Source organism: Nocardiopsis sp. TRM 82005 (assembly GCF_056312425.1).
The window spans coordinates 115,343-173,013 of sequence record NZ_JBWDTQ010000004.1 but is presented as its reverse complement, the minus strand read 5'-3'; the positions used below and the strand labels follow the sequence as shown (position 1 = coordinate 173,013).

Sequence of the window (57,671 nt, the reverse complement as noted above, 5' to 3'; positions counted from 1 at the left end):
GTGCCTCTGGAGCCCCAGCACCCACACGCGCCACAAACGACACCGGGCTCCCACACGGGAACAGCCCCCCGAAAGGAAGCGGCAACAGCAAAACCGGGAACCGAAACCGGCCGCGACAACCCGGGGGAAGGTTGCACGGGGTTGCGATTCCCGGCCCAAACAAGAAAAGCGCAGGCCCCGGGACTGTCGCCCGGGGCACGGAGTCAGCTTATTCGTGTGGCCAGCAGATATGCGGAGGGGGTGTCAGCATCGACGATATCGGTCACCCTCCATGCCTGCCCGCCGACACTGAACACGTCTCCCACACGGACGTCGATCATGGGCGTGGGGCGCCACTCCTTCGGGCCCCCGATCTTGGCGACCGGCTGCCCGTCGTCACCGAGCCAGAAGCTGCCCCCGCCGACCGGGCCTCCCGCGAAGCGGTCGTTCCGCCCGTAACTGATCTTCTCCTGCGCGCCGACCTCGTGGACCACAGTGGATTCAGTCCCAACCGTCTCGGATTCCATTGAAAACGCAGCCATGCTAACCCGGACAGGGCAATTGAGGGTGCCGTTCTAGGGGCTGGCCGGTGTTTCGACCAGAATAACCGACAAAAGTAATGCGCGGGTCGGGACTAAAGTCCTGACCCGCGCATCAATGAACAGATTAATTATCAGCCCCCGCCGGAAGAACCCCGACCGCCCTTGAGCTTGCCCACCAGGGTCTCGAACGCCGAACTGAACGGGTGGTCGTGCACCATATAGGTCCACGTCATCGACGGGCTCTTGACACCCACCGAGCTGACGTCGAGCTCCCCGTCCTCCGCTTCCAGCTCCTCGAAGCTCTCCGCGGCGCGGGCCCGCGCGTCGTCCAGGAAACCCTTGAAGACCGGTACCGCCTCGCGGTTGAACTCGTCCAGCGGGTCGCGCCGGCCCAGGTAACGCAGGTGGATGCCCTCCCGCAGCTCCGACAGGAAGGCGTTGTGGTCGGTCCAGCCCCGGTCCAGGTGGTACAGGGTGATCAGGCGCGCGGCCTGCGCGACCTTCTCCTCGTCCAGCTCCTCCACCAGTTCCGCGTGCCGGCCCTTGCGGTCGGCCCTGATCTGCCGGTCGCCCTGGTCTCCGGTCAGAACCATCTCGCGGTGCTCCAGCACCACGTCACGCTGCACGTCGATCAGCTGGTTGTACCGCCAGGTGTTGCGGTGCACCTCCAGCATCTGCCCCTCGGCGACCCGCTGTGCGTGGTCCACCATGTTCAGCCAGCCCTCGTCGAGGATCTCGCCCTCGGCGGTGGTCTGGTATCCCGTGGTCTCGGGGGCGTGGTTGACCACCAGGTCGTCGTCCATGCTGACGAAGAAGATGGAGTCGCCGGGATCGCCCTGGCGTCCGGCACGACCGCGCAGCTGTCCGTCCAGGCGGCTGCTGGGGTAGCGGCCGAAGCCCATCACGTACAGGCCTCCGCTCTCCACCACCCTCTCGCGGTCGGACATGTCGCTGCCGCCCAGGCGGATGTCGGTACCGCGGCCGGCCATCTGCGTGGAGACGGTGACGGCGCCGTGGGTGCCCGCCTCGGCGATGATGGACGCCTCGTCGGCGTCGTTCTTGGCGTTGAGGACCACGCACTCCAGCCCGGCCTCGCGCAGGCGCCCGGCCAGCAGCTCGGACTCGGCCACGTCCTGGGTGCCGATGAGGATCGGCCGCCCGGTCTTGTGGACCTCCTCCGCCTCGATGATGAGGGCGTCCTCCTTCTCCTCGCGCGTGGCGTACAGGCGCGTGCCGTTGTCCTCGCGGATGTTCGGCTTGTTGGAGGGGATGACCGCGACCTCGAGCTCGTAGAACTCGCGGAGCTGCTCGGCGACGGCCATCGCGGTACCGGTCATACCGCCCCGCGTGGGATAGCGCAGAACGAGCGACTGCACGGTGATGGAGTCCAGCACCTCGCCGGTCGTGCTGAGCGCCACCTTCTCCTTGGCCTCGACCGCGGCCTGTAGGCCGTCCGGCCAGCGCTGGAGCAGGGCGATGCGGCCGCGCGACTCGTTGATGAGCCGGACCTCGCCGTCGCGCACCACGTAGTGGACGTCGCGCTGGAGCAGCACGTGCGCGTGCAGGGCCAGGTTGACCTGCGGCAGGACGGAGGTGTCGTCCTCGGAGTACAGGTCCACCCCGCCCAGCGTCTTCTCCACGGCGTCGATCCCGGCGTCGGTGAGCTGGACGTTGCGCCCCTCGCCGTCGACCTCGTAGTGCAGACGCGGCTTGAGTGTCCGGACGACGTCGGCCATCTCCACGTCGGCGGTCACGCTCTCGGCGGCACCGGCCAGTACCAGCGGGACACGGGCCTCGTCGACGAGCACCGAGTCGGCCTCATCGATGATCGCCACGTTGGGCGGCGGTACGACCCGGTCCTTGATGTCGGTGACCATGCGGTCGCGCAGGACGTCGAAGCCCAGCTCGCTGACGGCCGCGTAGGTGACGTCGCAGGAGTAGGCGGCGCGGCGCTCCTGCGGCGTGGAGTCCTCGTTGATCCAGCCCACGGTGACGCCGAGCATGTCGTAGAGGGGGCGCATCCATTCGGCGTCGCGCTTGGCCAGGTAGTCGTTGACACTCAGCAGGTGCACGCGTTGGCCTCGCAGCGCGAACCCGGCGGCGGCCAGGGTGCCCGCGAGGGTTTTGCCCTCGCCCGTGGCCATCTCGGCGACGTGTCCGTCGAGCAGCGCCATGACTCCGAGGAGCTGCACGTCGAAGGTCCGCTCGTCGAGGGAGCGCCGGGCGGCCTCACGGCCGACGGAGCACAGCGACACGAGGTCGTCGCGGTCGTAGGGGAGTTCGGCGTTGCCGAGTTCGATGGCCTTGTCAGTCAGCTCAGCGTCGCTGAGCTCACGCAGACCATCCTCCTCGGCCTCGATCGCCGACAGGAGCTTGGTATAGGGCCGCAGATCCACCGCACCGGGCTTTCCCAGGAAGCGGCGAACACTTTCCGCCATTCGTCCGAACACCACCACAGAGTAACGCCGGACACACATGTTTGTAGAACCCCGGGTGTCCACATGTCCGGATACTTCGGACGCGGCCTCTCCACGGCGTCGATGAGGACACCCGGGGTTCAGGCGAGCTGGCGCTGGTGGCGCTGACGGGCCTCCAGGGCCATGGCGTGCTTGACCAGTGTCAGCAGGACCTGGACGACGGAGTTGCGCTCGCGTGCGTCGCAGTAGACGACGGGCACCTCGGGGGGAAGGTCCAGGGCGTCGCGCAGCTCCTCGGGGCTGTAGAGCGCCTCGGGGTCGAACTCGTTGACGGCCACGACGAAGGGCAGCCGGTACTGGCGCTCGAAGTAGTCCAGCGCCTGGAAGGTGTCCTCCAGGCGACGGGTGTCGGCCAGGATCACCGCCCCCAGCGCGCCGCGTACCAGGTCGTCCCACATGAACCAGAAGCGCTGCTGGCCCGGGGTGCCGAACAGGAAGAGGGTCAGGTCGGTGTCCAGTGAGATGCGGCCGAAGTCCATCGCGACCGTGGTGCTCGTCTTGTCCGGTGTGTGGGAGAGGTCGTCGACACCGGTACTGGCCGCGGTGACCGCGGCCTCGGTGCGGACGGGGGGGATCTCCGAGACGGTGCCGACGAACGTGGTCTTCCCGACCCCGAAGCCCCCGGCGACGATGATCTTGGTGGACAGCTCGGTGGATGGGTGGTTCGTGCTGTTAGCTGGATCGATCACAGTTAGTCCTAGCGGGAGTGCCGGGCCGGTGGGGGCCGTGGGGGCTCGCCCGGGCCGGTCCTGAGGGGTACGGGACTCGCTGGGTTTGTCACCGCCGCGAGAGGCACCGCTCATGGAACCTAACACCGGAAAGCCGTTGGGGACGGCGTTTCGGCGCAGCGGTGCGACAGAACACAACTTTTGGGGAGCGCGGGTTCCGCGTGACTCGGGCAGGATGGAGAGCCACGGGCGCCGGTGGCCTCCTCGTGGCGATGGGTCCTCCGTTGGGGACTGACCGTGACCAGGTAAGCACACACCTGTACCCCGAAGGGTCGACTTTACGACATTGTGAGCGGCCGCTTTCGGCCGCTTTCGGCCGCGCCAATCCCTGTCCGGCGCGGTCCCCGGAGTCTACGGTGGAGGCAGGGCACCCGCACCGGCAAGGGCGGTCGCGGAAAAGACTCCTGGCACGAGGACGCGACCATTCGCGGGAGCCCCGGCGGCGTCCCGGGTGGACGACCACCCGCCGACGTCTCGCTCTTCGGCGTCGGCCGGTCGGCACTCCCGATCGACGCCCCGGTGCCCCACCGGCCCACAACCGTCCACGTGGGCCGGTGGCGGCCTTCCCCGCGGCCGCCGCGTACTCCCCGCAGCGGACCGGGCACCGACGCGCCCCGGAGCGAGCCGGAGTATCCGCGACCCGCCGTCCTCGTTAGCCGTAGTATGGGCTGGCCCTTCCCCGTCCGTTCCAGCACACTCACGCGCGTGCGTGCGCGGCGGCGCGGCCGGGGGCAAGCACGTCCGAGACGAAACTGTGAGCCGAGAACCCCACATGTCCGATCAGCGCGTCGTCCGCCCTACTCCCATCAGCGGTTTCCCCGAGTGGACCCCTCAGGTCCGGGCCGTGGAGCAGCACTGGCTGGACCATATCCGCGCCGGGTTCGAGTCCTTTGGCTTCGCGTCGGTGGAGACCCCGTCCGTGGAGAACCTGGACGTGCTGATGGCCAAGGGCGAGACCTCCCAGGAGGTCTACACCCTGCACCGCCTCCAGGCCGACGCCAAGGACGACTCCGACGCCAGGCTCGGGTTGCACTTCGACCTGACCGTGCCCTTCGCCCGGTACGTCGCCCAGCACTTCAACGAGCTGACCTTCCCGTTCAAGCGCTACCAGATGCAGCGCGTGTGGCGGGGTGAGCGCCCCCAGGAGGGACGCTTCCGCGAGTTCACCCAGTGCGACATCGACGTCATCAACGTCGACTCCGTGCCGCTGCACTTCGACGCCGAACTGCCGCGCATCGTGCACCGGGTGCTCAGCGGGCTGGACATTCCCGCCTGGACGCTCAACGTCAACAACCGCAAGGTCCTCCAGGGCTTCTACGAGGGCCTGGACATCAAGGACCCGGTCGCGGTCATCCGCGCCGTGGACAAGCTCCACAAGATCGGCGACGACGGCGTGCGCCGGATCCTGCTGGACGACGGCCTGACCGTCGAGCAGGCCGACGCGTGCCTGGCGCTGGCCCGGATCCGGGGCACCGGAACCGACGTCGCCGAGCGGGTCCGCGCTCTGGGGGTCTCCTCCGAGCTGCTCGACGAGGGCCTGGAGGAGCTCACCTTCGTCCTGGGCGACCTGGCCGACCTGCCCGAGGACAGCGTCATCGCCGACCTGTCCATCGCCCGCGGCCTGGACTACTACACCGGCACGGTCTACGAGGCATCCTTCGACGACGACCCCGACTACGGGAGCATCTGCGCGGGCGGCCGCTACGAGGACCTGGCCGGGCAGTTCATTCGCAGGCGGCTGCCGGGCGTGGGCATCTCCATCGGCCTCACCCGCATCTTCGCCAAACTCGTCGCGGAGGACCGCGTTCGGGAGGGGCGCCCATGCCCCACCGACGTGATGGTCGTGGTGCCCGGCGCCGAGCGCCGCCGCGAGGCCCTGCGCACCGGTGAGCTGCTGCGCGGCCGCGGGTTCAACACCGAGGTGTTCCACTCCACCGCCAAGGTCGGCAAGCAGATCCAGTACGCCGCCAAGAAGGGCATCCCCTTCGTGTGGTTCCCGCCGTTCGGGGCCGACGGCGCCCACGAGGTCAAGGACATGGGCTCGGGCGAACAGGGCCCCGCCGACCCCGGCACCTGGACCCCAGACGGCACGGGCACCGCGGGGTAGCCGCCCCGAAGCGTACTCCGCGAATACGAGACACGCCCTATCACCTTTCCGCCCAAGATGGACGGTTTCGGCCCCTCGGTGCCGGAACCGGCCATCGCAGGGACAGGCCGAGCCCGTGGGTGCGACACTGGGAACGGCGTCCCCGCGCGCCGCGTCCGGACGCGGCGCGCGGGCCGGTTCGGTGTCCTAGTAATCGAGGCCATGTCTCCTCCCCGCCACAACCTGCCCCTGTCCGCCGGCGAGTTCGTCAGCTTCGTCGGACGTGAACGCGACATCGTCGATCTGGGCCGCCTCCTCGGTACCGCCAGGATGGTCACGCTGACCGGTACCGGAGGCATCGGCAAGACACGCCTGGCCCTGCACCTGGCTGAGCGCGTCATGCGCCGGTTCCCTGACGGCGTGCGCTTCGTCGACCTCAGCGAGGCCTCCACCCACGAGCAGGCGCTGCGCGCGGTGGCGGTCGGCCTGCAAGCGGTGGGGGACGACTCACGCACGATGACGGACGCCGTCATCACCTCACTGCGCGCCCGCAACCTGCTGCTGCTCCTGGACACCTGCGAGCACGCCGTGGGGCCGATGGCGCGGCTGTGCCAGGCCGTGCTGCGCGACTGTCCCCGAGTACGCATCCTGGTGACCAGCCGCCAGCCGCTGCACGTTCCCGAGGAGAGCATCTGGCGCGTGCCCCCGCTGTCGCTGCCCGCGCGTCCCACCCCCGTCGACCCCTACGCCGCCGGCCCCGATCCCATCCCCCGCCGCGACACACAGCGCTATGAGTCGGTGCGACTGTTCGTCACCCGCGCGCACGCCGCCCGTTCCGGGTTCGAGATGACCAGGGAGAACTCCGGCTATATCGCGGAGATCTGCCGGATGCTGGACGGCATGCCGCTGGCGATCGAGCTGGCGGCCGCACGCGTCAGGGTGCTGTCCGTGCAGCAGATCCTGCGCCGCCTGGACGACCGCTTCCAACTCCTGACCAGCGACGGGTCCGAGGACCTGCCACCGCGTCAGCGCACCTTGCGCGCGGTCCTGGAGTGGAGCCATGACCTGCTCACAGACGCGGAGCGGCTCCTGCTGCACCGCCTGTCGGTGTTCTCCACCTGGTACCTGGAGGCCGCCGAGGACGTCTGCTCGGGCGAGGGCGTCGACCCCTCCGACATCCTGCCGCTGCACTTCTCCCTGCTGGACAAGTCGCTGGTGGTGATGGACACCGAGATCGACGGCACCACCCATTACCGGTTGACCGAGACGGTGCGCGCCTACGCGGCCGAGCACCTGGCGCAGAGCGACGGCGGGGACGAGCGGTGGGAACGCTACCTGCGTTTCTGCGTCACCCGGCTGGAGGAGTGGGCCAAGGGCAGTTGCGCGCCGCTGCCCTGGAACGAGCGCCTGACCCGCCTGAGAATGCTCGACCACCACCGGGAGAACCATGCCCGGGTGGTGGACTGGGCGCTGTCGCGGGGACGCGTGGACGAGGCCCTCCGTGTGTGCGTGGCGCTGCGTCCCTACTGGCTGGTGCGCGACCTGGCGGCCGAGGGCAGCCGCCTCCTGGAGCGGGCGCTGGACACCGACCCCGACGGGCAGTCCCCGCACCTGCGGACGCGCGCCCTGGCACTGCACGCGGAGCTGCGCCTGGACCTGGACACGGTACCGCGTGTGTCCGCCCTCGCCATGTGCGCCCTGGAGGCGGCGCGGGCCTGCCGTGAGGCTGGAGCCGCAGCCTCGGCCATGGCCACCATGGCAGCGCTGTCCCTGCGCACCGGCGCGCTGGACGAGGGCCGACAGCACGCCGAACGGGCCAGGGAGTGGACCTCCCAGGTCAGCGATCCCATCACCGAGGGCACCACACTGGGCGTGCTGGCGCAACTGGCGCGCCGCCGCGGTGAGGCTGTCCGTGCGACCAGCTACCTGGAGCAGAGCATCTCGGTGGCCGAGAACCTGGGTGACCGGTGGAACGTGGCGCGCTGCCTGCACGAGCTGGGCTCGATCGCCGCCGAACGACGGGACTTCGCACGGGCGCGCGCGTTGTACACCGAGGCCCTGTCGGCCTTCGGCGAGCTGGAGGCGGCCCCGGCGACCGCGTACTGCGCCCGGGAGCTGGGCCGCCTGTACCTGGCCGAGGGCGAGGTGCTGCGGGCCAGGGAACCCCTGTCGACGTGCCTGCGGGTGAGTTTCACCTCCGGGCAGCGGATCGCGGTGGCACGCGCTCTGGAGGCGCTGGCGGAGTTGGCGCTCGCCGAGAACGAGGCGGAGCGGGCCGCCGCCCTGACGGGGGTGGTCGCCGACCTCCGGACGTCCCTGGACCGGCCCTCCGCCGAGACGCTGCGGCTGCGGTCCGCGGTGGAGCGGCGGGTGGGCGGGGCGCGGACCGCCGAGGCCTGGAACGCATGGCGCTCCCTGCCCCTGGAACAGGTGCTCGACCGTGCGCTGGCCTTTCCCCGGCCCGCGTCCCCCGAACCCGCCGGGCCGGATTCCCTGACCCCCCGGGAGAGGGAGGTGGCCGAACTCGTCGAGCGGGGCCTGTCCAACCGGGAGATCGCCGAGCGGCTGACCATAAGTCAGGCGACCGCGGCCCGACATATCGCGAACATCTTCAGAAAACTCTCGATTTCCTCCAGGACACAGTTGACCGGCTGGACCGTGCCGGAGAACGGTGCTTGAGAGGGGTTCTGATCGGCTGGAAGCACTTGCACAGTGCGCGTGCACCCGCTAAGACAGAACTCCAGGTACCAACGCACATCCGACCTTGTCCGCCCTGCGACCTTCCCCTCGTCCCTGGTGAGAACCTTCCCCAACCGCCCCTACATGTGAAGGCCATGGCACCTTTGACCGCGCCCGCGCGGCACAATCTCCCCCGTCCGGGCACCGGATTCGTGGGCCGCGAACGGGACCTGAGCGACCTGCTCCGCCTGCTCGACTCCAGCCGTTCCATCACGCTGTGTGGAACCGACGGGATGGGGAAGACCCGCCTGGCGATACGCCTGGCCGAGCAGTCCACCGTGTCCTTCCCCGACGGTGTGTGGATGGCCGACCTGGCGGACGCACGCACGCCCCTGGAGGTCTACGCGCGCGTGTGCGCCGCGGTGGGCGTGGTCGAGGAACCCGGCCAGCCGCTGTCCGTCACGGTGATCGAGGCCCTGCGCGACCGCCGCCTGCTGCTGGTGCTGGACTCCTGCGAGCATGTCGCCGACGAGGTGACGGAGGTCGGCGAGGCCCTGCTGGCGGCCTGCCCGTCCGTCTCGGTCCTGCTCACCAGTGAGGACCCGTTCCGCCTGTCGGGCGGAACGGTGTGGCGGATGACGCCGATGGCCCTGCCGCTGCCCGCGCGCAAGGGACCGCCGCCCGACCCCTCCGGGTCGGAGGCGGTGCAGCTGTTCATGGACCGCGCCCGTACGCGCGATCCCCGCTTCTCGGTCTCGCCCCAGGAGCTGGAGACCGTGGCGGAGCTGTGCGACCTGGCGGGCGGGATCCCGCTGGGGATCGAGGTACTGGGAGCGAGTGCGCCCGGCATGGGCCCCGACGCCCTCGTAGCGGATCTGCGCGCGTACCTGACCTCCCCCGCGGCCCGGCCGGGCCCGGGCCAAGCCGTCTCGCGCGTCCAGATGCTGCCGCTGGTACTGGACTTCGTGTACGGCGGGCTGCCGGAGACCGAGCAGGTGCTGCTACGGCGCCTGTCGGTGTTCCGGGGATGGGACCTGGAACTGGCCGAGCAGGTGTGCGCCGACGAGGCGCTGCCGGAGTCGGCCATCCTCGACCTGTCGACCTCGTTGCTGAACCGTTCGCTGATCACGGTGACCGGCGAGTTCGAGGGCCGGGTGCGCTACCGGCTGCCGGAGGCGGTACGGCAGTTCGCGTACTCCCGGCTGGCCGCCCGGGGCGAGGCGGAGCTGTTCCAGGAACGGCTCCTGGACCGGATGCTGCGCCTGGTGGAGGACCTGGACCGCATGCTGGGGTCGAGCCGGCCCATGCCCTGGAGCGAGCGCGACTCCGGGCGGCAGCGGGTGCTCGCCGAGTACGACACGCTGCGCTCACTGCTGCGCTGGACGCTGGACCACGGTGCGGCCGAGTCGGGGCTGCGGCTGTGTGTCAGCCTCGTCTCGCACTGGGTGAGCCACCGGCGCTACTTCGAGGGCGCGTACTGGCTGGACCGGCTACTGGAACTGGAGGACTCGGCCAAGGCGTCCTCGCGGGCGCGGGCACTGGTGGGCCGGGCCCAACTGGCGCGGGAACGGCGCAACCACACGCTGGCCCTGTCCCTGGGCGAGGAGGGCCTACGGCTGTGCCGGGAGGTCGGGGACGACGTGTTCGTCCGCGCCGCGCTGAACCTGCTCGCCCTGGTGGAGGTGCGCGACCGTGTGCCGGACCAAGCCGCGGTTCGGGTGGAGGAGGCGCTGCGTCTGTGCCGCGAGGCGGGCGACCTGTGCGGCGAGGCCCTCGCCCTGGGTACGCGGGCGGCCCTGGTCGCCCAGCAGGGCGACCATCCCACCGCCGACCACCACTACAACGCCGCGCTGACCCTGCTGCGCGGCATCGATCACCGGTGGGGCGTGGGCATCGCCCTCATCGGTCAGGCGCGCGCGGCCGAGGCCAGCGGCGACCTGGTGACGGCGGACCGCTGCTACCGGGAGGCGCTGGACACCCAGCGGCTGATCGGCGCGGTGGCCGACGAGGCACGCTGCCTGGCCGGGATCGGCCGGGTGGCCTACGCCCAGGGGTCCACGGGCCAGGCCTACGACTACCTGAGCGAGGGGCTGCTGCTGAGCCACTCGACGGGACAGCGGGCCGACGTGGCGCGTGCCCTGACCGCGATCGCCCGAGTGGCCTTCGACTCCGGGCTGCGCGAGCCCGCCTGCCGCCTGACGGGTGCGGCGACGAGCGTGCGCGAGCGGCTGGGGCTACCCACGTACAAAGCCCCGTGGCCGTTCGCGAGCGCGGAGACGACGCGCCGGCGCCGGCGCCACCTGGTGAACTGGTGGGAGCAGGGCCGGGGCCTGAGCCTGTCGAGCGCGGTCTGCGAGGGTGAGCGGCTGGCCGAGGAGGGGAGGCGTCCACCACCGCGCCGCAGCACTCCGCCACGGGTCAAGCGTGCCGTGCGCAAGCGCGGGACGCGGGAGGGGCCCGCTCCGGCACCGGATTCGGTGACCCCCGGGGAGCTGCTGACCAAGCGCGAGTTGGAGGTCGCGCTCCTGGTGAGTCGGGGCGAGAGCAACCCCGGGATCGCCCGTACGCTGTTCATCACCCCGTCGACGGCGGCACGGCACGTGGCCAACATCAACCGTAAGATGGGCTTCCACTCGCGTATGCAGATCACGGCGTGGGTAAAGCAGCACCAGAAGTCGGACTGACCGTCCGATCTGCCCGGTTACGCCCGGCTCTCAGGCTGGCTACATCCTTCTTCGCTGAATCTACATATGCATGTGCATAGCAATATGCATGTGCATCTGGCCGTGAACGCGCTAGGCTTCGAGCCATGGGACATCGCGTTCGCTGCACCGCGGTGACACGGACGTGTGGAGCCCGTGAACGGCCGTCGGGGACCGGGATCGCGGCGGACCGCCAGCCCCGGGAAAGTCTTCGAGGCCAGTGGGAAACCGCGTCGGCACGGGATGCGTCCTGGGGAGGAGGACCGCATCCGCCAGCCGGAACGTCTCCGGGCTCGCCACGTGGAGGGGGCGTGACGAGCCCGGCGGGCGGTACCACCGACGGATGGGCGAACTGGGGGTACGTATGGGGGTAGGGCTGTCTTCAGGAACCGGACGACCGGGGCGCCACCTGCCGCGCCGGGACGATCCGATCGGCTCGCTGACCGGAGGCCTGTACGAGAGGTTGCGCCTGCGGTCCGGCCGGGTGGGAACGATCCGCGGACACGGGTACCGCATGGACGCTCTCTCCTTCGCGACCGAGGTGGAACGGGCCGCCGCGGGACTGAGCCGCCGGGGCATATGCTTCGGCGACGTGGTGGGGGTCCTCGCCCCGGTCTCCCCCCAGCGCTTCCTGGCCACGTACACGGTGAAGGCCGTGGGCGGGCGCGCCCTGCCCCTGTCGGTCACCTCCGACATGGACACCCAGAGCGCCGTACTCAGCGAGACCGACACGCGCCTGCTGTTCGTCAGCGCCGACATGGCGCCGGCGGCACTGGAGCTCGCGGAGCGTTCCAGGGTGCGGCAGGTCATCTCGTTCGGGAGCGCGCTGGGAACGACGCCCTTCAGCGAACTGCTGCAACCCAGCCCGGACGGCAGCGGCTACAGCCCCACGCGCGGTCTGTTCGACAACGGCATCCTGGGCTACGAGCGGACCAGCGACGGGCTGCTGACCACGCTGTACCCGCACAGCGACCTGATGGCGCGCTTCTCGGAGCTGCGCGACCGACTGGCGCTCACCGCCAACGACGTGGTGGCGGTGGACGAGCGGGGTGACGAGACGACACGGGTGACGCTGGTGGCGCTGGCCCTGTGGACGGGGACGTGCGTGGTGGCGGGCACGGGCTGTCCACCACCCGAGGGGCGCCAGATAACGGTGCGCTGCGCTCCCGAACCGGAGCGGGTCGCCGACCCTCCGGCCGACGGGACGTACTGACCGTCCGGGCCGCCGGGGCCCGTTCTCTCCGGGACCGGCGGTCCGGGGCGCTCCGGCGGCCCTCACTCTGAGGAGTCGTGAAGGAACCGCGGCCGGAGGTCGGCCCCGGGCCGGTTCAGTCCTCGACCACCAGCTCCGCCGCCAGCGGCTCCCCGTCGTCGGCGCCGGACTGCTGGTCGTCGATCTCGAACCAGGCCACGTGTGTGGCCTCGCTCCAGTACTCACCGCTACGGGTGGCACAGCTGTCGACTATGAGCCTGCCCCGGCCGAAGTCGTCGCCGTCCTCACGCGCGTGGAGGCCCTCGCCGTCACGCACCCCCTGGTCGGCGACGGCCACGCGCAGGCGCCCGGCGTCGGAGCGGATGAACAGCGTCATGACGCCGCCGCTCTGTCCGGAACGCGAGTGCAGCAGGGCGTTGGTCGCCAGTTCGCTGACGGCCAGTTCGGCATCGTCCAAAGAGCTCTCGGAGTGACCCATGCGGGTGAGGAACTCACGCACGCGCGCGCGGATGGAACGCACGGCGGTCAGGTTCCCGGCACAGCTCCACACCGTGTGGTCGGTGACCCCGCCGGTGAGGTCCCCCGTCTCGATGGTCGGTGCGGTCGGAGCCGTGCTCTCCGGCACCTCCGCGGGCACGTATTCCCGGAGTTGCCTCGCCTCAGCCATCCGGTCACTCCAATCACCCGCGACGGGCGCGCGGGTTGCGCCGCCTGCACTCACCTTAGACAAGGGTGTACTGGCTCCAGAACAGCACACCCGGGTTCCCCCTGCCCGGCATTGGCCACAAAACCCCGTCACGTGTCATCCCCGATGTGAACAAAGGAAACAGCCTGGACCCCAGGGTCACCCATGTGAGGTGTAACACGTTGGCAATACACGCCCCGGAACTGCCATTCCACTGACGGGACGGCCGCGGGGGCGCCAAGGCCCCGGCCCGGGTCCGGGACACGGCGGACGCCACACCGGAGGACTGGGAGAAGTTCATCCGGCGGTCGTCGGGATTTCACCTGCGCAAAGCACGGATGTGGGCCGACGAGGCCAAGGACGCGGGCCCCGCCGCCCGGCTGGACCCCGGATTCCCCACGGGCCCCACGGCTCCCGCCAATGAACTACAAACGGACAAAACGGACAAAGTCCACGTTAAACACCACATTTTCGCTTCCCCATGACATCGATTGGAGTACGACCGGGACTGCTCCCGCCGCGCCCCCTGGCGCGATGGGCGTGCGGGTGACCCGTTCATACGGCAGCGCGTGACGACCGCGCGAATCCGCGCAAAACACCAGGCCGCAGCGGATCTCGTCGCCTGCGGGGGCACGCTCCAGTGATACCGGCGTGAAACGCCGTGTTCACCGCCGCATCCATTCTGTGCTGGTTTGACGCTTCCAGGTGAGTGGAACAAGGATCGTCTGCGTCCGACACCTGCCGGTTCCCCCGGCGCCGCCCCCGGGCGCCTCCACCGGTGCCGGATGCCCGACCTGTCCGTCCCCAAGTGAGGTGCCCTGTGCCGTCCCTGCCCGAGAAGCCCCAAAACGCCCGTGCCTTCGCCCCCAGCCGCCGCTCCCTGCTCCGTGCGTCCGCGGCGGGCATGGCCGTCACCCCGGTGCTGGCCGCCTGCGGAGGGGACTCCGGGTCCGGGGGGTCAGGCGGAGGCGAGCCCCAGTCCGGCGGCCGGCTGCGCGTCGGCGTGGCGGGCGGTGGCGTCAACGACACCCTGGACGCGCATGAGCCCACCGACAACGTGGACATCGCGCGCAACTACTCGCTCTACGCCACACTGGTGCGCTACACCAACGACGGCACCATCGAGAACTACCTGGCCGAGTCCTTCGAATCCAACGAGGACGCCACCGAGTGGACCGCCGTGCTCAAGGAGGGCCTGACCTTCCACGACGACTCCCCCGTCACCGCCGACTCCGTCATCTTCTCGCTCCAGCGGATCCTGGATCCGGACAGCCCCAAGCGCGGCGCGGGCGACCTGGCCGGTGTGGACCCCGAGGCGCTGGAGGCCGTGGACGAGCGCACCGTCCTCATCCGCTGCACCGAGCCCACGGTCACCCTGCCCGACGCGCTGGCGGAGTACTACAACTGCGTCGTGCCGGAGGGCTACGACCCACAGAACCCGATCGGCTGCGGCCCGTTCCGCCACGTGGAGTTCACCGCGGGCGAGTACAGCCTCTTCGAGCGCCACGAGGGCTACCACGAGGAGGGCCTGCCCTACGTGGACGAGCTCGAGATCGTGGACTTCCCCGAGGACGACGCGCGCGTCAACGCCCTCAACAGCGGCAGCGTCGACGTCATCTCCCAGGTCCCGCACGCGCAGGTGTCCGTGCTCGAGGGCAACCCTGACCTGGACATCATGGAGTCCGAGACCGGCATGTGGCTGCCGTTCACCATGCGCGTGGACCAGGCGCCCTTCGACGACGTCCGGGTCCGCCAGGCCTTCCGCCTCATCGTGGACCGACAGCAGATGGTCGACCAGGCGCTCTCCGGGTACGGCCAGATCGGCAACGACATGTACGCGCGGATGGACCCCTCCTACCCCGAGGACTTCGAACAGCGCGAGCAGGACATCGACGAGGCCAAGCGGTTGCTGGACGAGGCCGGGCACGGGGACGGCCTGGAGGTCGAGCTGGTCACCTCCGACATCAACGCGGGAGTGGTCGCCGCCGCCGAGGTCTTCCAGGAGCAGGCCCGTGAGGCCGGGGTCACCGTCAACCTGCGCCGCGTCAACCCCAGCGACTACTGGAGCGAGGAGGAGGGCTTCCCCTACGCCTTCGGCCAGGACTTCTGGAGCGCGCGCCACTACATCACCCAGACCGCGCAGGGCTCGGTGGTGGGCGCCCCCTACAACGAGACCATGTGGGGCGAGCACGAAGAGTGGCTGGAGGCCCTGGAGAAGGCCCGCCGCACCGCCGACGAGGACGAGCGCCACGAACTGATCCGCGAGGCGCAGCGGATCGAGTACGAGGAGGGCGGCTACATCGTGTGGGGCTTCGTGAACCTGCTCGACGGCCACAGCACCGCCGTGCACGGGCTCGAGCCCGCCGTCTCCGGGCACCCGCTGGGCTCCTACGCCTTCTACCGGGTCTGGTTGGAGCAGTAGGCGAGCTCTCCGCCACGCCGAAGCCGACCCCGACCGAAAGCTCTCCATGACCCGACTCATCGTCGTCCGCCTTCTCTTCGGCGCGCTGACGCTCTGGGCGGTGTCCCTCGTGGTCTTCGCTGCCACGCAGGCACTGCCCGGCGACGCCGCCCAGATGATCCTGGGCCGCGACGCGACACCCCAGCGTGTGGAGGCGTTGCGCGACCAGCTCAACCTGCACGAACCGGTGGCCGTGCAGTACCTGCACTGGCTCCAGGGAATCGTCCAGGGCGACCTGGGCATCTCCTACTCCAACCGGCTCCCCGTGGCCGAGTTCCTGATCTCCCCGGTGGGCGGCTCGCTGATCCTCATGGGTCTGGCCGCCCTGGTGGCCACCCCCGTCGCCCTGGCCGTGGGCGCGTTCAGCGCCCTTCGCCGGGACCGGACCTTCGACCACGCCTCCTCGCTGGGGACGCTGGTCGTGGCCTCCATCCCCGAGTTCGTGATCGGTATCCTGCTGATCCTGCTGCTGGGACCGGGCGGACTCGACCTGTTCCCGTCGGTGTACTCCCGTCACGGAGGCCCCGACCAGTGGGTGCTTCCGGTACTGACCCTGGCCTTCGCCGTGGCGCCGCCGATCGTGCGGATGATGCGGGCGACGATGATCGAGGTCCTGGAGAGCGAGTACGTGCAGCAGGCCCGGCTCAAGGGCCTGGACGAACGCGAGGTGCTGTGGCGGCACGCCGCGCCCAACGCCATCGGCCCGGTGGCCCAGGTGGTCGCCCTACAGCTCGCCTGGCTGGCGGGCGGCGTGGTGGCCGTCGAGTTCCTGTTCAACTTCCCCGGCATCGGCAAGGTCCTGATGGACGCCATCGAGAACCGCGATGTGCCCCTGATCCAGGCCGTGGTGCTCCTCATCGCCGGGGTGTACATCCTCGTCAACCTGATCGCTGACGTGATCGGGCTGGCGGCCAACCCGAAGGTGAGGGTGGCGAACCGATGAGCGCTCCTTCGAACACGGGCACGACGCCCGCGGTGGCGCGCACACGCGGCACCGGACTGATGCGTACCGCGTGGGGCTTCGGGCGGACGAAGGTGGGCGTGGTCCTGACGGGCCTGGTCGTCCTGGTCGCGGTGGTGGGGCCCTTCATCGCCCCGTACACGCCCACCGAGTTCGTGGCCAAACCCTTCGAGACGGGTGTGGACGACACCGTGTTCGGCGGTGACAACCGCGGACGCGACGTGCTCACACGCTTCCTGTGGGGCGGATGGACACTGCTGCTGCTCGCGGGCGCCTCCGCCGGCATCGGCGTGGTGGCGGGAGCGGTGGTCGGCGTGATCGCGGGCTACCAGCGCGGCTGGTTGGACGACCTGCTCATGCGCGCCAACGACATTCTGCTGGCCTTCCCGCAGCTGATCGCCGCGTTGCTGATGATGTCGATCCTCGGCCCGAAGGTGTGGCTGATCGTGGCGGTCATCGCTGTCTCCCACATGCCGCGCGTGGCCCGGGTGGTCCGCGAGGCGACGCGCAAGGTGATCGAGCAGGACTACGTGAAGGCGGCCGAGGCGATCGGCCTGCCGCGCTGGCGGATCATGGTGGTGGAGATCCTGCCGAACGTGTCCAGCCCGCTGCTGGTGGAGCTGGGTCTGCGGCTGACCTACTCGATCGGCGTGGTCGCGGTGCTGGGCTTCCTGGGCATGGGCTTGCAGCCGCCGACCGCGGACTGGGGCCTGATGATCAACGAGAACCGTCAGGGCATGGCCGTGCAGCCGTGGGCGGTGGCGCTGCCCGTGACGGCGATCGCGGTCCTGACCATCGGAGCAAACCTCATCACCGACGGACTGTCACGTGCGGCCATCGGTATCGATCGGGGGGTCGGGAAGTAATGCAGGACAAGACGCGGGACGTGGCCGACGGAAACACCGTGCTGGCGGTGGACGACCTGACGGTGATCGGGCGCCCCTCGGACGTGGAGATCATCAGCGGCGTGTCCGTCTCGGTCAGGCGGGGCGAGATCCTCGGCCTGGTGGGCGAGTCCGGCTCGGGCAAGACCACCCTGGGGCTGGCGCTGCTGGCGCACTGCAAGCGGGCCACGCAGATCAGCTCCGGACGCGTGGAGGTGGCCGGAAAGGACCTGGCGTCACTGTCGGAGCGCGGTGTACGCGAGCTGCGCGGGCGGGCGGTGGCCTACATCCCGCAGTCCCCCGCATCGGCGCTCAACCCGGCGCTGCGGCTGGGGAGACAGCTGCGGGAGGCCCTGCACGACGAGTCGTTGCCGGCGACCGACGCCGAGGCCCGGGTGCGCGAGGTGCTGCGCGAGGTGGCGCTGCCCGACGACGACGCGTTCCTGGCCCGCTACCCGCACCAGCTGTCCGGCGGGCAGCAGCAGCGGGTGGTGATCGCCATGGCCTTCGTGGGCCGCCCGACCGTGATCGTGCTGGACGAGCCGACCACCGGTCTGGACGTGACCACGCAGGTGCACGTACTGGAGACGATCCGCCGGATGACCCGTGAGTACGGAACGGCGGGGGTCTACATCAGCCACGACATGGCGGTGGTCGCCGGACTGGCCGACGAGGTCGCGGTCATGTACCAGGGCGAGCTGGTCGAGCGCGGCCGCACCGACGAAGTGCTGACCGCTCCCAAGCACGGCTACACCCGCCAGCTGCTGCGTGCGGTGCCGCTGCTGCGCACTGACGGGCACGGAGACGATGGGAAGCCGGAGGAGGAGCCGCTGCTGCGGGTCTCCGGGCTGTCGGCCGGCTACGGGCGCACGCGGGTGCTGGAGGGCATCGACGTGTCGGTCTCCCGCGGCGAGTGCGTGGCGCTGCTGGGCGAGTCGGGGTCGGGCAAGACCACCCTTTCGCGCTCGGTGGCCGGGCTGCACCACCAGTTCACCGGCGAGGTGCTCTTCGACGGCCAGCCGCTGGCCACCAGCAGCTACCGGCGCACCGCCGAGCAACGGCGCCGGGTGCAGTACGTGTTCCAGAACCCCTATGAGGCGCTCAACCCGCGCAGGCGGGTGCGCGACCAGATCCTGGGCCCCTACCGACACCTGGTGGGCAGGCCCAAGGACCCCGACGCGGTGGTGGCCGAGGCACTGGGGCGGGCGGCGCTGTCCGCCTCCTACGCCGACCGCTTCCCCGAACAGCTCAGCGGCGGTGAGCGCCAGCGCGTGTGCATCGCGCGCGCCGTGGCCACCCGGCCCGGCCTGCTGGTGTGCGACGAGATCACCTCCGCCCTGGACGTGTCGGTGCAGGCGGAGATCGTGCAGCTGCTGCGCGCGCTACAGGACGAGGGGATGGCGCTTCTGTTCGTCACCCACAACATCGCGCTGGTGTCCAACATCGCCCAGCGGGTGGCGGTGCTGAACCGGGGCAAGATCGTGGAGTACGGCCCGGTCGGCCAGGTGATGTCGGCGCCCGAGCACAGCTACACGCGTGGATTGATCGCGGACACCCCGGACTTCCGGCCCGCCTTCGCGGGCACCGCGGATTAGGGAGTGTTTTTTAGAAGGCTTTCGGGTCAGTGAGCGGCCGTCCGGGCCATCTCTCGCAAGACGATGTGCGAAGTTCAGCCTAGTCGTGCTTCACGAGCGCAGAGGCGTAGCGAGAGGCGGCCCGGTGCCGCGAGGGACTGGAGCCGCAGGCTCTCCCTTGAGGGTGGTGGAGGGAGACGGGCGGGACCGAAATGATGCAAAAAACACGACCTAGCCCGGGATCCCGTGGCGTGGCGGTACCGGACGGCTGCCGCCACGCCTGCCCCGGCGGCAGCCGTGGGTCACCGTGTCTGGTCGGCCTCCGATACGCGCACGCGCGGCGACGCCAGGGTCAGCAGTACCGCCAGGCCGAGGGCGGAGGTGACGAACAGGGCGGCGCCCATGGGCACGGCGGTGCTCTCGTCCAGTCCCACCAGCGGTGCCACCGCCGCGCCGAACAGCGGGGAGAGCGCGCCCAGTACCGCGCTGGCACTGCCCGCACGCCGCTCCTGACCGTGCATGGCCAGCGCGAAGGAGCTGGTGAGGATCATCCCCATGCACGTCATGTACACGAAGATGGGCACCACGAGGGTGGCCAGCGGACCTCCGGCCAGCGTCGCCACGAGCAGCACCCCGGTCGCCGCCACCGCCGTGGCCACGGCGCCCAGCAGCAGGTGGCGCTCACCGAACCGGGCGCTGAAACGGCCCACCGCCCAGCTCCCGGCGATGATGGCCGCGCCGTTGACCCCGAACAGGATTCCGAAGGCCTGCGGGGACACCCCGTACAGGTCCTGGTAGACGAACGGCGTCCCGGCGACGTAGGCGAAGCTGCCGCCGTGCACGAGGCCGACCACCAGGGCGTAGCCGAGGAAGGAGCGGTCCCGCAGCAGCGCGCCCATCGTCCTCAGGGTCCCGCTGACCGTGCCGGGGATACGCCGCTCCACCGGCAGGGTCTCCTTCAGCCGCAGCGCCACGACCAGGACGATCACCGCGCCGAGCAGCGCCAGGGCCAGGAAGACGGCCTCCCAGCCCGCGAAGGACGGCCACAGGATGGCGCCGCCCGCGATCGGTGCCGCGAGGGGCGCGACCGCGTTGATCACCATCAGCAGGGCGAAGAACCTGGTCAGCTCGTTGCCGTCGAACACGTCTCGCACGACCGCGCGGGAGAGCACGATACCGGCCGAGGCGGTGAACCCCTGGAGGAAGCGGGCCGCCACCAGGACGGCGATGTCGGGGGCCAGCGCGCACAGCAGCGACGACAGCACGAACAGGACCAGGGAGGCGATCAGCGGCCCGCGCCTGCCCCGGGCGTCGCTGATCGGTCCGACCACCACCTGGCCGACGGCGAGCCCCACCAGGCAGGTGGTCAGGCTCAGCTGCACGTGGGAGGCGCTGGCGTCCAGGTCGGCGGCGATGTCGGGGAAGCCCGGCAGGTACATGTCGATGTTGAGCGGGCCCAGGACGGCGAGCATGCCGAGGAGGAGGGCCAGGCCCAGGCGTGCCCGGCCGGTCGGGTTGTGCTGCATCGGCGCTCTCTCGTAGGGACGGAGGGCGCTGCGCGCCACGGACCTCAGGCCAGGCTAGCCGCGGCGGCCGCCTCAAAGGGGCCGACGGGAGCGGGCCTGACACGAGTCCGTCAAAAAGCGTTCGGTTCGGGGAGGGGGCGGCGCCAAGGCGCCGGGCCCCGATACGGGTACGAGCTCTTCCGTGGCCGGGGCCGGGCCCGTGATCCACCGGCGCCGTCCTCAGGCCGACCGCTAGAAGAGCACCGACATCACTTCCCCCACCTGCCGGAAGCCGACCTTCTGGTAGGCGGCTCGGGCGGGGGTGTTGAAGTCGTTGACGTAGAGGGTCACGTGGGGTGCGATCTCCGTGAGCGCGTAGTTGACCACGGCCGCCATCCCCGACGTGGAGTAGCCCTGGCCACGCAGGTCCGGGTGCACCCACACGCCCTGGATCTGGCAGGCGTGCTGGGTGACCGCGCCGATCTCGGCCTTGAACACCACGCGGCCGTCCTCGATACGGGCGAAGGCCCGGCCGGTGCGCACCAGCTCCTCCACCCGGGCCCGGTAGAGCGCGCCGCCGTCACCGGAGTCCGGAGGGACGCCGACCTCCTCTGTGAACATGGCCACGCACGCGGGCACGAGGATGTTGAGTTCGGCCAGTCGGACCCGGCGCACCAGCGGGTCGGCGGGAACGTCGGGCTGGTCGCTGATGTCCAGCACCGGCTGGTGGGCGCGGATGGCGCGGGCGGGCCCCCACGCGGGGGTGACCTGCTGCCAGAAGTCACTGACCGCGTCGACCGGACCGATGATCGAGGAGCAGCGGCGGCCACGCCAGCGGGCGTGTTCGGCGAAGCTGCGAACGGCGGCCGGTCCGGCGTTGACGGGAACCATGTTGGCGCCGGAGTAGCACAGGGCGGTCAGGCGGCCCCTGTCCATGTGCCCCCACACCTCGGCGCCGCCGACGCCGCCGGATATACCCGTGGCCATCAGGCGGGAGGTGACGAACACGTTGCCGACAGGGTCGGTGTCCAGGAGCGCACGGACGGACTCCCGGTCGCGTTCTCCGAGGATCCGTACCGGCGAGGTCCGCAGCATCGCATCTCCCCCATCTTCCCGGTGACCTCGTGTGGGCCCCGGGGGACGACTGACCGAGCCTGTTCGCGCTGGTTCCAGCCTATTCGACCGGTTGCCCGGTTGCCCCCGCCAGTCCGGGAACGGCGGGCTCGGCCGTGGTCCCGGGCTCGTCGCGCGCCGTGCTCGGCCGGGGCTCGGGACGGCCCTGGCAGTTGGCGTCGGGGCCGGTGCCGTCGGCGCGGGCGGGCAGTCCCCCGTCGCGGAGGTAGGCGGCGACGAACTCGTCCACACAGGTGTTCCCGGTGAGCGCGACGCCGTGGGTGAGGCCGCCGTCCTCGATCACCAGCGCCGACCCGGGCAGGCGCTCGCGGAGTGCGAAGGCTCCCTCCACGGGGGTGGCGCCGTCCTCGGTGGTGTGCACGAGGAGCGCGTCGCCGTCGTAGGCGGGGTGCTCGCCGGGACCGTCGCCGACCTGGAACCAGTCGTCGGACTCGGCTTCCCAGCTCGCGCACGGAGCGTTGTACCAGATGTTGTGCCACCCCATGAAGGGGGCCTCCCGGTGGACCTCCTCCGCGTCGGCGCGCCAGGTGGCCCAGTCCGCTGGCCAGTGGGTGTCGGTGCACTGGACGGCGAGGTAGCCGCCATAGCCCCGGTCGGAGCCGGCGTCCTCGCCGTAGTTCTCGTGAAGCGCGAGCAGCGGCGCGTCGTCTCCGTCGTTGGTCCGGGCGGAGAGCGCGCTGGCGACCGAGGGCCAGGAGGATCCGCTGTAGGCGATGATGATGACGGCGATCTCCAGTTCGGTGGGGCCGACGGTGTCCTCGATGGGCTTGTCGGCCAGCTCCGAGCGCAGCGTGTAGTAGGCCTCGGCGACCTCCTCGCCAGTGGTGCCGAGCCCGTAGGCGTCGTCGTGGCGGGCCACCCAGTCGAAGAAGCCCCGCGCCGAGCGGTCCAGGGCTCGGCTCTGTACGAGGTTGCTCTCGTACCAGGGGTTGTCGGGGTTGACGATGCTGTCCAGGACCAGGGAGCGGACCCGGTCGGGGTAGAGCGCGGAGTAGACGGTGCCCAGGTAGCTGCCGTAGGAGTAGCCGAGGTAGTCGATCCGCTCCCGGCCCAGGGCCGCCCTGATGGCGTCCATGTCGTGTGCGGTGTCCTCGGTACGGACGTGCTGGAGGAGGGGGCCGGTGTTGTCCGCGCAGGCCCGGGCGTAGTCCGCGGCGTCGGCGCGCAGGGCGGCTTCGGCGGTGGCGTCCGCCGGGACGGTGTCGGGGCGCACGGGTGCGAAGAAGTCCGGATCGCAGGTGATGGAGGGGGTGGAGGCGCCGAGGCCGCGCGGGTCGAAGGCGACGACGTCGTAGACCTCGCGCAGCCGCGCGGGCATGCGACGGTGGATGTGCGAGGCCCACATGCGTCCGGCGCTGCCGGGGCCGCCGGGGTTGACCAGGAGGGTGTTCCGGGCCTCGCCGGTGGCGGGGACCCGGGACAGGGCGAGTTGGACTGTGTCGTCGCGACCGCTGACACGGCCACCGTCGGAGGTGCGGGCGAGGGGGACGGTGAGGGTGGCGCACTCCAGGCTCTCGTCGGCGACGGGCCGAAGGTCCTCGCAGGGGCCCCACGCAAGGTCCTCCTGGTCGACGCGGGTGGCCCCGTGGACATGTTCCGCCGGCCCGGCCTGCGCGGGGACCGTCGCGGCCAGGAGGGCCAGGACAACCCCGGCCGAGGCCGCGGCCCGGTTTCGTGTTCGCACTCGTCTGCCCCCCGCACTTTTTATTACTTAGTGAATTGTTATCACTACTGAGAGTCACAAACGGAAGCGACACGGACGGCTGCCGGACTCGGGTCGGCCCACCCCGGTAGCATGTGCCCTGCCTGGAGCAGACTCGGGCAAAGCAGACGGGACGAAGGGGCGCAATGCGGCTGGATCGTGTCGATGAGCGGATCATCGCAATACTCGGCGCGGACGCGCGGATGAGCTTCGCCGAGATCGGCGGACAGGTCGGGCTGAGCCCTTCGGCGGTCAAGCGCCGCGTGGACCGGCTGGTGGACTCCGGCGCGGTGCGCGGGTTCACGGTGGTGGTGGAGCCCCAGGCCGTCGGATGGACCACCGAGGCGTTCATCGAACTGTACTGCCGCGCCCGCACGTCACCGGGGGAGATCCGGTCGGGGCTGTCGAGGTACGCCGAGATCACCTCCGCGTACACGGTCACCGGGGACGCGGACGCCATCGTTCAGGTCCGGGCCCGCGACACCCACCACCTGGAGGAGGTCATCGAACGGCTGGGCGCCGAGCCGTTCATGGTGCGGACCAAGAGCACGCTGGTGCTTTCACGCCTGGTGGACCAGCCCATCCTCGCCGGGACCGCCGACCTCTCCTGACCCGCCGCGGGGGAAGCCGCAGAAGAGCTTTCAGTGGATGAAAAGGGCCGTTGTGGCTCCTCCCGGCCACCGTGACGATGTGTTGCAGTTCACACCGACGTCACGGAGGGCACCCCCGTATGGATGGTCACCTGCGAGAACGCATCGACGCCAGCGCGATGACACGGTTCCAGTGGGGCACGGTCCTCATCTGTATCACCCTCAACGTCCTGGACGGCTTCGACGTCCTGGTCATGGCTTTCACCGCCAACGCCGTGTCCGGCGACTGGGGGCTGTCGGGCTCCCAGCTCGGCTTCCTCCTCAGCGCGGGACTGTTCGGCATGGCCGCGGGCGCGATCCTGCTCGCCCCGATGGGCGACGTGATCGGACGGCGCAACCTCACCCTGCTCAGCCTGGTGATCGCCGCGAGCGGGATGCTGCTGTCCTCGGCCGCGCAGGACGCCGCCCAACTGGGGCTGCTGCGCGTCCTCACCGGTCTGGGCATCGGCGCCATGCTGGCATCCGCCAACGTCATCTCCAGCGAGTCCGCCAACCGGCGCTGGCGCGGCCTGGCGGTCAGCCTCAACTCCACCGGCTACGCCGTCGGCGCCACCGCCGGGGGCCTGCTCGCGGTCCTGCTGGTCGGCCAGTGGGGATGGCGCTCGGTGTTCCTGGTGGGCGGGCTCGCCACGGCCGCGCTCGTGCCCGTGGTGCTGGTCCGCCTGCCCGAGTCACTGGACCACCTCCTCTCCCGCAGGCCGCGCAACACCCTGACCAGGCTCAACGCGCTGCTGGAGAGGTTCGGGCAGGATCCGTTGGACGCACTGCCGGAGCCGGTGGCCGCCGAGCGCTCCCAGACTCCCGTACGGCAGCTGCTGGCCCCGGGCACGGTCCGCTCCACACTGCTGGTCTGGGCGGCGTTCTTCATGGTCATGTACGGGTTCTACTTCGTGACCTCCTGGACACCCGCGCTGCTGGTGGAGGCCGGGCTGTCCGCGAACGAGGGCATCACCGGCGGCACCCTGCTCAACCTGGGCGGTATCTTCGGCGCCGCGATCCTGGGCGTGGTCGCCGCGCGCTTCGCCCTGAGGAGGGTGTTGATCGCGTACACGCTCCTGGCGGCGGTGATGCTGCTGGTGTTCGTGCCCTCCACCGGGGTGCTGCCTCTGGCCTTCGTCCTGGGCGGCGCCATCGGACTGTTCGCCAACGGGTGCGTGGCGGGCCTGTACGCGATCGCCCCCTCCTCCTACGCCGCCTCGGTGCGTGCGACCGGTGTGGGCTGGGCCCTGGGGATCGGGCGTATCGGTGCGATCCTCGCCCCGCTGATCGCCGGGGGCCTGCTGGACTCGGGCTGGTCCTCCGGCCAGCTCTACGCGGTGGCGGCCGGTGCGTTCGTGCTCGGCGGGGCGGCCGTGGCCGCGCTGGGGGGAAGCGGCGCGGACCTGGCCCGGGCGGAGATCCGGGAGACGCTTCCGACCGCGGGGAGGAGCGACGTTCCCTGACCCGGGTGCCCCGGGGACGTCCGCCAACGCGGACGTCCCCGTTCCCGTCCTAGAGCCGAGAGGTACGCAGTGCCCGGGAGATCCCCCGAGCCGCCGCCTGCACGACCGGAGCGAGGGCGGCGGGCCGGGCCTCGCTCAGGGGCATCACCAGGGACACCGCCGCCACGACGCCTTCCGTCGGCCCGAACACCGGAGCGCCCACGGACAGGGCGTCCGTCGTCACCTGCCCCGCGCTCACCGCGTATCCCGTCTGCCTCACCTGGGCGAGCTTCCTGCGCAGCCGGACCGGGTCCGTCTCGGTCATCTGGGTGTAGGCGCGCAGCGGTGCGGTCAGGACCTCGTCCTGGAGCTCCGGGGGCGCGTATGCCAGCAGCACCATGCCGACACCGGTGGGGTGCAGGTCGAAGCGGCCCCCGACCCTGGTCAGGACGGGGATGGCGTGCCTTCCCGCGATGCGCTCCACGAACACCAGTTCCCGACCCTCGCGAACAGCGAGCTGCACGTTCTCGCGGGTGACCTCGTACAGGTCCTCGAGGAAGGGCATGGCGGCCTCGCGCAGACCCAGGCCGCGCGGCGCCAACGACGCCACCTCCCACAGGCGCAGCCCCACCCGGTACCGGCCGCCGGCGTCGCGCTCCAGAGCGCCCCACTCGACCAGCTCGGCGGCACGGCGGTGCGCGGTGGGCAGGGAGATCCCGGCACGCTGGGACATCTCGGTGAGGGTGAGCGCCGGGGAGCCCGGGGTGAAGGCCCCCAGCAGAGCGAGCACCTTGCTGGTGACCGTCCTTCGCTCGGCTGTCACAACGTGCTCCCTGGTCCCGCGGCGGGCAACAGCCCCGTGGGCTGCGATGCTAACGGGCGGGCGACCGTTCGAGGCGCCCGCCCACGTGTGCCCCTCGCTCAGAGTTCGAGCACGAGGCGGGACGTGCGCGCGCGGGACACGCAGACCATCATCATCTCCCCCGAGGCGCGCTCCTCGTCGGTGAGCAGCGAGTCCCGGTGGTCGGGGACTCCGTCGAGGACGGGGGTCTCACAAGTCCCGCAGGTGCCCTCCCGGCAGGAGGAGAGCACCGGGACCCCGGCGTCCTCGACGGCTTCGAGGACGGAGCGGTTCTCGGGGACCCGGATGGTCACGCCCGACTCGGCCAGCTCGACCTCGAACGCGCCCCTGGCATCCTCCTCCCCGTCCTTGGGCCTGAACCGCTCGACCCGCAGGGCTCCGGGAGGCCAGTGGGCGGCCCGCTCCTCGACGGCCGCGATCAGGGGCTCAGGACCGCAGCAGTAGACCAGGGTGTCCTCCCCGGGCTCGGGGAGCAGCGCGTCCAGGTCCATCAGCCCGACCTCGTCCTGGGGCAGCGCCGCGACCCGGTCCCCGTGTTCGCGGACCAGCTCGTCCCGAAAGGCCATGGAGGCGCGGGTGCGTCCGCCGTAGACCAGCCGCCAGTCGGCGCCGGAGGAGTGGGCGGCGGCGATCATCGGCAGCAGCGGGGTGATGCCGATGCCTCCGGCGACGAACACGTAGCGGCGGGACGGCAGGAGCACGAAGTTGTTGCGCGGACCGTGCAGACGGACCACGGTCCCCTCGGCGAGCCGTTCGTGCACGAGCCGCGAGCCGCCGCGCCCGTCGGGCACGTCCAGTACGGCGACCCGCAGCACGGTGCGGTCCGCCGGATCGCCGCACAGCGAGTACTGACGCACCAGGCCGGGCCCCAGGACCAGGTCGACGTGCGCGCCCGGCGCCCAGGGAGCGAACTCCCCGCCGTCGGGCCGGGTGAAGGTCAGCCGCAGCACACCGTCGGCCACGGCCTCCCGGTGCTCCAGCCGTGCGTCGAACCCCCGCTCGTCGCACGGATCCGTGGTCACGCTCATCGCTCTGCCCCTCCCGTCATCCACGGCGGACGTCGTTCGTATGGTCAGTGTCTGCGGCGGGGCCTCCCAGAGGCCGGTGGGCCTCACCCGCCCGTGGCGGCCGGTTCCGGGACCGCGGAGCCGGGGTCCTGACCGTCCCCGGACCCGGGTCCGTGCCCCTCGGGGTGGGCGAGCACCCAGTCCCACAGCGCGACCGGGTCCTCGAAGAGCCGGTCGGCGCCGCAGTGGCACACCGCCCGTAGCCGGTCGGTGCCCAGCACCCAGTGGATGCGCACGACGCCGTCGCCGCCCAGCATGGGCCGGTTGCCGTCGAGCATCACGACCGCACCCGTCCGGCGGCCGACGGGGCCTGCTCCGTCCCGGCGCGGCCCTGCTCGGCCATGCTCCTGAGCATGCGGCGCGCGGCCAGCCCGCCGGTATCGATGTTGACCGACAGCTCCTGGTAACCGTCGGCCTCCTGCTGGACGACCTTCTCCAGCCGGTCCAGGGCGACCACGTCCTGTAGGACGACGGTGCGGTTGTTCTCCCGGAGGAAGTCCGAGACCTCCTCGTCGCCGAGGGCGAAGTCGCGGGCGACGGACCAGAAGTCGTGGGTGCTGTTCTCGGTCTCGGGAGTGATGGCGTACACGACCTCCACGTGGAACGCGTCCGGGTCCGTGCCGTCCTCGCGTGGCAGCACGCCCACGGGCGCGATGCGGCTGTGCAGCTGGTACAGGCACGGCGGCCGGTACTCGATGTCCTGCCAGCGGGTGATGCGCCCCTCGATGCCCGTGGACCTGGCGTAGAAGGACGGGCACTCGGCGTCGTCCATGTGGCGGCTGACGTAGACGATCCGGTTGGCCTCGTCCACCTCGGTGGTGATGGGGGTCTCGGCGACCTCGGGAGTACCGATGTAACCGCCGTGCAGGTAGGTCTCGTGGGACAGGTCGAGCAGGTTGTCCACGAGCAGGGCGTAGCGGGCGGCGAGCGGCTCCATGCCGCGCACCACGGTGTACCCGTCGTCGTCCAGCCAGGGGGCTCGGGGGACGGGGGTGGCCTCGGCCCTCTCCTCGTCACCGATCCACACCCACACGAACGAGTCCTGCTCGACCACCTTGTAGGCGGGGACGCGGGCGGTGCGCGGGACGCGGGCCTGGCCCGGCACGGACACGCACCTGCCCGAGGTGTCGTAGGTGAAACCGTGGTATCCGCAGATGATCCGGTCGCCCTCCAGCCGGCTCTCGGAGAGCGGGTAGCGGCGGTGGACGCAGCGGTCGGCGAGGGCGACGACACCGCCCGCCTCGGTCCGGTGGAACACGATCGGTTCGCCGAGGATGGTGCGGGCGAACAGTTCGCGGCCGATCTCGGCGCCGTAGGCGGCGACGTACCACTGGTTGCGAACGAACTCCGTCATGGGAGCGCGGCCTCCTTCGTCGATGGACGGCCACTCCCGCGCGGGGTCGGCGCGCCGCCGCGGACGGCAGCACCGGGGTGCTGGGAGCACGTGGTCCGGAAGGTCCGCACCCCGCGCGCCGAGTGGCCTGGGTCACGATGCTGTGTGACGTGGAGCCCTCGGCGCAGCAGCGTTTTCAGGGAGTGAAAGGGTTCCGCCGCAGACGGCGCGGGGACCCCGCCGGGAACCGCACGGCTTCCGAGGCCCCGGGCGGAGCAGGCCCCGGACACGGAGAACGGCCCCGGCCGCACGTCGTCGTGCGGCCGGGGCCGTGGTCAGTGCGCCCGAAGAAGGAGGGGCGCCGCCTCAGTCCTCCGGAAGGGCGACCGGGGCGAGCTCGTCGAACAGGTCGCCCGGGCCCGGGTTGCCCGGGTCGGTCCCTCCGCCGAAGTGGTGGACCACGCCCCACACGGCGTTCAGCGCGGTCTGCACGGCGCCCTCGGTCCAGCCCGCCGTCCAGGACACGTCGTCACCGGCCAGGAACAGGCCGCGGTGGCGCTCCTCGAGGTCGTCCTGGCGGAAGTGGGTGAACAGGCGGCGCTGGTAGCGGTAGTGGCCCGGCAGGTTGGCCTTGAACGCACCCATGAAGTAGGGCTCGTCCTCCCACGACACCGTCACCGGGTCACCGGTGATGTGCGAGCGGATGTCCACGCCCGGGTAGATCTTGGACAGCGACGTGAGCATGACCTCCAGGCGCTCGTTGGCCGACAGCGGCAGCCACTTGAGCGAGTCGTCACACCAGGTGTAGGACATGCAGATCGCCGCCGGGCCGTCCGGGTCGGAGCCCTCCAGCAGGTAGGTGCCCCGGGTCATGCGGTCGGTGAGCGTCATGCTCATGGCGTCGCGGCCGGTCTCGGGGTCCTTGTCCCGCCAGAACGCGCGGTCCACCGGCACGAACAGCTTCGAGGACTCCATGTAGTGGGTGCGCTCGATCGCCGTCCAGTGGTCGATGGGCAGCAGGTCCTCGTCGCAGTCGATCTTGGACAGCATCATCCAGCTCTGCGCGGTGAACACGGCCGCCGCGTAGGTGCGGGTGGACCCCGACGTGTCGGTGACCGTGATGTTCCCGGCCGGGGAGCCCTTGGCGGCGGTGCGGCGCAGGGCGGTGACGGCCGGTCGCGGGGCACCGCCGTGCAGCGAGGCCAGGGTGGTGCCCCGCGCCCAGTGCACGAGCTTGTCCGGGGCGTCCTCCCACAGGCGTAGCGGCAGCTGCTCCACACCGCCGACGATGCCCATGTGGTCGTCGTCCGCACCGGTGTAGGTGATGCGCAGGATCTCCAGGATGGAGTTAGGGAAGTCGGTGTCCCAGCCGCCGGTGCCAAAGCCCACCTGGCCGAAGATCTCGCGGTGGCGGAAGGAGGCGAAGGCCGGGGACTCGCACAGGAAGCCGTAGAAGGTCTGGTCGTCGAGCCGGGCGACCAGCTCGTTCCAGATCTCCTTCTGCGTGGCCACGTCCCGCTCGCGGATGGCCCGCTGCATACGGGTCTGCTGGGCCTGTTCCAGGGTGTTCTCCCAGGCGCGCGCCACCTCGCGATAGACCTCGGGCAGGTCGTCCAGCTCGGCGGCGTAGTGGGACTTCCCCTTGAGGTCCACCACGGTGCTGGGGGTGGCCGGGGAGAGCGGGTTGGGGAAGGCCTCCGTCTCCAGCCCGACCCGGTTCGCGTAGTGCCAGAAGGCGGTGGAGGAGGGCGGGAAGCGCATGGCGCCCATCTCGGCGACCACGTCGTCGGGGCAGCCCGCGAGCTTCTCCGTGCGCAGCCTTCCGCCGATGCGGTCGGCCTCGTAGACCACCGGCTTGAGGCCCATCTTCATGAGCTCGTAAGCGGTGACGATCCCCGACAGCCCGCCACCGATGACGGCGACCTCCGTGCCGTGGCGCTCGGCCGGAACCTGCCCGAGTCCGGCGGGGTGCTCGAGGTAGGCGTCGTAGGCGAACGGGAAGTCCGGCCCGCACATGTTCAGCGGCGTGTTCCGCGTGGGTGCGGCACCTGCGGCCGTGGGCACGGCAGACGTCATCAGGCCCCTCCTTCACATGGGTGTCTTCCGGCAGGGTGCCGGTCGGGTTGCGTACGTGGCTGGTGTTCGCGGAAGCGTCCGGGTGTCGGTGGTCCGGCGGGGTTCAGGAGGCGGTCATACGGTGAGCGTCCGGTACATCGCCGGGCGGCGGTCGTCCAGGTAGCACTGCTCCCGGCGCACGCGTGCGACCGCATCCGGGTCGACGTCGCCGACCAGGAGTTCCTCCCCGGATCCCGCGCGCGACGTCTCGGAGCCGTCGGGGGCGAGCAGGACGCTCCTGCCCGCGTAGCGCAGATCGCCCTCGGTGTCGCAGCGGTTGACGTAGGCCAGGTGGAGCTGGTTCTCCAGGGCGCGCACGGGCACGATCCGCTCGGGGACCTCGGTGAAGGGCAGCATGAGCGCGGTGGGGACCACGAGGAGCTCGGTGCCGGCCAGGGCGTGGGCGCGTACTGTCTCGGGGAACTCGACGTCGTAGCAGACGAGCAGGCCGACACGGATTCCGCCGAGCTCGGCCTGGACGACCGGGTCGGCGCCCGCGGCGAAGGCGCCGCGGTCCAGGTCGCCGAACAGGTGGGCCTTGCGGTAGGTCGCCAGACGGGTGCCGGCGGCGTCCACGAGCTGGACGGCGTTGTACACGGTGCCGTCGGCCCGTTCGGGGAAGCCGTGGACGATGGCGACACCGGTGTCGGCGGCGATGGCGGCAACGGCTTCGCTGAGGGGGCCGTCCGCCGGCTCGGCGAGTTCGGCCAGGCCGTCCGGGCCGAGGTTGTAGCCGGTCAGCGACATCTCGGGGCCGACGAGCAGGTGGGCTCCGGCCTCGGCCGCGGCCTCGGCCCGGCCGGCGAGCCGGTCAAGGGCGTCGGCGGGGTCGCCGCTGTGCCCGGTGCCCTGGTCCAGGGCCACGCGCAGGGGTCCGCGTGTCACACCTCACCTCCTGTTCCTCCGTCGCTACGAGGCCGCGTCCACTCTAGGTGGACGAAGGCGTCGAAACAGTGCGCCGAACCTGTGGTCGCTTGCGTATTTGAGCCGAACTGCCGCGTTTTCATGCGTGCTGTCGCCGATCCGCGCCAGTATCGGTGTGTCACGAGCCTTGGGGGAACACGCGAGGGGCCGGGGAATGAACTGAACTGCTCCCCGGCCCCTCGTGAGCTCGCGAATCCGTCAGGAACGGCTCTCGGCGACCGCGTCGGTCTCCAGTGCGGAGCGGCGCATGCTGTAGCCGAAGTAGACGGCCAGACCGACGGCCAGCCAGACCAGGAAGGCCGTCCACACGCTCAGCGGCATGCTGAACATCAGGTAGGCGCAGGCGAGCACGCCCAGGATCGGGGTGACCGGGGCACCGGGCACGCGGAAGGCGCGCGGCAGGTCGGGCCGGTTGCGGCGCAGCACCAGGACGGCCACGTTGACCAGGGCGAACGCGAAGAGCGTGCCGATGGCGGTGGCGTCGGCGAGCGGACCGAGCGGGACCAGAGCGGCGAGGACCGCGATGACCAGGGAGGTGATGAGGGTGTTCGCTCGCGGGGTGCCCTTGGCGTCCACGGTGGAGAAGGCCTTGGGGATGAGTCCGTCGCGCGACATCGCGTAGAGGATGCGGGTCTGGCTGTAGAGAACGACCAGGACCACGCTGGCCAGGGCCAGTACCGCGCCCGCGGCGAAGATGACCGCCCACACGGGGGTGCCGGTGACCTGGGTCAGGATGCCCGCCAGCGAGGTCTCCCCGTCGACGAAGCCGGTCCAGTCGAACGCGCCGATCGCGGCGAAGGCGACCAGGCAGTAGATCGCCGTCACCAGGATCATCGAGAACATGATCGCACGGGGCAGGTCGCGCTGCGGGTTCTTGGCCTCCTCGCTCGCGGTGGAGACCGAGTCGAAGCCGATGTAGGAGAAGAACAGGGTGGCGCCCGCGGCGCTGACGCCGGCCATGCCCATCGGCATGAACGGGGCGAAGTTGCCGTCCTGGACGGCGGTGATCGCGATGGCCACGAACATGACCAGGATGGCGACCTTGATGGCGACCATGACGGCGTTGACACGGCTGCTCTCACGGACCCCGGCGAGCAGGGCGAACATGGACAGCAGGACCACGATGGCGGCGGGCAGGTTGACCAGGCCGCCCTCCAACGGGCCGGTGAGCACGGCGCCCGGCAGGGACAGGCCCGTGGTCAGTTGGAGGAGCTCGTTGATGTACTGGCCCCAGCCGACACCGACGGCGGCGACCGACACTCCGTAGGTGAGCATGAGGCACCAGCCGCACACCCAGGCCATGAACTCGCCGATGGTGGCGTAGCTGTAGGAGTAGGCCGAGCCGGAGGCGGGGATCATCCCGGCCATCTCGGCGTAGGCGAGCGCGGAGAACAGCGCGGTGACCCCGGCGAGCACGAACGACAGGATGACGGCGGGCCCGGCGACGGGCACGGCCTCGCCCAGCACGACGAAGATGCCGGTGCCGAGGGTGGCGCCGATACCGATCATGGACAGCTGCCAGAAGCCCATGTGCCGCTGGAGGCCCACGCCCTCGGTGTCCTCCGTCTCCGCGACGAGCTTCTCGATCGGCTTGCGCCGGAGGAGGCGCTCCTTCAGCCCGGGCACACCGCCCGGGCCGCCGGCACGGCTGGTATCCGCCGTGCTCTTCTGGTCCACCACGTGATTACTCCTCGTTCCTGTGTGCGGGCACACCGCTCCCCCGGGAGAAGGGACGGCGGGGGGCAGGGGAGATCGCTTCGTACCTGTAACGACCTGAAAATGCCCTCAGCAACGGTAGCCGCGTTACCTGCGTAACATGACCCACCTTCGTTGCGTCTGTCAGTGGGAATCAGCGCAATCGTGCGTACACGCGCAACAGAACGCACGCTTCTGTGAGTGATGCCACATAAAATCACCCTGTGTGACGATTGACACGTCAGACAGCGAACACGCTGGTCAGAGCCCTGGTCACATGAGAGGGGGCCGGGACACGCCGAGCAGCGGGACCGCGACAGGCGGACGGAGCCGGCGGAGGCCCACCCGGCATGGGCCCCGGCTGGGGCGAACCGGACGCCGACGGGTTCGGTCCCGCGGTGGACGTGGCGGGACGGCACGAACCGTCCGGACGGCGGGGTCAGGTAACGGCGCGGGCCTCAGGAGGACGGGGTGAGGGGAGCGGCGCGCCACTCGGGTGCGCTGACACCACCGCGTTCGGTGCCCGTCTCCTCGGCGGTGGCCGTTCCGCCCCCGAGTTCGACCTCGTCCCCGGCGGTGGCGACGGTCTCCCCGTTCTCGTCGGTGACGCGCGGGGGATCGTCCAGGGCCGCGTAGCCCTCGGGCCAGGTGACCAGGTAGGCCTGGCCGCCGTCGGGGGGGGTGGACGGTGAAGCAGGCGAGGCCGTCCTCGACGGTGCCCTCCAGCGTTCCGAAGAGCTGTGCCTCGCCGTGGGGCCCGCCGGGGGCCGTGCCGTGGGACTGCACCCGCGGTTCCTCCCCGGAACCCGTACAGACCCCCGTCAGGAGGAGCGTTCCGGCCACGCCGATAAGTACCGTCCTCAAGGAACCGCTCCCTCTCTCGTCAGCTCGCCGCGACGGAGGTACCGACCTCGCCGCCAAGGTCGGTCACGGACATGTATACGGCACGAACTGCCCCTCAGGGACCTGGGACAGTCCGGTCACGCACCATGAGAGGGACCGCCGGCCGCCGCCGGCACGCCTGAAGAGCAGGACCGTGCCGCGCCCGGCCCCGGCACGCGCCTCCTCCGGAAACAGCACGACGGCCGCGCCGGAGGACCGGCGCGGCCGTTCGAGGCGGTGGAGGGGTCAGCCGGCCACTGAGACCGTGGGCTCGCCCGACTCCGCGCCGGTCTCGCCCATCTCCTCGGCGATGCGCATGGCCTCCTCGATGAGCGTCTCCACGATCTGGGACTCGGGCACCGTCTTGATGACCTCGCCCTTGACGAAGATCTGGCCCTTGCCGTTGCCGGAGGCCACGCCCAGGTCGGCGTCACGCGCCTCGCCCGGACCGTTCACGACACAGCCCATGACGGCCACGCGCAGCGGCACCTCCATGCCCTCAAGGCCCGCGGTGACCTCCTCGGCGAGCGTGTACACGTCCACCTGGGCCCGGCCGCAGCTCGGGCAGGACACGATCTCCAGACCGCGCTCACGCAGTCCCAGAGACTCCAGGATCTGGCCGCCGACCTTGACCTCCTCGGCCGGAGGCGCCGACAGGGACACCCGGATGGTGTCGCCGATGCCCTCGGAGAGGAGGGCGCCGAAGGCCACCGAGGACTTGATGGTGCCCTGGAAGGCCGGACCGGCCTCGGTCACGCCCAGGTGCAGCGGGTAGTCGCAGGACTCGGCCAGCAGCCGGTAGGCGTTGACCATGACCACGGGGTCGTTGTGCTTGACCGAGATCTTGATGTCGCGGAAGCCGTGCTCCTCGAACAGCGAGCACTCCCACAGCGCCGACTCGACCAGGGCCTCCGGGGTGGCCCTGCCGTACTTCTCCAGCAGGCGCTTGTCCAGCGAACCGGCGTTGACACCGATACGGATCGGCGTACCGGCGTCACCGGCCGCCTTGGCGATCTCGGCGACCTTGTCGTCGAACTTCTTGATGTTGCCCGGGTTGACGCGCACGGCCGCGCAGCCGGCGTCGATGGCCGCGAACACGTACTTGGGCTGGAAGTGGATGTCGGCGATCACCGGGATCTGCGACTTCTTGGCGATGATCGGCAGCGCCTCGGCGTCGTCGTTGGTGGGCACGGCCACGCGGACGATCTGGCAGCCCGACGCGGTCAACTCCGCGATCTGCTGGAGGGTCGCGTTGATGTCGGAGGTACGGGTGGTCGTCATCGACTGCACGGACACCGGAGCGTCCCCACCGACGGGGACGTTTCCGACCATGATCTGCCGCGTCTTGTGCCGGGTCGCCAGCGGGCGCGGCGGTGTGGTGGGAATACCGAGCTCGACGGTCACGCTTGATTCACCTCGTCTGCCGCCAGAGGGCGGGCGGCACTTGATTCGTCCGTTTCGGGAATGGGTGTCCGGCGCAGCGCGCGGAGGCGCGTCCGGGGGTCACCGTGCACGGTGACCTCGGCGACACCGTCGTTCCCGGATCGCGACCACAAGGTTACCCGCACCCGAGGGGGTGCCTCACCTCACCGGAGCGCGCCCGGGACCAGCGTGAACGCCTGGTGTCGACGGGGCGACGGCCGTTGGCCGGACGCGTCCGTGGCCGGCGGCCGTCGGCCACGGGTGTCAGCCGAAGAGCTTGACCGGGTTGAACAGGTCGGCCACGAGCAGGACCACGCTGAACACCAGGAAACAGGCCACGACGATGTAGGCCACCGGTGTCAGCATCGCCACGTCCACCGGTGCGGGTTCTGGACGGCGGAACAGCCTGGCCCAGCCGCGCTTGAGCCACTCCCAGAGGGCACCGGCCATGTGCCCGCCGTCCAGCGGCAGGATCGGCAGCAGGTTGAAGGCGAACAGGAAGAGGTTCACCCCGGCCAGGATCTGGATCATGATCGCGGCGGTATCCGCCACGGGCAGGCCCTGAGCCATGATCTCGCCGCCGATACGGGAGATACCGACGATGCCCACCGGCGAGTCCTGGGTGCGCTGCTCGCCCAGGAAGGCGGCGCCGAACACGTCGGGGACCTTGCTGGGCAGGGCGATGAGCGCCTCGCCGACACCGACCATCATGCTGCCCATCTCGGCGGCGGACTCGCCGAGGGTGAGCGGGGACCGCTCGGTGGCGAAGACGATGCCAAGGAAGCCCACGGTCTCGGTCTGGTAGACGCGGTAGCCCTCGTCGTCGTAGACCGGGTCGCCGTCGGCGTCGGTCTCGTAGACGAACTCACCGTCGGCGTCGCGGGCCGGGAGCTCGTTCTCCACGATGTCGACGTCCAGCGGCAGGCGCTCACCGTCGCGTTCGACCACGATCTCGGTGCTGCCCAGGGACTCGCGGATCTGCCGGTTGGCGGTGTTCCAGTCCGGGGTGGGCTCGCCGCCGATCGCGACGATGACGTCGCCGGGCAGTATCCCCGCCTCCGCGGCCGGGGTGGGCGGCGCGTCCTCGCAGTCGGTGGCGGAGCTGCCGACGGACACCACGCACTCGCTGACCTGGCCGATCTGGGTGGTGCTCTGGGGTACGCCGATGCCCATGAACAGCACGCCGAGCAGGATCGCGGCCAGGATGACGTTCATGCCGGGGCCGGCGAACATCACGATGAGCCGCTTCCACGGCGCCCGCTGGTAGAACTGTCGGTCCTCGTCCTCTGGGGAGAGCTCGACGTAGGAGGCCTCTCTGGCGTCCTCGGCCATGGTCCGCCAGCGGGAGAGCTTGCGTGAGCCGCCGGAGGGCTGCCGGGAGGGCGGGAGCATGCCGACCATGCGCACGAACCCGCCCAACGGGACCGCCTTGACGCCGTACTCGGTCTCCCCCCTGCGGACGGACCACAGGGTCTTACCGAAGCCCACCATGAACTCGGTGCACTTGATCCCGAACATCTTGGCCGTGGACATGTGCCCCAGCTCGTGCCAGGCGATCGAGAACAGCAGGCCGAAGACGAACAGGACGATCCCGACCACGGTCATCAGAGCGACCATGCATCTCTCCTCAAAGCGGTGTCAGGCCTGGCGTGCGAGCAGTTCACGCGCGCGCGAGCGGGCCCAGGTATCAGCGGCGTACACGTCGTCCAGGCTCAGTTCCTCGCCGTGGTGGGATGCTCCCCCGGGACGGTCTGTTCGCTGGTGCTCCGAGACTACCTGGGAGACGGTGTCCATGATCGCCGGAAACGCGAGGTTTCCGTGAAGGAAGGCGTCGACCGCCTCCTCGTTGGCCGCGTTGTAGACCGCGGGCGCCGTCCCGCTCGCCGCACCGACCTCACTGGCCAGGCGGACCGCGGGGAAGGCCTCGTGGTCCAGTGGTTCGAAGGTCCAGGTCTGGGCGCGGGTCCAGTCCATGCCGGGCGCCGCGTCGGGCACCTTGTCGGGCGCGCCGAGCCCGTAGGCGATGGGGATCATCATGCTGGGCGGGCTGGCCTTGGCGATGGTGGAGCCGTCCACGTACTCGACCATGGAGTGGACGATCGACTGCGGATGGACGACCACGTCGATCCGGTCGAAGGGGATGTCGAACAGCAGGTTGGCCTCGATGACCTCCATCCCCTTGTTGACCAGGGTCGCGGAGTTGACGGTGATGACGGGCCCCATGCTCCAGGTGGGGTGGTTGAGGGCTTCGGCCGGGGTGACGGAGGCCAGCTCGTCGCGCCCTCTACCGCGGAAGGGGCCGCCGCTGGCCGTGACGACGAGACGTCGCACCTCGTCGCGGCGAGCGTGCACGTGGCCCTGCGCGGGGCTGGCGAGTTCGCCCTCGGGCAGATGGGGGAAGCACTGGGCGATGGCGAAGTGCTCGGAGTCGACGGGGATGATCTGACCGGGCCGGGCGAGGCCGCGTACGAGGGGCCCGCCGATGATGAGGGACTCCTTGTTGGCCAGGGCCAGGGTGCGTCCGGCGCGCAGCGCGGCGAGGGTGGACTCCAGGCCCAGGGCGCCGGTGATGCCGTTGAGGACGACGTCGCACTCGCTCCCGGCGAGCTCGGCGACCCCCTCGGGGCCGGCCAGGACGGTGGCGCGGCTGCCGTGTTCGGCCAGTGAGCGCGAGAGTTCGGCGGCACGGTCGGGATCGGCGACGGCGACCAGCGGCACGTCGAGTTCGGCGGCCTGCTTGGCGAGCAGGTCGGCCCGGCCGCCGCCCGCCGCCAGGCCCTTCACGCGGAAGCGGCGGGGATTGCGCTGGACGATGTCGATGGCCTGGGTCCCGATCGAGCCGGTGGACCCGAGGATCACTGCTGTTCGCTGCTGTTCTTCTCGCACGGTTCCATTGTTCCGCACCTTCGGCGATGGCCGGGATGCCCTCCGCGTTGCCGGGGGAACAGCCGTGGGGGCGGAGGTGGCGTTCCCACCGTTCTCCAAGGACTCACGGGGGGTTCCCACGGCCCCGCGGAGCGCGCCGCGGCCCCGGGAGTCACCAGGCCTTTACAAGCAGTGTCCGTTGGCTTAACTTAACCGGTGAGTAAGTTACCCAACGGTTAAGCCCCCCGCGCACCCCTCGGTCCGAACGGACACCGACCCCGATGGCGAGACGGCGCGACGACCCATCGGCTCCCCCGCTCCGCAGTCCCATGAGGTCCCCCGTCATGCGCCCTGCCAAGAACACCCCCGCTACTCCCCGGCAGCCGGGCCCGCCACCGCGGCGGGCAGGCCAGGGTCCGCCCTCCGTACCGTGCGGCTCCTCCCCCGCCTGCTGTCCTGCGTCCTCGCGGCCGTGCTCGCCGCCGCGTTGCTCCCGTCCGCGCCGGCGGCCGCCTCCGTCGGCGCCACGATCAGCTACGAGACCGTCGTCAGCCATGACGGCACCGGGCTGAGGGCCGAGGTGATCACCCCCACCGGCGCGGAGGGCCCCCGACCGCTGCTGGTCATGCCCTCGGCCTGGGGCGCGCCCCAGCTCCTCTACGTCGGTGCCGCCGCCAAGCTGGCGCACGAGTCCGGCTACCAGGTCGTCGCCTACACCTCGCGCGGCTTCTGGGACTCCGGCGGCGAGATCGGGATCGCCGGCCCCGAGGACCGTGCCGACGCCAGAGCCGTCATCGACTGGGCCCTGGAGAACACCGACGCGGATCCCGAGCGCATCGGCATGGCCGGGATCTCCTACGGCGGCGGCATCAGCCTGCTGACAGCAGCCGGGGACGACCGGGTCCGGGCCGTGGCCTCGCTGAGCGGCTGGGCCGACCTGGCCGCTTCGCTGTACCCCGGCGAGACCGTCGACACGCAGTCGGCCGAACTGCTCCTGCTGGCCGGAAACCTGCTGGGCAGGCCCGGCGAGGACCTGCGGGAGATCGAGCGCGAGTACCGGCGCGGCAACATCCAGCCCGCCCTGGACGCTGCCCCCGACCGCTCCGCGGCCACCAGAGTCGACGCCATCAACGCCAACGGCACGGCGGTGATGATGGCCCACGCCTGGAACGACGGCCTCTTCCCCGTCGGCCACATCACCGACTTCTACGAGGAGCTGGAGGTTCCCAAGAGACTGATGCTCTCCCCCGGCGACCACGCCACCCAGGAGCTGTTCGGCGCGGCCGGACTGCCCAGCGAGGTCTGGGAGTCCCTGGGCGACTGGTTCGACCACCACCTCCGCGGCCAGGACAACGGGGTGGACGTCGGGGGGCCCGTACATGTCAGGCCCAACAACGGACGGGGCGACTGGACCTCGCACGCCGACTGGCCGTCGGTGACCGGCGGCACCGAACGGTACTACCTGGACAGGCCGAGCACCGACTGGTTCCGCTGGCAGAGCAGCGGCGGCATGGAGGCCGGTCCCTCCACCGGCTGGAGCTACGGCTTCCGGACCGGGATCGGCACCTCCGCCGAGAGCGGCACGGTGATGCTGTCCGGAGCACTCCAGCAGTTCTTCGACGTCCCGACCGGGGTACTGCTGCCGACGGTGGACCGCTACCGGGCGGCCGTGTGGATCGGCCCCGCCCACCCTGACGGAGCGCGCGTGTCGGGCACGCCGGAGGTCTCGTTCACGTTCACACCGACCGCGGCGGACCAGTCCGTGTACGTGTACCTGTACGCGGTCGACGGCAACGGAGCGGGCTCGCTTCTCTCGCACGCGCCCCATACCCTGCGGGACGCCGCCCCCGGCGAGCCGGTCACGGTGGACACCGAACTGGCGCCGGTGGTGTGGGACGTGCCCGCCGGGCACCGCCTGACCGTGGTGGTGGACAGCCGGGACGCCCGCTACCGGAACGAGAGCGACATCGGCGACCGGGTGCGCGTGAGCTCCCCCGAGGACGCTCCCGCCGGGATCACGGTGCCGTTCGCCTGACCGGTGCCCGGGGCGGCGCCAACTCCCGCGGCCTCCGCCTCGGGCACCTTCGGCCGTCTCCGGCGGGACCCCCGCGCCGGAGGCGGCCCTTTTTCCCCTCAGATCCGCGACACAAACACAAAGTAGCAGTGTAGTTACTGCAAGTATGCGAGGATCTGCGCATGACCTCGCCCACCACACACAAGATCTTCGCACCCCTGGCCGCCGCGGCCGTCGCGCTCGGAGGGTTCGCCCTCACCGAGAAGCTCCCCGCGTCCGCCTCCGCCGTCACCCAGGCCATTCACATGGCGCACTCCCCAGAGGCACCGGTCGAGCAGAGCCGTGAGGCGCTGGCACGCGTGGACGGGGTCTCCCACCAGTCGGTGGCCGTGACCGGCACCGAGAGCCAGGCCGTCCTGGACTACTGGACGGATGAGCGCATGGCCGCCGCCAGACCCATCACCAGCATGTTGGAGGGGGTCCTTCCACTGCCCGAGAGCGGATCGGGCGTCGACGACGGAGTCGAGCACCAGGCCTCGCCCCGCCCCGACAGCGGGGGCGAGCGCTGGCCCGCGGACGGACTGGTCACCAGGACCACCGGCAAGGTCTACCTGACCATGGACGGGCGCGACTTCACCTGTTCGGCGTCGGTCGTGGACGCCGCCAACAGGAGCACGCTGGTCACCGCCGGGCACTGCGCCAAGGACGGCAAGGGCTCGTGGGCGCGCAACTGGACCTTCGTACCCGCCTACGAGGCCGGGGACAGCCCGCACGGCAGGTTCACCGCACGCGACCTGCTGGTGGCGCCCCAGTGGTCGCGCCGGGCCGACGACAGCTACGACTTCGCCATGGTGGTGGTCAACACCGACGACGGCGTGCCCGTCCAGGACCGGGTCGGCTCCCAGCGGATCGCGTTCGACTCCTGGACGGAGGACCGGGTGCGCGACGGGGTGCAGGTGTACGCGTTCGGTTACCCGGCGTCGTCACCGTACGAAGGCAAGCACCTGCACTACTGCTCGGGCCGCACCAAGCCCGACACCGGCGGCACCACGGCCAACGGGATGCGCTGCGCCATGACCCAGGGCTCCAGTGGCGGCCCCTGGTTCACCGGCTTCGACCCCCGCACCGGCAAGGGGACGATCTCCTCGGTGGTCAGCTTCAAGTACGCCGACGACCGCCGCACCCAGTACGGCCCACGGCTCGGCTCGGAGGCGCGCGAACTGTACGACCGCGCGACCCGGTTGTAGGGGCCGGGGGCTCTTCTCCGTACTCCTCCAGCGCGACGGCGGTGCCCTGTCCGGCACCGCCGTCCGCCGTGTCTAGAGGTCGATGCCGGTGAGCACCAGGACGCGCTCGTAGGACAGGTCGGTCATGGCGGCGCGCACGCCCTCCTTGCCCACACCCGACCCCTTGACCCCGCCGTAGGGCATCTGGTCGGCGCGGAAGGAGGGCACGTCGCCGATCACCACGCCGCCGACCTGCAACTCGCGGTGGGCGCGGAACGCGGTGGGCAGGTCGCGGGTGAACACGCCCGCCTGGAGGCCGAAATCGCTGTCGTTGACCGCGGCGAAGGCGGCGTCTGCGTCGGCCGCGCGCTGGATGACCAGCACCGGGCCGAAAGCCTCCTCGCGCACCACCCTGGCGTCGGCGGGTGCGTCCGCGAGCACGGTCGGCGCCACCGTGATCCCGTCTCGGGTACCACCGGTCAGGAGCTTGGCCCCGCTGGTGACGGCCTCGTCGATCCAGGTGGCCACGCGCTCGGCGGCGGCCCCGTTCACGAGCGGCCCCACGTCGGTGGCCGGGTCGGCGGGGTCACCCACGCCGAGGGCCTCCACCTGCTCCACCAGGCGCGACACGAACTCGTCGTAGACGGAGTCCTCGACGATGACGCGCTGCACGCCGATGCACACCTGTCCCGCCTGGTTGTTGCCGAACAGCGCCACGCGCCGGGCCGCCCAGTCCAGGTCGGCGTCGGAGAGCACCACGGCGGCGGCGTTGCCGCCCAGCTCCAGGGTGACGTGCTTGCGCGGGGCCAGCTCGGGCAGTCTCCAGCCGAACGGTCCGCCGGTGAAGGAGATGACGGGCAGGCGCTCGTCGGTGATCAGCGAGGCGGCTCGCTCGTTGGGCATGGGCAGCACCGACACCATGCCGCCGGGCAGGTCCGTCTCGGCGATGATCTCGCCCAGGATCAGGGCGGTCATCGGGGTGGCGGGGGCGGGCTTGAGGATGATGGGGGCACCTGCGGCGACAGCCGGTGCGACCTTGTGGGCGACCAGGTTGAGGGGGAAGTTGAACGGGGAGATGCCCAGGACCGGCCCCTTCGGAACGCGGCGGACCATGGCCATACGTCCGGTGCCCCCGGGGTCGGTGTCCAGGCGCTGGAGCTCGCCGCTGTCGCGGCGGGCCTCCTCCGACGCCCAGCGGAACACGGACACGGAGCGCCCCGCCTCGACACGGGCCCACTTGATCGGCTTTCCGCTCTCGGCGGTGATGGTGCGGGCGATCTCCTCGGCGCGTTCGCCGATGCGCCGTGAGATGTGGTCGAGGGCGTTGGCCCGCACGTGGGCGGGCAGGGCGGCGGCCTCGTCGGCGACCGCGTGCGCGGCGGCCACGGCCTCCTCGATCTGCTCGACGGTGGGAACGGAGACCGTACCCGCGTCCTCGCCGGTGTAGGGGTTGACGACGGTGATCTCGGTGTCGCCGGTCGCGGCGGTGCCGGCCAGCCAGAACGGACGCGTAGACATGACCGTGACGCTAGTGCCCTGTTTCGTCCGGACGCCTTGTCCACGGTTGCCAATCCGCACGCACTGGTTGGCCACAGTGGAGCAACCACGTCCGAGGGGCGCCCACCAGCGGTACGCGGGTCCTGCCCGCTCACGCGGCATGACCGGTGGGTACGGCACGGCTGACGAGGTAGTACCTTGAGGATCACCAGTCCCCGGACCGGGTGTGTGAGCGCCCGCGGACTGGTCCCTCCCCGGAGGGGCGGGCTCCGGGCCACGTGTCCCTCCGCGGATCCGACAGCCCGGCCAGGGATCTTTGGTCGACTGACTGGCGTCAGCGGGCTCCTTCGTCCAGAGTGGTGAAGAGGGCTCTGCCAGCGTGTTCGGCCGGACCCTCGGGTCCACCGCCGCCGACGGGAGCCCGGGAGTGCTCATTGCCGCTTGTCTACCGCACGCTCGTCGCAGTCCCGGAACACGATGGCGATCTGGTCGCCGTCACCTCCACGGTCCTGTCCCGGTGGCTGAGTAAGCGCGGGAACTCGGGCGCGCGCGTGGACTTCACGGCTTCGGGCCGCTTCGACCTGAGCAACCGCTCCCGCGCCCTGGTCGTCCGCCATGAGAACCCCGACGAGGGGCTGTCCTTCCTACGACTGACCACCGAGTCCGACAAACCGGACGGGACCTGGCAGACCATCGCCACCGTGGTCGTGGATCCCGAACTGTCCCCCTGGCAGTACGTGTGGATCGACATGACCGTGGACCCGGCCGCTTCCGACCAGTTCGGCACTGAGCCGCCCCGGTTGGACATCATGCCGCCCGAGGCGGCCCGCATGCTCCTGGACGCCGTGCACGGCCATGACGGCGACCACCTGCTGCCGCCCACGCCCAAAATCGTGCGCGGGCGCGACGACTCCCTCGTCGACACGCTCGTGGCCACGATCCACGACCCCCGGCGGCGCATGGCGGTGGTGGTCACCGGGGCGCCCCGCGACGTCACCGTCGCCGACTGGCGCAGCTCCATGGCCGGGGCCCTGTCCCGGTGCACCGGCATGTGCGCCGGATACGTGCTCGACGCCGCCGCCCAGGAGCGCATCGGCGCGCTCCTGCCCCGGGGCCTGGACGTGCCGTCCGGCGGGGTGCGCACGTTCTTACCCCACGTGGACCTGCTCGACGAGGGGGACGCGGTGCGCCACCCCCGGATGAGCCCCGCCACGCTCGACACCGCCCGTGACGGCGAACGCATCCGCAACTGGGTGGGCGCCGCCCTGTCGCGGCGGGTACGCGACAACGCACTGGAGGTGTGCCTGCCCGAGCCGCTCCGAGCGGTGGACGCCCTCCTGGACGAGGAGACCGATGACGTGCGGCAAGCCCCGTGGAGCAGTGGCACGACCACCGGACCACGGTCGGGCACGCCCTCGGGCAGGGGGTCGGCCGCCCTCCAGCGTGCGGCACAAGGACCGGCCGACGTCACGGCCCAGGAGCACGAGGCACTGGAGCAGCAGACCCAGCGGCTGCGGGAGGAGGTCACCCGGCTCAGCTCGCGGATCAGCGAGCTCACCGAGGAGCGCCAGGAGCTCCTGGCCGAGACCGCGGACCTGGGCGAGGAGCTCGGAACCGCCCGTGAGCAGCTGCGCTCCGCCCGCTACGAGACCCGCTGGCTGCGCGAACAGGCGCGCGAGGCCGGGCTGTTCCGTCTGGCCGCGGCGCCCGCGCCCCGCGACCCGCAGCGGCGGCCGCCGGCGAGCGTGAGCGAACTCCTGGAGCGGATCACCGACGACTCCGTGCTGCCGCACCTGTACTTCACCATCGAGGACCAGACGGTGTACGAGCTGTCCGACAGCCGCAAGGAGTCCTTGTGGGTCACCCGCGCATGGGAGGCGCTGCTGGCCCTGAACGACTACGCCCGCTACCAGTTCGACAACCCGGGAAGCGGCCTGGGGTTCCACTCCTACTTGAAGGAGACGCCCGACGGTTACCAGGTGATCCCCGTCAAACGGCTGGCCTCCCAGGAGTCGGACTACGTGCGCAACCGGGGCAAGCTCAACGACAAACGCCTCTTCCGGGTCCCCGAGGAGGTCGAGTCCAGCGGCCGGGTACCCATGTACGCGCATATCAAGCTCGACATCGAGTACGGCATCTGCCCGAGGCTGTACTTCTACCCGCACCTGGGGCCGGGCACCACCAACCGCGTGTACATCGGCTACCTGGGCCGTCACCTGCCCGTACAGCAGTCGAACTGACCCGCGTACCCTGGGGGCCGTGACGGGAACGAGCACTCAGGCACCGACCGCCCTCGCCGGGGCGCTGTGGCGCGAGCGCGCCGAGCGGCACGAGCGCCGCGTGGACGCGCTGGTCGCCGACCACCTGCGGCGCCGCCGGGAGGGCGTGCGCCACCCGGTGGAGGACTTCCTGTTCACCTACTACAACCTCAAGCCCGCCCAGCTGCGGCGCTGGCACCCGGGCGTGGGGACGGTGCTGCTGGGCGAGGGCGCCCGTGCCCGCCTGAACGAGCGGTTCTACGCCGAGCTGCCCGGCGGTGCGGTGGGCCTGGACACCGAGGCGTTCCTGGCGGCCCGACCGGTACTGGACTTCGTGGAGCGGCTGCTGTCCTCGGTCGCCTCGCGCCCCGCCCACCTGGGCTGCTTCGGACTGCACGAGTGGGCGATGGTGTACCGGGCCGAGGACGTGCGGCACGGGCAGGTGCCGCTGCGGCTGGGCCACGAGGGCACCGACCGGGTGGTGGAGTCCCACCGGATCCAGTGCTCGCACTTCGACGCGTTCCGGTTCTTCACCGAACCCGCGCGCCCGCGCAACACCCTCCAGCCGACCCGGGAGCGGCAGGCCGAGCTGGACCAGCCGGGGTGCCTGCACGCCAACATGGACCTGTACAAGTGGGCGTACAAGCTCACCCCCGCGGTCCCGTCGGAGCTGGTGGTGGACTGCTTCGAGCTCTCACGGGAGATCCGGACGCTGGACATGCGCGCCTCCCCGTACGACCTGACGGCGTGGGGGTACGCACCGGTACGGATCGAGACCGCCAAGGGCAAGGCCGCGTACATGGAGGCGCAGCGGGACTTCGCCGAGCGCGGCGCGGTGCTGCGAGAGCGCCTGCTCGACGTGTGCCGTGCGCTACGCGCCGCCTGAGCCACCGACGGGGGCCGCCACGCGGGGTCCGGACACGCCGAAGGGGGCGGCCACGGTCGTGGCCACCCCCTCAGGGCTCGCGGATCCTACTCCTGCACGCCGGCGCTCCTGCGCTTGCGGGTGAGGTAGACGGCCGCGCCACCACCGGCGACGGCGACGGCTCCGGCCGCCACCAGCGCGGTCAGGGCCGTGCCGGTCACGGGAAGGCTGGGAGCGGACTCCTCGTCGTCGTCAGGGGTCCTCCCGTCATCGGCCTTCGGGGACTCGGTCTCCCCGGCGTCGGTCGTCGGCTCGTCCGGACCGGTCGGGTCGGGGGTGGGGGACCCGGTCTGGTCGGGGGACTCGGTCGGGTTGGGGGACTCGGTCCCCTCGTCGCCCGGAGGCGGCGTCTCACCGGGCGTGGGAGTGGACGTGGGCGTGGGAGTCGGCGTGGGGTTGGTCCCCTCGGGGGTGTCCTCGCAGACGACCTCGAAAACCTTCTTCTTGGGGGCGCCGTTCTTGCCCTCGAAGGTCCAGTAGAGCTTGTAGCGGCCGTCGGGGAGGTCGAGGACCTCCGTGCTGCCCTCGCCGTCGTCCAGGGTGAGGGCGCCCTCCAGCTCGGGCTCCTCCGACCAGCCGCCTTTGTCGCTCTTCGGCACGATCTGCCAGGAGACCTCCTGGCCCGCGTCGAAGTTGAAGGCGGCGATCTGGAAGTCGCAGACCTTGGGCTCGTTCTGGTGCTCTTCGTCGGGGGTCGACGGGTCGTGGATCTTCACGGTTCCGTTGTCACCGGAAGCGCCGGGGCTGGCGAACGCCGTGGAGGCACCGCCGAGAGCGGTGCCCATGGCCAGGGAGGCACCGAGCAGGAGACGGGCGCTGAGCGCACCCGTACCAGGTTTGGGGGACAAGGGGGACTCCTGTTGTTAGAGATGCCCGCAGGGACAGAGCGGGCTCACGTTAAAGCGCGAGTCAAACCTATCTTCCTTCCCCGCTCTTCGCACCAGTACACCGGTTACGGATCGCCAAAGAAGTGCCGTCTTCCACCCGCGCCCACCGCCTCCGTCGAGTGCCAGGTCAGGCGGCGGGTCGGGTCAGGCGGCGATGGCCAGGCTCCACACCATCAGGGAGCCGAGGGTCAGGGAGAAGACCACCGACAGGACGAACACCGGCACGTGCAGCCAGCGCCGCCTTCCGGCCTCGGTCGGGGCCCGGCGGAAGTGCCACACGCCGACAGTGATCCCGGCGGCCACCAGGCCCGCGCTCAGCGCCCACAGGACCATCGGGACGGCCAGCCAGTCGCCCCAGCGCTGACCGGCGGCCAGCCAGGCGACGGAGCCCAGTGACAGGGACACGATCCGCAGCCGGTCCAGCAGGTTCCGGGTGATCAGGGTGCCGCGGCGCAGCATGAGGGAGATTAACAGCACGGGCGGAAGCACCACCATCAGGAGAGTCGTCACCAGTTCGAACGCGGTTGTCCGGGCCGGGGCCCCGGGCAGGGGCCCGACGTCGTCCCCGAGGAGTTCGAGGCCGAGGTCGGCCGAGTCCAGTGTGCGGGAGTCGGCCGGGACCACGACCGCGTGTTCGTCGTCGAAGGCCCCCATGGTCGTTCCGCCCAGGGTGCTACCGCTGTGCCCGGTCACCGGACCGTGGCCGGGCAGGTCGATGGCCGCCCAGCCGAGTCCCTGGGCGAAGTCGCCGAACCTGCCCTCGGGGTCGGCGAAGCGTGCGTCGGGGAAGACATCGGCCAGTGCGCGGCCCGGGGAGGCCTCCCCGTTCTCCACCATGTCGGCGGGGGTCATGGCGGTGACCGTCTTGAAGATCGACGCGGTCTCGAAGGGGGCGACGGCGCCGACGGTGAGGGCCGCGGGCCACACCGGCCGGGGTGCGGCTGGAGGGCGGGGCGCCGCCTCCCCCGGGCAGAGGGCCAGAGGCTGTGGACGATGAGTCGGCGGAAGCCATGTCCCCAGGTTGCCGCGGACGGCGCCCCGGCAGAAGTCGCCGCTGTCACCTGTCAGCCGTGAGGATTCGGCGGCTTCGGAATGACAAGTGTCATGCCCGCGTCCGCGCCCCGCCCGGGAGGTACGGACGGGCGGCCTCCCGGGTCCGGGTGCGGCCGCCCGTCGGTCGGCTCAGCCGGTGCCGTGCACGATGCGCTCGGCCATCTCCTCGTTGGGGCGGATCTCACCGGAGAGGATCTGCTCGGTGTAGTGGCAGGCCACCCGGTGGGTACTGCCCTCGGCGGTCCCCCCGACCAGGCGCAGCTCGGGCCGCTCGGTGTCGCACCGCTCCTCCTGCCGCCACGGGCAGCGGGTGTGGAACCGGCACCCCTGTGGCGGGTCGGCGGGTGAGGGCAGGTCGCCCGCGAGCAGGATGCGCTCACGGGTGTCCTCCACCTGCGGGTTCGGAACCGGCACCGCCGACATCAGCGACCGCGTGTACGGGTGCATCGGCGTCTCGTACAGCTCGTCGCTGGAGGCCTCCTCCACCAGTGCGCCCAGATACATCACCCCGACCACGTCACTGACGTGGCGGACCACCGCCAGGTCGTGCGCGATCACCAGGTAGGTCAGCCCCAGCTCGACTTGCAGGCTCTCCAGCAGGTTGAGTACCTGGGCCTGGATCGACACGTCCAGCGCCGACACCGGCTCGTCGCAGATGATCAGGTCCGGCTCCAGTACCAGCGCGCGGGCGATGCCGATGCGCTGACGCTGCCCTCCGGAGAACTCGTGCGGATAGCGGGTGAGCGCCTTCGCCGACAGGCCCACCCTCTCCAGGGCGTCGACCACACGCCTGCGCTGGTCCTCCAGCACCAGGGCGCGCCGCTCCCTGCCCTCCGGCGGCCCCTCACCCTCGGCGGGTCCGCCGATCCCGTGGGTCTGCAACCCCTCCAGGAGGATGGACCCGATGTTCTGCCGGGGGTTGAGGCTGCCCAGCGGGTCCTGGAACACCATCTGTAGATGCTTGCGTTCGCGGCGCATCGACTCGTCGTTCAGCCCGGCCAGGTTCCGGTCGTCGAAGAGCACCTCGCCCTCGGTGATGTCCACCAGCCGCAGTACCGCCCGACCCAGGGTGGTCTTGCCGCAGCCGGACTCCCCCACCAGGCCGTAGGTCTGTCCCCGCTGGATCTCCAGACTCACACCGTCGACCGCACGCACGTGGCCGATGGTGCGGTCGAAGAGCACGCCCTTCCGGAGGGGGAAGTGCACCTTGAGGTCGTTGATCCGCAACAGGCTCATCCCTGCGCCTCCTCGTCTTCGCCGACCGTGGCCGGGCCCTCCAGCGCGGACTGGTCCGCCGTCTCCGCGGGGCGGAGGGGGTTAACGCACCGGTGCACGTGTTCGGCACCGGCCTTCTCGCCGGAACCGGCGCCCGCGCCGCGGTCCTCGGCCCCGGCGGCGGTGCCGGCCGCCACCAGCTCGGGTGGGCCGTGCAGGCACTCCATCGTGTAGTGGTCGCAGCGGGGCGCGAACGCGCACCCCTGCGACCAGGCGATGTTGTCGTTGATCGACCCCCGGATGGGGGCGAGCGGCTCACCGCGCGGAGCGTCCAGCCTGGGGATGGAGCCCAGCAGGCCGACCGTGTAGGGATGGGTGGGGTCGGCGAACAGCGGAGCACGCGGTGCCTTCTCCACCGCCCGGCCCGCGTACAGGACGTTGATGTCGTCGCACAGACCGGCGACCACGCCCAGGTCGTGGGTGATCATCAGCAGGGCGGTGCCCTCCTCCGTGACCAGGTCCCTGAGCAGTTCCAGGATCTGGGCCTGGATGGTGACGTCCAGGGCCGTGGTGGGCTCGTCGGCGATCATCACCCGGGGACGGCAGGCCACCGCCATGGCGATGAGCGCACGCTGGCGCATACCGCCCGACAACTGGTGCGGGTACTCGCGCAACCGCCGTTCGGGGTCGGGGATCCCCACCCGGTGCAGCAACTCCGCGGCCTCCTTGTCCGCGACCCTTCCGCGCAGGCCCCGGTGCCGTCGGAGGATCTCGGTGACCTGGCGGCCGATGGGCACCACGGGGTTGAGGGAGCTGAGCGGGTCCTGGAAGATCATCGCCATCTGTGATCCGCGCAGGTCGCGCATGCGCTTCTGCGACAGCTTCAGCAGATCGACCGGGCCGTCGGGCGACCGCATGACGGCACTGCCGCCGATCTCCACCCCCCGGTCGGGGAGCAGGCCCATGAGGGCGAGCGAGGTGACGCTCTTGCCGCAGCCGGACTCACCGACCAGGCCGGTCACCCTCCCCTCCTCCAGGGTGAAGGACACCCCGTCCACGGCCCGCACCTCGTCGGTGCCGCGTCCGCGAAACGCCACGGACAGCTCGTCCACCGCCAGCAGCGGCGTGCTGGAACTCATGGTCACTTCCTCAGCTTGGGGTCGAGCGCTTCCCGCATCGCCTCACCCAGCAGGGTGAAGCCCAGGGCGGTGACGATGATGGCCAGCGCCGGGTACACGGCCAGCTGCGGTGCGCTGGACAGGAACCTCTGGGCGTCGGCGAGCATGGTCCCCCACTCGGGGAAGGCCGGGTCCGGATTGCCCAGTCCCAGGTAGGACAGGGCCGCGGCGTCGATGATGGCGGTGGCCAGGGTGAGCGTGGACTGCACGATCACCGGGCCGAGCGAGTTCGGCAGGATGTGCACGAGCGCGATCTTGCGCTTGCGCACGCCCAGGGCCCGGGCGGCCAGCACGTAGTCGCGGTTGCCCTGGGAGAGCATCGCCCCGCGCAGGAGGCGGGCGAAGATCGGGATCTGGGCGACGCCGACCGCGATCATGACCGTGGTGAGGCTGGGCCCGACGAGGGCGGCGATGGTGACCGCGAGCAGCAGGGTGGGCAGCGCCAGCATCATGTCGATGACGCGCATGACGACGTTGTCGACCTGGCGCCCCCAGCGCCCGCCCAGGACCGAAGCCGCACCGGCCGAGCCGCCGAGCAGCGCGCCGAGGCCGAATCCGACCAGGGTGGCGACCACACCGACCAGGAGGGTCTGCCGGGCTCCGATCACCATGCGGGAGAACTGGTCGCGGCCGAGGTTGTCCAGGCCGATCCAGTTCTCGGCGCGCGGGCCGACGAACACGTTGCGGTTGGGGAAGACCTCCGCGCCCCAGGCCTGGGACGTGGGGCTGTAGGGGGCGATGACCGGGGAGAACAACGCCACGAACAGGAACACCGCGACGATGACGGCCCCGGTGATGGCCATGGGGCTGCGGCGCATACGGGCGAGCGCGGTACGCCAGACCCCGGCGCCGTGGTCGCCCTCCTCCCTGTCGCCCATGAGTTCGGCGAGCCGGTCGACCCTGGCCGCCTTGCGCCCGAGGAGGGGCGTGCCCTCCTCCGACGCGTCCGTGCGCTCTTGGCCGCCCGCGGTCCCGGACCGGTTCTGGGAGCTCGGTGTCGTTGGCATCACTGGGCCCGCACTCTCGGGTCGAGGAGGCTGTAGGAGACGTCCACCAGCAGGTTGATGAACACGTACATGGTGGCGATGAGCAGGATGAACCCGGTGAGCACCGGGTAGTCGCGCCCCTGGGTGGCGGCATAGATGAACGAGCCGATGCCGGGGAAGGCGAAGACGCTCTCGGTGAGCACCGCCCCGGCGAACAGGCTTCCGGTGAGCAGTCCTACGGCGGTCACCACGGGGAGCATGGCGTTGCGCATCACGTGGCGGGTGCGCACGGTGTTGCGGTGCAGGCCCTTGGCGTTGGCGGTGCGTACGTAGTCCTCGCCGACCACCTCCAGGACGCTGGCACGGGTCATCCGGACGATCACGGCGAGGGGGATCGAGGCCAGGGCGAGCCCTGGCAGGGCCAGGTGGAGCAAAGCGTCCCAGACGACGTCGAACTCCCCGGTTCTGATGCCGTCGAGGACGACGAAGCCGCTGAGGTCGGTGCGGTGCGTGCCGGGTGAGAGCCGAAAGGCCGAGGGGAACAGGCCGAGGTTCTCTGCGAAGACCACCTTCAGGATGAAGGCGAGGAAGAACACCGGCGTGCAGATGCCCAGCAGGGATCCGCCGACGGCGGCGAAGTCCAGCACGGATCCGCGCTTGCGCGCGGCGATGTAGCCGAGGGGGATGCCCACGGCGACCGCCATCAGCATCGCGGTGACGGCCAGTTCGAACGTGGCCGGAAAACGTGTGAGGAACTCCTCGGTGACCGGCCTTCCGGTGTTGAGTGAGGTACCGAGGTCGCCCTGGAGGATGCGGCGCAGGAAGGCCAGGTACTGAACCGTGAGCGGTTCGTCCAGGCCCAGGGACCGCCGCAGTTGGGCGCGCTGTTCGGCCGTCGCGTCGTCGGGGAGGAGGGCGTACTCCGGTCCGCCCGGCAGCCGTTGCAGCCAGACGAACAGCAGGATCGACAGGCCGCCCAGTGTCGGGATCAGCTGGAGGAGACGCCTGACGATGAATCGCAGCACCTTCGCCGCCTTTCGTCAGTGGTGGGAACGATGGACGCGAAGCTTCCCCGCCGAGGTGTGGCGGGAGTTCGAGCGTGTTCTCGGTGAGGTGTGGGCCCGGGCGGCACGCGCTGTCCGCGCCTGTGGCGCGGCCGGTGGGTGTGCCGTCGGGAGGTGGCGCGGCGCCGGGCAGTGCGCGGGCCCGACCGGCCGTTGGGCCGGTCGGGCCCTCACCTCCCCCGGAGGGGAGCGGGTCGGACTACTTCCAGGAGGCCTCGGCGAAGTTCTCCTGGGTCAGCGCACTGACGTTGGGCGGGTTGACGTTCGGGGCGAAGGCGATGGACGGCGGGGAGCTGGAGATGGGCAGCCCCGGCAGGATGTCCATGATCTGGTTGTTCAGGTCCTGGTAGGCGGCGAGCCGCTCCTCCTCGTTCGGGTTGGTGCTCGCCTCCTCCATGGCCGAGAACAGGTCCTCGTCGCGGAAGCCGAACTCGCCGTTGTACCCGGAGAACCAGGTGCCGATGAAGTTGTAGGCGTCGTTGTAGTCGCCGGTCCAGCCGAGCAGGTACAGCGGGCACTCACCGGAGTTGGTCTTCGGGATGTACTCGGTCCACTCGTAGGTGACCGGCTCCGCGGTGACGCCGACCGCTGCCAGGTCCGCGGCGATGACGTCGAAGATGTCGCGCGGCGCGGGCATGTAGGGGCGGGTGACGTCGGTCGGGTAGCAGAACTCCAGGGTCAGGTCCTCCTGGCCGGCGTCGGCCAGCATCTCCTCGGCCAGGTCGGGGTCGTACTCGTAGGTCTGCACGTCCGGGGACCAGCCGTCGAGGGTGTCCGGATGGAACTGCGTCGCGACCTCGCCGCCCTCGGGGAGGATCGTGTCGACGATGCGCTGGCGGTCCACGGCGTGCGCGAGGGCCTGGCGGACCTCCAGGTCCGCGAGGGCCTCCTCAGCCTCCTGCTGGTAGGCCATGTACAGGACGTTGAACACGTCGCGGGTGGGTACCTGGAAATCGGCCTCGGTCAGCGGGTCCACGTCGGCGGGCGCGACCAGGTCGTAGCCGTGGATGTCACCGGCCTCCAGAGCCTGGCGGCGGGCGGTCTCGTCGGGGATGGCGCGCAGGATCATCGTCTCGAAGCCCGCGGGGTCGCCCCAGTAGTCGTCGAAGCGGTCGAGGGTCACCTCGGCCTGGTCGTGGTCCCACTCCCCGACGGTGAAGGGGCCGGTGCCCGCGACCGTTCCGGCTTCCTGGCTGTACTCGGGGAGGGAGTAGTTGCCCTCCTCCCCGGTGATCTCCTGGTCGGCGACGGCCTCCAGGGTGCTGGGGCTCATGATGCCGAACGAGGCGAGGCTGAAACCGCCCGGGAAGATCGAGGAGTACTCGTCGATCGTGATGACCGCGGTCAGTTCGTCCGGGCTCTCACAGGAGACGAAGCGGGGCTCGGGGAGGTCGTCGTTCTCGTTCTCCGCGAAACCGCCGAAGATCGACTGCCAGTAATAGGAGTTGTTCGAGCTCTGGTAACCGCCTGAGAGGTTGTACCAGCGGTCGAAGTTGGCGCAGACCGCTTCGGCGTCGAGCTCGTCACCGTCGTGGAACGTCACGCCCTCACGCAGCTGGAAGGTCCACTCGGTACCGTCCTCGGACTGCTCCCACTCCTCCGCCAGCCCGCCGACGATCTCGGTTCCGCCCGACTCGTGCTCCAGGAGGGTCTCGAAGACCTGTCGGCTGTACCGGAAGGTCTCACCGTCACTGGTGAGGAAGGGATCGAGGGTCTTGATGTCACCTGCGGAGGCGAAGACGAACGGCTCCGAATCGCCGGTACCGCCGTCGTCTCGGGTGCTCTCTGCGCACGCTGTGGCCACAAGCGTGAGCGCCGCCGCCGAGGCCAGGAGGGCCAGCGGCTTTCGGGAAGACTTCGCGAACATGGTCCACCTCAATGTGGGGCCGGTCGGGCCCTGGAACGATTGAGTGGACCCTAGACCTCATCGCGAGCGACTGTGAAGATAGACAACTGGGTATTAATACAACCGTTTCATATCTGTGCCGCGATCCATAGGTGCTTTTTTTCTTACGGCATGTCAAACGAGGTGGCCTTACCACGGAATCCTCTCGGACGACACCCCCGTTGCCTTACACGCAGCACTCCGGACAATAGCGCGGCGTTTTATCCGATCATAGGATGAATAAACGTTTCTGGCGCAGTGTCCGTTTTGGATGCTCCGGATCCGATGTCGCCGGAAGGGATCGTCCGGCCTATGATCTGCGGATGACCACACCCCTTGACGACGCGGCGCTGGCCGCGTTCCTCGAAGGCCAGGAATCCGCCTGGCTGGCCGAACAGCTCATGCTGGTCGCCGACGAGGACCCCATCACCCGGACCCGGCTGACCGCCGCGGCCGGAGCCGAGAGCGCCGTGGACGAGGCGCGCGCCGCCGTCCTCACCGGCGTCGCGGAGCATGTGCCGCGGGAGTCCGCCGAGGACTCCGGCGACGACGCCCTGGACCGGTCCCTGGACCTGCTGGACGACCTTGCCGACTACGGGTTCGAGGAAGAGTCCGCCGACATCGCCGACGAGGCCCGCGAGGTCTACCTCAGCCGCCACGGGGAGGACGGCAGCGAGTGCCTGGCCCGGTTGCACGCCATGGCCGACGGCGAGGAGGACCAGCCGGGACGGGGGCCGGGGGACGGCGCGGAACGCGTCCTCTGATCCCCGGCCCCACAGCCCCGCGATGAAGGCGGCGGCCCCCGTACCAGTGCTGTGGGGCGCCGAAACGGATCCTGGAGGCGCCGACGCGGCGCTGTCAGCCGCACCAGCGGCGGACCTCGGTGCTCCACAGCGCGATGTTCACGACGATGGCGGCGGCCGCCACGAGGAGTCCGGCCACCAGCAGCGGGGTGTCCGCCAGCCGCGCGGCCATGTGCAGCGCGAACAGCGCGAAGCCCAGCGCGACCACGGCTCCGGACTGGGCGGTGCGCCACAGGACGCGGCCGCCGCGGCGCACCGGAACGGCCAGGACCGCGAGGGCGACGCCCAGCAGGACCGCGACGGCCATCAGTGCCCGCAGGTCGTTCGTGAAGCCCTCAGGCAGGCCGGAGGACAGTCGGACCCAGGCCAGGTAGGCGAGCAGGCCGTAGACGGGTACCACGGCGAACATCGCGGCACAGGTCTGCCGCACGTCCGTCGGGGGCCTCACACCGGGTCGGCGCACCGCGACGAGGTCCGCCGTGAAGGCCCGGGCCGAGCCGAGGAACCGGGACGCGGACCGCGCGGCGGACGGCGCAGCGGGCCGTGTGACAGGCTGCGCGGGGGACGAAACGGAATCTTGCATGCCGAACAGGGTTGCGCGCCGGACGTGCCCGTGCAAGTTTCCGCGAACCCGCGTGCGAATGGTGATCTGACGGTGACGTGCCCGGGCGCTCAGTCCCCGGTGCTCGGGACCCGCGCCGACCGTATCCGTCGCTCCACGTACTCCAGGGCCTGCCCGGTGAGCGTCTCGATGTCGCCGCGGATGTCGAACTCCCGGCCCGGTTCGTCGGAACCGAGCGGTTCGAGGGCGTCGAACTGCGACTGCAACAGCGCGGGCGGCATGAAATGGTCCTGGCGGGCGTCGATCCGCTCCCAGATCACTTCGGGGCCGCCGTCCATGTGCAGGAAGTACACCCCGGGCGCGCCCTGGCGCAGGACGTCCCGGTAGTTGCGTTTGAGGGCGGAACACGCCATGACCGTGGATTCGCCGAGGGCGTCGTGCTCGGCGATCCACCCGGCCAGCTTGCGCAGCCACGGCCACCGGTCGTGGTCGGTCAGAGGGATTCCCGCCGCCATCTTCTCGATGTTGTCCTGTGGATGGAAGTCGTCGGCCTCCGCGAAGGGAAGCCCGAGCTGCTTGGCCACACTCTCGGCGACGGTGGTCTTGCCGCTGCCCGAGACGCCCATGAAGACAAAGTGCATGGTTTCTCCGTGTCGTGGTGCCCCTGCGCGACCGCAAGCGCCACCATTAATAGTGATATCAATCAATCCGACTAAGCTTCAGCCCGACCCCCGGCCGGACGCAGCCGGCCCAGGAGCGCGAGGAGAACGATGGGCACTGACCACCGCACGCTGCACAACCGGGTGCTGGCGGTGCTCGGCCCCGCCATCGCCGCAGACGAGTACGCGACCGGTCACACCTTCACCCTCCAGGGTCTCGAACAGGACTTCGGCGTCTCCCGGACCGTCGCGCGCGAGGCCGTCCGCGTCCTGGAATCCATGCGGCTGGTGGTCAGCCGCCCCCGTACCGGTATCCGCGTGCGCCCGCGCAGGGACTGGAGCGTCTTCGATCCCCAGCTGATCCGCTGGCGCCTGGCCGGCCCCCGGCGGATGGAGCAGCTGCGCTCACTCAACGAGCTGCGCGCCGCCGTGGAGCCCGGTGCCGCGGCCCTCGCCGCGGAGCGCGGCGGCACCGAGGAGCGGGCCCAGCTGGTGGTGGTCGCCGACCAGATGGTGCGCACCGGCCGCGCCGGTGATCTGGAGACATTCCTGGAACTGGACATCACCTTCCACCGTCGCATCCTAGAGCTGTCCGGCAACGAGATGTTCGTCGGCCTGGCCCAGGTGGTGGCGGAGGTCCTGGTCGGACGGACCTCCTACCACCTGATGCCGCGCAACCCGCGCCCTGAGGCGCTGCGGCTGCACAAGGCCGTGGCCCAGGCCATCCGGGACGGCCTCCCCGACGTCGCCGAGGCCGCGATGCGCTCCATCGTCACCGAGGTGGCCGTCGCCCTGGAGGACGATCCGAGCGGTGAGCGGAGCGAGGAGCCCGCGTCCTGAGGGGGCGGGCGGCACACCGCCCGCCCCTCGTGTCACAGCACCAGGCTGAAACCGAACGCGAGCCCGAACCC

Annotated in this window: 44 protein-coding genes (1 of these 44 cut by a window edge); 16 read left to right on the top strand and 28 right to left on the bottom strand. The window is 70.7% G+C overall.

What is annotated here, in order from left to right:
* Nucleotides 1-203: 203 nt before the first annotated feature.
* From AC0T5L_RS02060 to AC0T5L_RS02050, 3 genes are all read right to left on the bottom strand, one after another.
* Nucleotides 204-473, bottom strand: a complete 270-nt coding sequence (locus AC0T5L_RS02060; RefSeq protein ID WP_476163601.1) for a DUF6406 domain-containing protein — start codon at nt 471-473, stop codon at nt 204-206.
* A gap of 179 nt (nt 474-652) precedes the next feature.
* Nucleotides 653-2,959: an accessory Sec system translocase SecA2 gene (gene secA2, locus AC0T5L_RS02055; protein ID WP_476163600.1), complete on the bottom strand. Its 2,307-nt coding sequence runs from the start codon at nt 2,957-2,959 to the stop codon at nt 653-655.
* Nucleotides 2,960-3,078: 119 nt separating this feature from the next.
* On the bottom strand, nt 3,079-3,687 hold the full coding sequence (locus AC0T5L_RS02050; protein WP_476163599.1) for a GTP-binding protein: 609 nt from the start codon (nt 3,685-3,687) through the stop codon (nt 3,079-3,081).
* Nucleotides 3,688-4,498: 811 nt separating this feature from the next.
* Here AC0T5L_RS02050 and hisS point away from each other — a divergent pair.
* The 4 genes from hisS (at nt 4,499) to AC0T5L_RS02030 (ending at nt 12,406) form a co-directional block, all read left to right on the top strand.
* Complete coding sequence (gene hisS, locus AC0T5L_RS02045; RefSeq protein WP_476163598.1) at nt 4,499-5,833, top strand: histidine--tRNA ligase; 1,335 nt, start codon at nt 4,499-4,501, stop codon at nt 5,831-5,833.
* Nucleotides 5,834-6,034: 201 nt separating this feature from the next.
* Nucleotides 6,035-8,491: an ATP-binding protein gene (locus tag AC0T5L_RS02040; RefSeq protein ID WP_476163597.1), complete on the top strand. Its 2,457-nt coding sequence runs from the start codon at nt 6,035-6,037 to the stop codon at nt 8,489-8,491.
* Nucleotides 8,492-8,655: 164 nt separating this feature from the next.
* On the top strand, nt 8,656-11,175 hold the full coding sequence (locus tag AC0T5L_RS02035) for a LuxR C-terminal-related transcriptional regulator (protein ID WP_476163681.1): 2,520 nt from the start codon (nt 8,656-8,658) through the stop codon (nt 11,173-11,175).
* 238 nt (nt 11,176-11,413) lie between these two features.
* Nucleotides 11,414-12,406, top strand: coding sequence for an AMP-binding protein (locus tag AC0T5L_RS02030; protein ID WP_476163596.1), 993 nt, complete (start codon nt 11,414-11,416; stop codon nt 12,404-12,406).
* Nucleotides 12,407-12,521: 115 nt separating this feature from the next.
* On the opposite strand, the gene AC0T5L_RS02025 is transcribed toward AC0T5L_RS02030, so the two are convergent.
* Nucleotides 12,522-13,073 carry an ATP-binding protein gene (locus AC0T5L_RS02025; protein WP_476163595.1) on the bottom strand — a complete coding sequence of 184 codons (552 nt, stop codon included), beginning with the start codon at nt 13,071-13,073 and terminating at the stop codon, nt 12,522-12,524.
* Between the two features lie 838 nt (nt 13,074-13,911).
* On the opposite strand from AC0T5L_RS02025, the gene AC0T5L_RS02020 reads away from it, so the two are divergent.
* From AC0T5L_RS02020 to AC0T5L_RS02005, 4 genes are read left to right on the top strand one after another with little or no spacing between them, the layout of a single operon-like run.
* A complete protein-coding gene (locus AC0T5L_RS02020) occupies nt 13,912-15,513 on the top strand; it encodes an ABC transporter substrate-binding protein (protein ID WP_476163594.1) in 1,602 nt (533 codons plus the stop codon).
* Between the two features lie 46 nt (nt 15,514-15,559).
* Complete coding sequence (locus AC0T5L_RS02015) at nt 15,560-16,495, top strand: ABC transporter permease (RefSeq protein ID WP_476163593.1); 936 nt, start codon at nt 15,560-15,562, stop codon at nt 16,493-16,495.
* Nucleotides 16,492-17,379, top strand: a complete 888-nt coding sequence (locus AC0T5L_RS02010) for an ABC transporter permease (protein ID WP_476163592.1) — start codon at nt 16,492-16,494, stop codon at nt 17,377-17,379. The genes AC0T5L_RS02015 and AC0T5L_RS02010 overlap by 4 nt, the downstream gene beginning before the upstream one ends.
* Nucleotides 17,379-18,992, top strand: a complete 1,614-nt coding sequence (locus AC0T5L_RS02005; protein ID WP_476163591.1) for an ABC transporter ATP-binding protein — start codon at nt 17,379-17,381, stop codon at nt 18,990-18,992. The genes AC0T5L_RS02010 and AC0T5L_RS02005 overlap by 1 nt, the downstream gene beginning before the upstream one ends.
* A 281-nt stretch (nt 18,993-19,273) precedes the next feature.
* On the opposite strand, the gene AC0T5L_RS02000 is transcribed toward AC0T5L_RS02005, so the two are convergent.
* From AC0T5L_RS02000 to AC0T5L_RS01990, 3 genes are all read right to left on the bottom strand, one after another.
* A complete protein-coding gene (locus tag AC0T5L_RS02000) occupies nt 19,274-20,497 on the bottom strand; it encodes a multidrug effflux MFS transporter (RefSeq protein ID WP_476163590.1) in 1,224 nt (407 codons plus the stop codon).
* Nucleotides 20,498-20,728: 231 nt separating this feature from the next.
* Entirely contained in the window at nt 20,729-21,571 is an 843-nt protein-coding gene (locus AC0T5L_RS01995; protein ID WP_476163589.1) for a GNAT family N-acetyltransferase, read from the bottom strand.
* 79 nt (nt 21,572-21,650) lie between these two features.
* Nucleotides 21,651-23,294: an alpha/beta fold hydrolase gene (locus tag AC0T5L_RS01990; RefSeq protein ID WP_476163588.1), complete on the bottom strand. Its 1,644-nt coding sequence runs from the start codon at nt 23,292-23,294 to the stop codon at nt 21,651-21,653.
* A gap of 164 nt (nt 23,295-23,458) precedes the next feature.
* Here AC0T5L_RS01990 and AC0T5L_RS01985 point away from each other — a divergent pair, with 164 nt between their 5' ends.
* Together AC0T5L_RS01985 and AC0T5L_RS01980 are read left to right on the top strand one after the other, a co-directional pair.
* Nucleotides 23,459-23,923, top strand: a complete 465-nt coding sequence (locus AC0T5L_RS01985) for an Lrp/AsnC family transcriptional regulator (protein WP_476163587.1) — start codon at nt 23,459-23,461, stop codon at nt 23,921-23,923.
* 119 nt (nt 23,924-24,042) lie between these two features.
* The gene (locus tag AC0T5L_RS01980) at nt 24,043-25,404 is read left to right on the top strand and encodes an MFS transporter (protein ID WP_476163586.1); all 1,362 of its coding nucleotides are present in this window, start codon (nt 24,043-24,045) and stop codon (nt 25,402-25,404) included.
* Nucleotides 25,405-25,453: 49 nt separating this feature from the next.
* Here the strand turns inward: AC0T5L_RS01980 and AC0T5L_RS01975 are convergent, their stop codons facing one another.
* The 10 genes from AC0T5L_RS01975 to dxr form a co-directional block, all read right to left on the bottom strand.
* Complete coding sequence (locus AC0T5L_RS01975; RefSeq protein WP_476163585.1) at nt 25,454-26,206, bottom strand: IclR family transcriptional regulator; 753 nt, start codon at nt 26,204-26,206, stop codon at nt 25,454-25,456.
* 98 nt (nt 26,207-26,304) lie between these two features.
* On the bottom strand, nt 26,305-27,273 hold the full coding sequence (locus tag AC0T5L_RS01970; protein ID WP_476163584.1) for a PDR/VanB family oxidoreductase: 969 nt from the start codon (nt 27,271-27,273) through the stop codon (nt 26,305-26,307).
* A gap of 83 nt (nt 27,274-27,356) precedes the next feature.
* Entirely contained in the window at nt 27,357-27,590 is a 234-nt protein-coding gene (locus AC0T5L_RS01965) for a hypothetical protein (protein ID WP_476163583.1), read from the bottom strand.
* Complete coding sequence (locus tag AC0T5L_RS01960) at nt 27,590-28,666, bottom strand: aromatic ring-hydroxylating dioxygenase subunit alpha (RefSeq protein WP_476163582.1); 1,077 nt, start codon at nt 28,664-28,666, stop codon at nt 27,590-27,592. Before AC0T5L_RS01960 ends, AC0T5L_RS01965 begins: the two co-directional genes overlap by 1 nt.
* Nucleotides 28,667-29,011: 345 nt before the next feature.
* Complete coding sequence (locus AC0T5L_RS01955) at nt 29,012-30,721, bottom strand: flavin monoamine oxidase family protein (protein ID WP_476163581.1); 1,710 nt, start codon at nt 30,719-30,721, stop codon at nt 29,012-29,014.
* 114 nt (nt 30,722-30,835) lie between these two features.
* A complete protein-coding gene (locus AC0T5L_RS01950) occupies nt 30,836-31,645 on the bottom strand; it encodes a carbon-nitrogen hydrolase family protein (RefSeq protein ID WP_476163580.1) in 810 nt (269 codons plus the stop codon).
* 237 nt (nt 31,646-31,882) lie between these two features.
* Nucleotides 31,883-33,364: an amino acid permease gene (locus tag AC0T5L_RS01945; RefSeq protein ID WP_476163579.1), complete on the bottom strand. Its 1,482-nt coding sequence runs from the start codon at nt 33,362-33,364 to the stop codon at nt 31,883-31,885.
* Nucleotides 33,365-34,507: 1,143 nt separating this feature from the next.
* Complete coding sequence (gene ispG, locus AC0T5L_RS01940; protein ID WP_476163578.1) at nt 34,508-35,665, bottom strand: flavodoxin-dependent (E)-4-hydroxy-3-methylbut-2-enyl-diphosphate synthase; 1,158 nt, start codon at nt 35,663-35,665, stop codon at nt 34,508-34,510.
* Between the two features lie 282 nt (nt 35,666-35,947).
* On the bottom strand, nt 35,948-37,300 hold the full coding sequence (locus tag AC0T5L_RS01935) for a M50 family metallopeptidase (RefSeq protein ID WP_476163577.1): 1,353 nt from the start codon (nt 37,298-37,300) through the stop codon (nt 35,948-35,950).
* Nucleotides 37,301-37,321: 21 nt separating this feature from the next.
* Nucleotides 37,322-38,542: a 1-deoxy-D-xylulose-5-phosphate reductoisomerase gene (gene dxr / locus AC0T5L_RS01930; RefSeq protein ID WP_476163680.1), complete on the bottom strand. Its 1,221-nt coding sequence runs from the start codon at nt 38,540-38,542 to the stop codon at nt 37,322-37,324.
* Nucleotides 38,543-38,978: 436 nt separating this feature from the next.
* Here dxr and AC0T5L_RS01925 point away from each other — a divergent pair, with 436 nt between their 5' ends.
* Nucleotides 38,979-40,583, top strand: coding sequence for a CocE/NonD family hydrolase (locus AC0T5L_RS01925; RefSeq protein ID WP_476163576.1), 1,605 nt, complete (start codon nt 38,979-38,981; stop codon nt 40,581-40,583).
* A 161-nt stretch (nt 40,584-40,744) separates the two neighbouring features.
* Nucleotides 40,745-41,809 (top strand): trypsin-like serine peptidase, encoded by a 1,065-nt coding sequence (locus AC0T5L_RS01920; RefSeq protein ID WP_476163575.1) that lies wholly within the window; start codon nt 40,745-40,747, stop codon nt 41,807-41,809.
* Between the two features lie 72 nt (nt 41,810-41,881).
* On the opposite strand, the gene AC0T5L_RS01915 is transcribed toward AC0T5L_RS01920, so the two are convergent.
* Entirely contained in the window at nt 41,882-43,306 is a 1,425-nt protein-coding gene (locus tag AC0T5L_RS01915) for an aldehyde dehydrogenase family protein (RefSeq protein ID WP_476163574.1), read from the bottom strand.
* Between the two features lie 413 nt (nt 43,307-43,719).
* Here AC0T5L_RS01915 and AC0T5L_RS01910 point away from each other — a divergent pair, with 413 nt between their 5' ends.
* Nucleotides 43,720-45,525, top strand: coding sequence for a PspA/IM30 family protein (locus tag AC0T5L_RS01910; protein ID WP_476163573.1), 1,806 nt, complete (start codon nt 43,720-43,722; stop codon nt 45,523-45,525).
* Between the two features lie 19 nt (nt 45,526-45,544).
* The gene (locus AC0T5L_RS01905; RefSeq protein ID WP_476163572.1) at nt 45,545-46,429 is read left to right on the top strand and encodes a 3-methyladenine DNA glycosylase; all 885 of its coding nucleotides are present in this window, start codon (nt 45,545-45,547) and stop codon (nt 46,427-46,429) included.
* Between the two features lie 86 nt (nt 46,430-46,515).
* On the opposite strand, the gene AC0T5L_RS01900 is transcribed toward AC0T5L_RS01905, so the two are convergent.
* From AC0T5L_RS01900 to AC0T5L_RS01870, 7 genes are all read right to left on the bottom strand, one after another.
* A complete protein-coding gene (locus AC0T5L_RS01900; protein ID WP_476163571.1) occupies nt 46,516-47,316 on the bottom strand; it encodes an LPXTG cell wall anchor domain-containing protein in 801 nt (266 codons plus the stop codon).
* Nucleotides 47,317-47,499: 183 nt separating this feature from the next.
* On the bottom strand, nt 47,500-48,282 hold the full coding sequence (locus tag AC0T5L_RS01895; RefSeq protein ID WP_476163570.1) for a hypothetical protein: 783 nt from the start codon (nt 48,280-48,282) through the stop codon (nt 47,500-47,502).
* A gap of 255 nt (nt 48,283-48,537) precedes the next feature.
* Nucleotides 48,538-49,644 carry an ABC transporter ATP-binding protein gene (locus AC0T5L_RS01890; RefSeq protein WP_476163569.1) on the bottom strand — a complete coding sequence of 369 codons (1,107 nt, stop codon included), beginning with the start codon at nt 49,642-49,644 and terminating at the stop codon, nt 48,538-48,540.
* Entirely contained in the window at nt 49,641-50,762 is a 1,122-nt protein-coding gene (locus tag AC0T5L_RS01885) for an ABC transporter ATP-binding protein (RefSeq protein WP_476163568.1), read from the bottom strand. The genes AC0T5L_RS01890 and AC0T5L_RS01885 overlap by 4 nt, the downstream gene beginning before the upstream one ends.
* Nucleotides 50,763-50,764: 2 nt before the next feature.
* On the bottom strand, nt 50,765-51,808 hold the full coding sequence (locus tag AC0T5L_RS01880; RefSeq protein WP_476163567.1) for an ABC transporter permease: 1,044 nt from the start codon (nt 51,806-51,808) through the stop codon (nt 50,765-50,767).
* Nucleotides 51,808-52,812 carry an ABC transporter permease gene (locus AC0T5L_RS01875; protein ID WP_476163566.1) on the bottom strand — a complete coding sequence of 335 codons (1,005 nt, stop codon included), beginning with the start codon at nt 52,810-52,812 and terminating at the stop codon, nt 51,808-51,810. Before AC0T5L_RS01875 ends, AC0T5L_RS01880 begins: the two co-directional genes overlap by 1 nt.
* A gap of 238 nt (nt 52,813-53,050) precedes the next feature.
* Entirely contained in the window at nt 53,051-54,718 is a 1,668-nt protein-coding gene (locus AC0T5L_RS01870) for an ABC transporter substrate-binding protein (protein ID WP_476163565.1), read from the bottom strand.
* A 341-nt stretch (nt 54,719-55,059) separates the two neighbouring features.
* On the opposite strand from AC0T5L_RS01870, the gene AC0T5L_RS01865 reads away from it, so the two are divergent.
* Complete coding sequence (locus AC0T5L_RS01865; protein WP_476163564.1) at nt 55,060-55,500, top strand: hypothetical protein; 441 nt, start codon at nt 55,060-55,062, stop codon at nt 55,498-55,500.
* A gap of 94 nt (nt 55,501-55,594) precedes the next feature.
* Here AC0T5L_RS01865 and AC0T5L_RS01860 read toward each other — a convergent pair whose 3' ends face one another.
* The gene (locus tag AC0T5L_RS01860; RefSeq protein ID WP_476163563.1) at nt 55,595-56,122 is read right to left on the bottom strand and encodes a hypothetical protein; all 528 of its coding nucleotides are present in this window, start codon (nt 56,120-56,122) and stop codon (nt 55,595-55,597) included.
* A gap of 89 nt (nt 56,123-56,211) precedes the next feature.
* Nucleotides 56,212-56,742, bottom strand: coding sequence for a gluconokinase (locus AC0T5L_RS01855; RefSeq protein ID WP_476163562.1), 531 nt, complete (start codon nt 56,740-56,742; stop codon nt 56,212-56,214).
* Nucleotides 56,743-56,871: 129 nt separating this feature from the next.
* On the opposite strand from AC0T5L_RS01855, the gene AC0T5L_RS01850 reads away from it, so the two are divergent.
* Nucleotides 56,872-57,600, top strand: a complete 729-nt coding sequence (locus AC0T5L_RS01850; RefSeq protein WP_476163561.1) for a FadR/GntR family transcriptional regulator — start codon at nt 56,872-56,874, stop codon at nt 57,598-57,600.
* Nucleotides 57,601-57,632: 32 nt separating this feature from the next.
* Here the strand turns inward: AC0T5L_RS01850 and AC0T5L_RS01845 are convergent, their stop codons facing one another.
* Nucleotides 57,633-57,671, bottom strand: the final stretch of a protein-coding gene (locus tag AC0T5L_RS01845) for a GntP family permease (RefSeq protein ID WP_476163560.1). 1,338 nt of this gene lie beyond the right edge of the window; the window shows 39 of its 1,377 coding nt (coding positions 1,339-1,377); its start codon lies off the right edge, out of view — the gene reads right to left on this strand; the stop codon is at nt 57,633-57,635.

Coding starts and splice junctions, on each gene's coding strand:
- AC0T5L_RS01870 (WP_476163565.1), bottom strand. CDS start 54,718: ATGTTCGCGAAGTCTTCCCGAAAGCCGCTGGCCCTCCTGGCCTCGGCG.
- AC0T5L_RS01885 (WP_476163568.1), bottom strand. CDS start 50,762: ATGAGTTCCAGCACGCCGCTGCTGGCGGTGGACGAGCTGTCCGTGGCG.
- AC0T5L_RS01865 (WP_476163564.1), top strand. CDS start 55,060: ATGACCACACCCCTTGACGACGCGGCGCTGGCCGCGTTCCTCGAAGGC.
- AC0T5L_RS02025 (WP_476163595.1), bottom strand. CDS start 13,073: ATGGCTGAGGCGAGGCAACTCCGGGAATACGTGCCCGCGGAGGTGCCG.
- AC0T5L_RS01850 (WP_476163561.1), top strand. CDS start 56,872: ATGGGCACTGACCACCGCACGCTGCACAACCGGGTGCTGGCGGTGCTC.
- AC0T5L_RS01955 (WP_476163581.1), bottom strand. CDS start 30,721: ATGACGTCTGCCGTGCCCACGGCCGCAGGTGCCGCACCCACGCGGAAC.
- secA2 (WP_476163600.1), bottom strand. CDS start 2,959: ATGGCGGAAAGTGTTCGCCGCTTCCTGGGAAAGCCCGGTGCGGTGGAT.
- AC0T5L_RS01855 (WP_476163562.1), bottom strand. CDS start 56,742: ATGCACTTTGTCTTCATGGGCGTCTCGGGCAGCGGCAAGACCACCGTC.
- AC0T5L_RS02000 (WP_476163590.1), bottom strand. CDS start 20,497: ATGCAGCACAACCCGACCGGCCGGGCACGCCTGGGCCTGGCCCTCCTC.
- AC0T5L_RS01965 (WP_476163583.1), bottom strand. CDS start 27,590: ATGCTCGACGGCAACCGGCCCATGCTGGGCGGCGACGGCGTCGTGCGC.
- AC0T5L_RS01860 (WP_476163563.1), bottom strand. CDS start 56,122: ATGCAAGATTCCGTTTCGTCCCCCGCGCAGCCTGTCACACGGCCCGCT.
- AC0T5L_RS02040 (WP_476163597.1), top strand. CDS start 6,035: ATGTCTCCTCCCCGCCACAACCTGCCCCTGTCCGCCGGCGAGTTCGTC.
- AC0T5L_RS02010 (WP_476163592.1), top strand. CDS start 16,492: ATGAGCGCTCCTTCGAACACGGGCACGACGCCCGCGGTGGCGCGCACA.
- AC0T5L_RS02005 (WP_476163591.1), top strand. CDS start 17,379: ATGCAGGACAAGACGCGGGACGTGGCCGACGGAAACACCGTGCTGGCG.
- AC0T5L_RS02015 (WP_476163593.1), top strand. CDS start 15,560: ATGACCCGACTCATCGTCGTCCGCCTTCTCTTCGGCGCGCTGACGCTC.
- AC0T5L_RS01960 (WP_476163582.1), bottom strand. CDS start 28,666: ATGACGGAGTTCGTTCGCAACCAGTGGTACGTCGCCGCCTACGGCGCC.
- AC0T5L_RS01880 (WP_476163567.1), bottom strand. CDS start 51,808: ATGCCAACGACACCGAGCTCCCAGAACCGGTCCGGGACCGCGGGCGGC.
- AC0T5L_RS01980 (WP_476163586.1), top strand. CDS start 24,043: ATGGATGGTCACCTGCGAGAACGCATCGACGCCAGCGCGATGACACGG.
- AC0T5L_RS01995 (WP_476163589.1), bottom strand. CDS start 21,571: ATGCTGCGGACCTCGCCGGTACGGATCCTCGGAGAACGCGACCGGGAG.
- AC0T5L_RS01915 (WP_476163574.1), bottom strand. CDS start 43,306: ATGTCTACGCGTCCGTTCTGGCTGGCCGGCACCGCCGCGACCGGCGAC.
- AC0T5L_RS01935 (WP_476163577.1), bottom strand. CDS start 37,300: ATGGTCGCTCTGATGACCGTGGTCGGGATCGTCCTGTTCGTCTTCGGC.
- AC0T5L_RS01985 (WP_476163587.1), top strand. CDS start 23,459: ATGCGGCTGGATCGTGTCGATGAGCGGATCATCGCAATACTCGGCGCG.
- hisS (WP_476163598.1), top strand. CDS start 4,499: ATGTCCGATCAGCGCGTCGTCCGCCCTACTCCCATCAGCGGTTTCCCC.
- AC0T5L_RS01970 (WP_476163584.1), bottom strand. CDS start 27,273: ATGAGCGTGACCACGGATCCGTGCGACGAGCGGGGGTTCGACGCACGG.
- AC0T5L_RS01890 (WP_476163569.1), bottom strand. CDS start 49,644: ATGAGCCTGTTGCGGATCAACGACCTCAAGGTGCACTTCCCCCTCCGG.
- AC0T5L_RS01920 (WP_476163575.1), top strand. CDS start 40,745: ATGACCTCGCCCACCACACACAAGATCTTCGCACCCCTGGCCGCCGCG.